The sequence below is a fragment of the Desulforhopalus sp. IMCC35007 genome, assembly GCF_005116575.1.
In the GTDB taxonomy this organism is placed as follows: Bacteria; Desulfobacterota; Desulfobulbia; order Desulfobulbales; family Desulfocapsaceae; genus Desulforhopalus_A.
Genome location: NZ_SWCN01000003.1, coordinates 173,015 through 229,175, shown reverse-complemented (window position 1 = coordinate 229,175; position 56,161 = coordinate 173,015). Strand labels below are relative to the sequence as shown.

General features: G+C 45.7%; 59 protein-coding genes, 1 tRNA gene and 1 pseudogene (2 of these 61 cut by a window edge). 34 read left to right on the top strand and 27 right to left on the bottom strand.

Going from position 1 to position 56,161, the window contains the following annotated elements:
• On the bottom strand, positions 1-1,534 hold the 5' portion of the coding sequence (locus FCL48_RS04500) for a bifunctional acetyl-CoA hydrolase/transferase family protein/GNAT family N-acetyltransferase (RefSeq protein ID WP_136871053.1). It extends 353 nt beyond the left edge of the window; 1,534 of the gene's 1,887 nt are visible here — the first part of the coding sequence; the start codon lies at positions 1,532-1,534; its stop codon lies off the left edge, out of view.
• Between the two features lie 466 nt (positions 1,535-2,000).
• Between FCL48_RS04500 and FCL48_RS04495 the strand changes: the two genes are divergently transcribed.
• From FCL48_RS04495 to FCL48_RS04475, 5 genes are all read left to right on the top strand, one after another.
• Positions 2,001-2,594 (top strand): TetR/AcrR family transcriptional regulator, encoded by a 594-nt coding sequence (locus FCL48_RS04495; protein ID WP_136871052.1) that lies wholly within the window; start codon positions 2,001-2,003, stop codon positions 2,592-2,594.
• A gap of 92 nt (positions 2,595-2,686) precedes the next feature.
• Positions 2,687-3,937: an acetyl-CoA C-acyltransferase gene (locus FCL48_RS04490; RefSeq protein WP_136871051.1), complete on the top strand. Its 1,251-nt coding sequence runs from the start codon at positions 2,687-2,689 to the stop codon at positions 3,935-3,937.
• A 97-nt stretch (positions 3,938-4,034) separates the two neighbouring features.
• On the top strand, positions 4,035-5,678 hold the full coding sequence (locus FCL48_RS04485; protein ID WP_136871050.1) for an acyl-CoA synthetase: 1,644 nt from the start codon (positions 4,035-4,037) through the stop codon (positions 5,676-5,678).
• Positions 5,679-5,718: 40 nt separating this feature from the next.
• Positions 5,719-7,443, top strand: coding sequence for an acyl-CoA dehydrogenase family protein (locus FCL48_RS04480; protein WP_136871049.1), 1,725 nt, complete (start codon positions 5,719-5,721; stop codon positions 7,441-7,443).
• A gap of 102 nt (positions 7,444-7,545) precedes the next feature.
• Entirely contained in the window at positions 7,546-8,313 is a 768-nt protein-coding gene (locus tag FCL48_RS04475) for a 3-hydroxyacyl-CoA dehydrogenase (RefSeq protein ID WP_136871048.1), read from the top strand.
• A 450-nt stretch (positions 8,314-8,763) separates the two neighbouring features.
• On the opposite strand, the gene FCL48_RS25360 is transcribed toward FCL48_RS04475, so the two are convergent.
• Entirely contained in the window at positions 8,764-9,180 is a 417-nt protein-coding gene (locus FCL48_RS25360) for a site-specific integrase (protein WP_240744741.1), read from the bottom strand.
• A gap of 393 nt (positions 9,181-9,573) precedes the next feature.
• Between FCL48_RS25360 and FCL48_RS04460 the strand changes: the two genes are divergently transcribed.
• On the top strand, positions 9,574-9,798 hold the full coding sequence (locus FCL48_RS04460) for a hypothetical protein (RefSeq protein ID WP_136871046.1): 225 nt from the start codon (positions 9,574-9,576) through the stop codon (positions 9,796-9,798).
• Positions 9,799-10,038: 240 nt separating this feature from the next.
• Positions 10,039-11,055, top strand: coding sequence for an NAD(P)-dependent alcohol dehydrogenase (locus tag FCL48_RS04455; protein WP_136871045.1), 1,017 nt, complete (start codon positions 10,039-10,041; stop codon positions 11,053-11,055).
• Here the strand turns inward: FCL48_RS04455 and FCL48_RS04450 are convergent.
• On the bottom strand, positions 11,045-11,260 hold the full coding sequence (locus FCL48_RS04450) for a hypothetical protein (protein WP_136871044.1): 216 nt from the start codon (positions 11,258-11,260) through the stop codon (positions 11,045-11,047). The two genes, FCL48_RS04455 and FCL48_RS04450, sit on opposite strands and share 11 nt — an antisense overlap.
• A 293-nt stretch (positions 11,261-11,553) precedes the next feature.
• Here FCL48_RS04450 and FCL48_RS04445 point away from each other — a divergent pair, with 293 nt between their 5' ends.
• From FCL48_RS04445 to FCL48_RS04420, 6 genes are all read left to right on the top strand, one after another.
• The gene (locus FCL48_RS04445; RefSeq protein WP_240744740.1) at positions 11,554-11,913 is read left to right on the top strand and encodes an ArsR/SmtB-type metalloregulator TsoR; all 360 of its coding nucleotides are present in this window, start codon (positions 11,554-11,556) and stop codon (positions 11,911-11,913) included.
• A 28-nt stretch (positions 11,914-11,941) separates the two neighbouring features.
• Positions 11,942-12,391 (top strand): LULAXC motif (seleno)protein TsoA, encoded by a 450-nt coding sequence (tsoA, locus tag FCL48_RS25830; protein WP_371418660.1) that lies wholly within the window; start codon positions 11,942-11,944, stop codon positions 12,389-12,391.
• Between the two features lie 36 nt (positions 12,392-12,427).
• Positions 12,428-14,179, top strand: a complete 1,752-nt coding sequence (gene tsoB, locus FCL48_RS04430) for a rhodanese/DsbD fusion-like selenoprotein TsoB (RefSeq protein ID WP_371418659.1) — start codon at positions 12,428-12,430, stop codon at positions 14,177-14,179.
• A 100-nt stretch (positions 14,180-14,279) separates the two neighbouring features.
• The gene (gene tsoC, locus FCL48_RS04425) at positions 14,280-14,594 is read left to right on the top strand and encodes an NEPxGxxU motif selenoprotein TsoC (RefSeq protein ID WP_349632986.1); all 315 of its coding nucleotides are present in this window, start codon (positions 14,280-14,282) and stop codon (positions 14,592-14,594) included.
• Positions 14,595-14,614: 20 nt separating this feature from the next.
• Positions 14,615-14,878: an NEPxGxxU motif selenoprotein TsoC gene (gene tsoC, locus FCL48_RS25825; protein ID WP_371418658.1), complete on the top strand. Its 264-nt coding sequence runs from the start codon at positions 14,615-14,617 to the stop codon at positions 14,876-14,878.
• Positions 14,879-15,003: 125 nt separating this feature from the next.
• On the top strand, positions 15,004-15,729 hold the full coding sequence (locus tag FCL48_RS04420) for a TVP38/TMEM64 family protein (RefSeq protein WP_136871038.1): 726 nt from the start codon (positions 15,004-15,006) through the stop codon (positions 15,727-15,729).
• 175 nt (positions 15,730-15,904) lie between these two features.
• On the opposite strand, the gene FCL48_RS04415 is transcribed toward FCL48_RS04420, so the two are convergent.
• From FCL48_RS04415 to FCL48_RS04355, 13 genes and pseudogenes are all read right to left on the bottom strand, one after another.
• Entirely contained in the window at positions 15,905-16,681 is a 777-nt protein-coding gene (locus FCL48_RS04415; RefSeq protein WP_136871037.1) for a sulfite exporter TauE/SafE family protein, read from the bottom strand.
• A gap of 697 nt (positions 16,682-17,378) precedes the next feature.
• A pseudogene (locus FCL48_RS25160) lies at positions 17,379-17,992 on the bottom strand (nucleotidyl transferase AbiEii/AbiGii toxin family protein).
• Between the two features lie 98 nt (positions 17,993-18,090).
• A complete protein-coding gene (locus tag FCL48_RS04405) occupies positions 18,091-18,711 on the bottom strand; it encodes a type IV toxin-antitoxin system AbiEi family antitoxin domain-containing protein (RefSeq protein ID WP_136871036.1) in 621 nt (206 codons plus the stop codon).
• Positions 18,712-18,881: 170 nt separating this feature from the next.
• The gene (locus tag FCL48_RS04400) at positions 18,882-20,045 is read right to left on the bottom strand and encodes a TraB/VirB10 family protein (protein ID WP_136871035.1); all 1,164 of its coding nucleotides are present in this window, start codon (positions 20,043-20,045) and stop codon (positions 18,882-18,884) included.
• Complete coding sequence (locus FCL48_RS04395; protein ID WP_136871034.1) at positions 20,042-20,779, bottom strand: type-F conjugative transfer system secretin TraK; 738 nt, start codon at positions 20,777-20,779, stop codon at positions 20,042-20,044. Before FCL48_RS04395 ends, FCL48_RS04400 begins: the two co-directional genes overlap by 4 nt.
• Positions 20,772-21,347: a type IV conjugative transfer system protein TraE gene (locus FCL48_RS04390; RefSeq protein ID WP_136871033.1), complete on the bottom strand. Its 576-nt coding sequence runs from the start codon at positions 21,345-21,347 to the stop codon at positions 20,772-20,774. Before FCL48_RS04390 ends, FCL48_RS04395 begins: the two co-directional genes overlap by 8 nt.
• Entirely contained in the window at positions 21,344-21,625 is a 282-nt protein-coding gene (locus FCL48_RS04385) for a type IV conjugative transfer system protein TraL (RefSeq protein ID WP_136871032.1), read from the bottom strand. Before FCL48_RS04385 ends, FCL48_RS04390 begins: the two co-directional genes overlap by 4 nt.
• Positions 21,626-21,658: 33 nt before the next feature.
• Positions 21,659-21,994, bottom strand: a complete 336-nt coding sequence (locus tag FCL48_RS04380) for a hypothetical protein (protein WP_205747642.1) — start codon at positions 21,992-21,994, stop codon at positions 21,659-21,661.
• Between the two features lie 66 nt (positions 21,995-22,060).
• Positions 22,061-22,567 carry an OmpA family protein gene (locus tag FCL48_RS04375; protein WP_136871031.1) on the bottom strand — a complete coding sequence of 169 codons (507 nt, stop codon included), beginning with the start codon at positions 22,565-22,567 and terminating at the stop codon, positions 22,061-22,063.
• Between the two features lie 136 nt (positions 22,568-22,703).
• Positions 22,704-23,123 (bottom strand): hypothetical protein, encoded by a 420-nt coding sequence (locus FCL48_RS04370; protein WP_136871030.1) that lies wholly within the window; start codon positions 23,121-23,123, stop codon positions 22,704-22,706.
• A complete protein-coding gene (locus FCL48_RS04365) occupies positions 23,120-23,653 on the bottom strand; it encodes a sigma-70 family RNA polymerase sigma factor (RefSeq protein ID WP_136871029.1) in 534 nt (177 codons plus the stop codon). Before FCL48_RS04365 ends, FCL48_RS04370 begins: the two co-directional genes overlap by 4 nt.
• A gap of 268 nt (positions 23,654-23,921) precedes the next feature.
• Positions 23,922-24,803 (bottom strand): plasmid replication initiator TrfA, encoded by an 882-nt coding sequence (gene trfA / locus FCL48_RS04360; RefSeq protein WP_136871028.1) that lies wholly within the window; start codon positions 24,801-24,803, stop codon positions 23,922-23,924.
• 63 nt (positions 24,804-24,866) lie between these two features.
• Complete coding sequence (locus tag FCL48_RS04355; protein ID WP_240744748.1) at positions 24,867-25,094, bottom strand: helix-turn-helix domain-containing protein; 228 nt, start codon at positions 25,092-25,094, stop codon at positions 24,867-24,869.
• A 523-nt stretch (positions 25,095-25,617) separates the two neighbouring features.
• Between FCL48_RS04355 and FCL48_RS04350 the strand changes: the two genes are divergently transcribed.
• Both FCL48_RS04350 and FCL48_RS04340 read left to right on the top strand, forming a co-directional pair.
• Positions 25,618-26,763 (top strand): helix-turn-helix transcriptional regulator, encoded by a 1,146-nt coding sequence (locus FCL48_RS04350; RefSeq protein ID WP_136871026.1) that lies wholly within the window; start codon positions 25,618-25,620, stop codon positions 26,761-26,763.
• Positions 26,764-27,074: 311 nt separating this feature from the next.
• Positions 27,075-28,133, top strand: a complete 1,059-nt coding sequence (locus FCL48_RS04340; protein WP_136871024.1) for a tyrosine-type recombinase/integrase — start codon at positions 27,075-27,077, stop codon at positions 28,131-28,133.
• A gap of 7 nt (positions 28,134-28,140) precedes the next feature.
• Here FCL48_RS04340 and FCL48_RS04335 read toward each other — a convergent pair.
• A tRNA-Glu gene (locus FCL48_RS04335) sits at positions 28,141-28,216 on the bottom strand.
• A 135-nt stretch (positions 28,217-28,351) separates the two neighbouring features.
• A complete protein-coding gene (gene malQ / locus FCL48_RS04330) occupies positions 28,352-29,899 on the bottom strand; it encodes a 4-alpha-glucanotransferase (protein WP_136871023.1) in 1,548 nt (515 codons plus the stop codon).
• Between the two features lie 346 nt (positions 29,900-30,245).
• On the opposite strand from malQ, the gene FCL48_RS04325 reads away from it, so the two are divergent.
• The 9 genes from FCL48_RS04325 to FCL48_RS04285 are packed head-to-tail and all read left to right on the top strand — an operon-like array spanning position 30,246 to position 39,219.
• Complete coding sequence (locus FCL48_RS04325) at positions 30,246-31,574, top strand: sigma-70 family RNA polymerase sigma factor (protein ID WP_136871022.1); 1,329 nt, start codon at positions 30,246-30,248, stop codon at positions 31,572-31,574.
• 54 nt (positions 31,575-31,628) lie between these two features.
• A complete protein-coding gene (mqnE, locus tag FCL48_RS04320; protein WP_136871021.1) occupies positions 31,629-32,726 on the top strand; it encodes an aminofutalosine synthase MqnE in 1,098 nt (365 codons plus the stop codon).
• Positions 32,727-32,743: 17 nt separating this feature from the next.
• Positions 32,744-33,799, top strand: a complete 1,056-nt coding sequence (mqnC, locus tag FCL48_RS04315) for a cyclic dehypoxanthinyl futalosine synthase (RefSeq protein WP_136871020.1) — start codon at positions 32,744-32,746, stop codon at positions 33,797-33,799.
• A gap of 40 nt (positions 33,800-33,839) precedes the next feature.
• Positions 33,840-35,105 carry an amidohydrolase family protein gene (locus FCL48_RS04310; RefSeq protein WP_169309072.1) on the top strand — a complete coding sequence of 422 codons (1,266 nt, stop codon included), beginning with the start codon at positions 33,840-33,842 and terminating at the stop codon, positions 35,103-35,105.
• Between the two features lie 11 nt (positions 35,106-35,116).
• The gene (locus FCL48_RS04305; RefSeq protein WP_136871018.1) at positions 35,117-35,965 is read left to right on the top strand and encodes a menaquinone biosynthetic enzyme MqnA/MqnD family protein; all 849 of its coding nucleotides are present in this window, start codon (positions 35,117-35,119) and stop codon (positions 35,963-35,965) included.
• Between the two features lie 24 nt (positions 35,966-35,989).
• A complete protein-coding gene (locus FCL48_RS04300; RefSeq protein ID WP_136871017.1) occupies positions 35,990-36,553 on the top strand; it encodes a UbiX family flavin prenyltransferase in 564 nt (187 codons plus the stop codon).
• Between the two features lie 4 nt (positions 36,554-36,557).
• The gene (locus FCL48_RS04295) at positions 36,558-37,418 is read left to right on the top strand and encodes a UbiA-like polyprenyltransferase (protein ID WP_136871016.1); all 861 of its coding nucleotides are present in this window, start codon (positions 36,558-36,560) and stop codon (positions 37,416-37,418) included.
• Between the two features lie 45 nt (positions 37,419-37,463).
• Positions 37,464-38,324 carry a DUF3108 domain-containing protein gene (locus FCL48_RS04290; protein WP_169309071.1) on the top strand — a complete coding sequence of 287 codons (861 nt, stop codon included), beginning with the start codon at positions 37,464-37,466 and terminating at the stop codon, positions 38,322-38,324.
• Position 38,325: 1 nt separating this feature from the next.
• On the top strand, positions 38,326-39,219 hold the full coding sequence (locus FCL48_RS04285) for a phosphoribosylaminoimidazolesuccinocarboxamide synthase (protein WP_136871014.1): 894 nt from the start codon (positions 38,326-38,328) through the stop codon (positions 39,217-39,219).
• A gap of 131 nt (positions 39,220-39,350) precedes the next feature.
• Here the strand turns inward: FCL48_RS04285 and FCL48_RS04280 are convergent, their stop codons facing one another.
• Genes FCL48_RS04280 through FCL48_RS04265 form a run of 4 tightly spaced genes read right to left on the bottom strand, consistent with a single transcriptional unit; the run spans position 39,351 to position 42,412 of the window.
• A complete protein-coding gene (locus tag FCL48_RS04280; RefSeq protein ID WP_136871013.1) occupies positions 39,351-40,253 on the bottom strand; it encodes a TIGR01777 family oxidoreductase in 903 nt (300 codons plus the stop codon).
• A gap of 36 nt (positions 40,254-40,289) precedes the next feature.
• Positions 40,290-40,637 (bottom strand): nitrous oxide-stimulated promoter family protein, encoded by a 348-nt coding sequence (locus tag FCL48_RS25820; RefSeq protein WP_136871012.1) that lies wholly within the window; start codon positions 40,635-40,637, stop codon positions 40,290-40,292.
• Positions 40,638-40,693: 56 nt separating this feature from the next.
• The gene (locus FCL48_RS04270; protein WP_240744736.1) at positions 40,694-41,197 is read right to left on the bottom strand and encodes a shikimate kinase; all 504 of its coding nucleotides are present in this window, start codon (positions 41,195-41,197) and stop codon (positions 40,694-40,696) included.
• 51 nt (positions 41,198-41,248) lie between these two features.
• Entirely contained in the window at positions 41,249-42,412 is a 1,164-nt protein-coding gene (locus FCL48_RS04265) for an MFS transporter (protein ID WP_136871010.1), read from the bottom strand.
• 234 nt (positions 42,413-42,646) lie between these two features.
• On the opposite strand from FCL48_RS04265, the gene FCL48_RS04260 reads away from it, so the two are divergent.
• From FCL48_RS04260 to FCL48_RS04250, 3 genes are read left to right on the top strand one after another with little or no spacing between them, the layout of a single operon-like run.
• Positions 42,647-42,976: a hypothetical protein gene (locus FCL48_RS04260; RefSeq protein WP_240744735.1), complete on the top strand. Its 330-nt coding sequence runs from the start codon at positions 42,647-42,649 to the stop codon at positions 42,974-42,976.
• A 12-nt stretch (positions 42,977-42,988) separates the two neighbouring features.
• Positions 42,989-44,059 (top strand): DUF4388 domain-containing protein, encoded by a 1,071-nt coding sequence (locus FCL48_RS04255; RefSeq protein ID WP_136871008.1) that lies wholly within the window; start codon positions 42,989-42,991, stop codon positions 44,057-44,059.
• 12 nt (positions 44,060-44,071) lie between these two features.
• The gene (locus FCL48_RS04250) at positions 44,072-44,773 is read left to right on the top strand and encodes a DVU0298 family protein (protein WP_136871007.1); all 702 of its coding nucleotides are present in this window, start codon (positions 44,072-44,074) and stop codon (positions 44,771-44,773) included.
• Between the two features lie 3 nt (positions 44,774-44,776).
• Here the strand turns inward: FCL48_RS04250 and FCL48_RS04245 are convergent, their stop codons facing one another.
• From FCL48_RS04245 to FCL48_RS04235, 3 genes are all read right to left on the bottom strand, one after another.
• Positions 44,777-45,604: an SDR family NAD(P)-dependent oxidoreductase gene (locus tag FCL48_RS04245; RefSeq protein ID WP_136871006.1), complete on the bottom strand. Its 828-nt coding sequence runs from the start codon at positions 45,602-45,604 to the stop codon at positions 44,777-44,779.
• 12 nt (positions 45,605-45,616) lie between these two features.
• A complete protein-coding gene (locus tag FCL48_RS04240; RefSeq protein ID WP_136871005.1) occupies positions 45,617-46,201 on the bottom strand; it encodes a FlgO family outer membrane protein in 585 nt (194 codons plus the stop codon).
• A 97-nt stretch (positions 46,202-46,298) separates the two neighbouring features.
• A complete protein-coding gene (locus tag FCL48_RS04235) occupies positions 46,299-47,090 on the bottom strand; it encodes a hypothetical protein (RefSeq protein ID WP_136871004.1) in 792 nt (263 codons plus the stop codon).
• Between the two features lie 154 nt (positions 47,091-47,244).
• Here FCL48_RS04235 and FCL48_RS04230 point away from each other — a divergent pair, with 154 nt between their 5' ends.
• Positions 47,245-48,099, top strand: a complete 855-nt coding sequence (locus FCL48_RS04230) for a PHP domain-containing protein (protein ID WP_136871003.1) — start codon at positions 47,245-47,247, stop codon at positions 48,097-48,099.
• Positions 48,100-48,123: 24 nt separating this feature from the next.
• Positions 48,124-49,512, top strand: a complete 1,389-nt coding sequence (locus tag FCL48_RS04225; protein ID WP_136871171.1) for a sigma-54 dependent transcriptional regulator — start codon at positions 48,124-48,126, stop codon at positions 49,510-49,512.
• A gap of 28 nt (positions 49,513-49,540) precedes the next feature.
• Here the strand turns inward: FCL48_RS04225 and FCL48_RS04220 are convergent, their stop codons facing one another.
• Both FCL48_RS04220 and proC read right to left on the bottom strand, forming a co-directional pair.
• Positions 49,541-50,410, bottom strand: a complete 870-nt coding sequence (locus FCL48_RS04220; protein ID WP_136871002.1) for an NAD(+)/NADH kinase — start codon at positions 50,408-50,410, stop codon at positions 49,541-49,543.
• The gene (gene proC, locus FCL48_RS04215) at positions 50,407-51,219 is read right to left on the bottom strand and encodes a pyrroline-5-carboxylate reductase (RefSeq protein ID WP_136871001.1); all 813 of its coding nucleotides are present in this window, start codon (positions 51,217-51,219) and stop codon (positions 50,407-50,409) included. Before proC ends, FCL48_RS04220 begins: the two co-directional genes overlap by 4 nt.
• Before the next feature lie 151 nt (positions 51,220-51,370).
• Between proC and FCL48_RS04210 the strand changes: the two genes are divergently transcribed.
• The 5 genes from FCL48_RS04210 to pilB form a co-directional block, all read left to right on the top strand.
• Positions 51,371-51,538: a Trm112 family protein gene (locus FCL48_RS04210; protein WP_136871000.1), complete on the top strand. Its 168-nt coding sequence runs from the start codon at positions 51,371-51,373 to the stop codon at positions 51,536-51,538.
• A gap of 22 nt (positions 51,539-51,560) precedes the next feature.
• Positions 51,561-53,300 carry a phosphoglucomutase gene (locus tag FCL48_RS04205; RefSeq protein WP_136870999.1) on the top strand — a complete coding sequence of 580 codons (1,740 nt, stop codon included), beginning with the start codon at positions 51,561-51,563 and terminating at the stop codon, positions 53,298-53,300.
• 134 nt (positions 53,301-53,434) lie between these two features.
• Positions 53,435-54,271, top strand: coding sequence for a Fe-S cluster assembly protein NifU (nifU, locus tag FCL48_RS04200; protein ID WP_136870998.1), 837 nt, complete (start codon positions 53,435-53,437; stop codon positions 54,269-54,271).
• Entirely contained in the window at positions 54,271-55,452 is a 1,182-nt protein-coding gene (gene nifS / locus FCL48_RS04195) for a cysteine desulfurase NifS (RefSeq protein ID WP_136870997.1), read from the top strand. Before nifU ends, nifS begins: the two co-directional genes overlap by 1 nt.
• Before the next feature lie 211 nt (positions 55,453-55,663).
• A protein-coding gene (gene pilB, locus FCL48_RS04190) for a type IV-A pilus assembly ATPase PilB (protein ID WP_136870996.1) crosses the window boundary here: on the top strand, positions 55,664-56,161 show its 5' end (the start). The gene runs 1,749 nt beyond the window's last position; the window shows 498 of its 2,247 coding nt (coding positions 1-498); it begins with the start codon at positions 55,664-55,666; its stop codon lies off the right edge, out of view.

Here is a 56,161-nt window from a genome sequence, read left to right as displayed (position 1 = left end):
TCTCCATCTCTGCTCTGGCAAAGATAGTTTTCTGGCAAAAAAATCTCGTCAGCACGTCCTCTTTAGGCAGGGTGTAGTAATGTTCCTGTATTCGGCGCTCATCCACTGGTTTTGAAGGACGGATGGTGACTTTTTGACCATTGAGTTCCAAGGTTTGTTCAAGACGTACGGGGTAGACAGCTCTCGATGCCTCTCCCAGTGTTCTTTCGGAGTCAATAAAGCCAAGCTCCTTGGCATCCTCTAAAAGGGCTTCCCTGAAATCGGGGTGTGCGATGCTAATCATTGCAATCACACGCTCTTGAAGGCTTTTTCCGAACAAGTTCATACATCCATATTCGGTGACAATATAGTGGACATCGGATCGAGGAACTACGACGAGATCCTCTCGTAATGCTGGAATGATGGTGGACTCTACACCGTCTTTTGTTTCTTTGGTGGAATAGAGCATGAGGATGGACTTTCCGGCCGGGGAGCGCCGTGCCCCGCGAACAAAATCCGGGATACCTGAGACACCAGCAAATCGTGTAGCGGAAGAAGCCTGGGCAGAGACCTGTCCCGTGAGATCTATCTTGTTTGCGACGTTCAACGATACCATTCGGTTGTGCTGGGAGATAACAAAGGGATCGTTTACATAGTCAGAGGGATGAAAATTCACCGCCGGATTATCATTTAAGAACTCGTAAAGTTCAGGGGTGCCGACGGCCATTGAGGCAACCATCTTGCCTTCGTTGAGGCCTTTTTTCTTATTGGTTATATTTCCCATGGCATACAGATGCATGATGGTGTCAGTGAAAAACTGCGAGTGGACTCCGAGGTCATTTTTGTTAGAGAGGGTTTGCACTGTTGCCTGGGAGACGGCATCAAGGCCTATCTGGAGGGTTGATCCATCTTCGATCAGCTTCGCAATATGGTTACCGATTTGTTGCGCGGCCTCAGATGATGCCACTGCAGGTGGTATTGCAAGGAGATCTTCCTCATATTCAACCAGTAAATCCACATCATTTACATGGATGAAGCTCTGGCCCATGACTCTTGGCATTTTGGGATTTACCTGGGCTATGACAAAATCAGCAGATCGGGCTGCAGCCATGGTCACGTCGACAGAAATGCCAAGGCTCATCCAGCCAAAATCATCAACCGAAGAGACCTGAATCAACGCAACATTTAAAGGGAGTTTTCTTGTGGTGAACAGGCCTGGTGCATCCGACATGTTCAGTGGGGTAATGAAACGACGATGTTTGGTGAGGCTTTTTGAATTAGTCGCGCCAAGATATATAGATCGGATATTGAGGTTGGTGTCCTGGGTTTTATCTGCAATGGCTGCAAGGGAAACAGTTTCACGACCCAGCAATCGAACAATCTCCAATCCGCTGAAATTGTTTGCTTTTTCGACAAGTTTCTGGATAAGAATCTGAGGCTCCCCACATCCTGACCCGATAAACACTCTCTGACCAGAACGAATTCTGCCAATGGCTGTATCTGCATCTACTCGTTTTTGTATATAGGCATCAGCCCAGTATTGGGAGTTCGGCATAATTTGCTCCAAGTGGTGTTATATATGAGAAATTCTATTAATCGAGAAATTTAGCGTATTCAGTGGCTAAGCACAACTTTCTTTCACAGAAGAAGAGAGGGCGTTTTATCCGGGGCGAGGACTCACAACACATCGCACTTGTGTGGCGACGTTCAATACCGACAAAAAATAGTTCCAGTCCTGGGATAAGGTGGGCAAACCTCTAAATCCGGAGAAGACGATAGGGCGGATCAAGGCCCGGAAAAAACTGCATCGTCAGGAAACCCCGGGAGGTTTTTGCTCACTCGCCTTTAACCGATGGTTTGGTGACACTGAAAGTACAATCTTGACGAGATGTTGATTCCATGGTAAATGATATTCACTTATTTGTTGCTGTGTCAATGTTAATCGCCACAAAAAATTATCATATATACGATATATTTATATTTATTATATGCTATAGTGGTAAATATTTTTTACTAAATCTATGCAAACGTCAGTCGCCATCAGTCCGCCAGGCAAATTGAAGATCATCGATGCGCTGAGAACCCTGCTGGAGGAACGGACCTTCGAATCCCTCACCATCTCAGATATCGCAGTCGCTGCTGGAGTTACCGAAGGACTGATCTACAAGTATTTTAAAGGCAAGCGTGATATCCTGCATCACGTCCTCAAGGAACATTACGATCATTTCTTGGTCCAGATTGACCGTGACCTGCAGGGGATCGACGGAGCCCTGAACAAACTGAGAAAAATCATCTGGTCCTCCATCGAGCGCTATGCAAATCACCGTGTGTTTGCCAGGATAATCCTGCTGGAGGTCCGGAATTCGGAAGAATATTTCCACAGTGAGGCCTATGAGCTGGTACGGCAGTTCAACCGGATCCTTCTCGATATTATCAAAGAAGGCATAGCTAGCGGTGAAATTCGAGACAACATACCGCCAGCCTACATCCGCAATGCCATTTTCGGCACCATAGAGCATTCGTGCCTGAATCGTGCCATTTTTAATGAACCAGTTTCGACAAATGATGCTGCCAGGATCATAACAGAGCTCCTTTTGAACGGGATCAAACGATAACCTGACGAAAAACTGAAATTTTTTCTAACCCGGTGTCTGGCCGCCGGTGTCAACCGGTTGTGGATATCGAATACTCAAGAGAGGATCGAACCATGAAAGAAGTTGTCATTGTATCTGGATGCCGAACCGCTATCGGCGCATTCGGCGGCACCCTCCGTGACCTGAACGGCGCCATTCTGGCAAGTATCACCATGAAAGAAGCCATCCGGCGGGCCGGCATCGATCCGGTGATGATTGACGATATACGCTACGGCTGCTGCATGGAATCAGCCGACACCTTGAATGTGACCCGGGTCGGCTCGCTGCTTGCCGGTATTCCAGAAACTGTTACCGCTGTAACCATTAATCGGGTCTGCATCTCGGGTATGGAGGCCGCTATCTCAGGTATGGCCATGATCCAGGCCGACATGGCCGACATCATCTTGGCTGGTGGAACCGAGCATATGTCCAGCGTTCCCTATTCGGTTCCCGGAGCACGATGGGGTTGCCGCCTGCAGGATCAGACTTTTGTCGATAATCTCATCCATACCCTCCATTGCGGTTCCCACCTCATTCCACATCCTGAAGATGGCCCGGTGGACGCCACCCAGCCGCCGCTCAGCATGTTTGTCGGCAAACCCTATATCATGGGGCACACTGCCGAATTCGTCGCTCAGCATCTGGGTATCAGTAGAGAAGAGATGGACGAGGTCGCCCTGCGAAGCCATAATGAGGCGGAACGGGCCACCCTTGACGGTTCCTTTGCCGACGAAATTGTACCGGTGGAGGTTCCCCAGAGAAAGAAACCTTCTCTAGTATTTGCCAAGGACGAACATTTCAAACCCGGCATGACCATGGATATGCTCCGCAAACTGCCACCGGCATTTATACCTGAAATCGGTACCGTCACCGCCGGCAACTCCAGCGGCATCAACGATGGATCCACCGGCATGGTCATTATGTCCGCCGACAAGGCTAAGGAACTGGGTCTGCAACCTTTGGCCAGGATCAAAGCCGTCGCCAGGGGGGCATGTCATCCCTCAGTCATGGGCCTGTCACCGGTCCCTGCCGTCCGCAACCTGCTCAAGTCTTCGAACCTCACAATAAAAGATTTTGACCTCATTGAGGTCAACGAGGCCTTTGCCGCCCAGTACCTGGGTTGTGAAAAGGAACTGGACCTCAACCGGGAAATCACCAACGTCAACGGCTCGGGCATTGGCCTGGGACACCCGGTGGGCTCGACCGGCGCCAGGCTAATGGTAACTCTGATGTATGCGATGAAAAAACGCGGTAAATGTTTGGGGTTGGCCACCCTGTGTGGTGGCGGCGGAGTATCCATGGCCTGCGCCATTGAAATGAGTTAGACCCGATTCTCGATGTGCCGTCATCTGGGAATCCCCGGATCGGCATCTGGTCCGGGAATCCCCGGACAGACAATTATTCTTTGTGGAGGGCTACACCATGATCTATGATCCACTCTCGGAACAGGAAAAACTTCGGTACAGCACTATTAGCCAAGAAAATATCGATTTCATCATGAATCGGAACAACCGGATCAACAGGTGGGTCATCGCCGATATGGTCCGTCGGACCCGGTATCATTATCCTGACAAGAAGGCTCTGGTGTTCAACGACATGAGTCTGACTTACAGTCAGTTGGAAGACCAGTGCAACCAGGCAGCCAACGCCCTCACCAGACTGGGAGTGAAAAAATATGATCGCGTGGCCATACTGGCCCACAATACCCACCATCATGTCCTGACTTGGTTGGGTTGTGCCAAGATCGGGGCAATTTATCTGGCTGTCAATTACCTGCTGAGAGACGATGACATCGCCTTTTGTATCAACCACTCGGAAAGCACCGTTTTTATAGTTGAAGATAGCCTTTATGACAATGTGAAGGGGGTGTTGAACAAAATGCCACAGGTAAAACATTTGATCTGGTCCGATCAAGGGGCTGGACTGCCTGCACCCAAAGGGTTTGTCGACTACACCGCCTGGTACTCTTCGGCGCCAACAACAGAGCCCGATGTCATACTGCGGATCGAGGATCCGGTCCAGATGACCTACACTAGTGGCACCGAATCCTTGCCAAAGGGGGTGATCATCAGCAACCAGGCCTTGATCGCTGAATACATGGGCTGCATTATTGACGGCAAGTATGACCATACTGATATCAACATCAATGCGCTGCCCATTTACCATTGCGCCCAGCGGGACGTATTCATGAATCCGGTATTCTGGATCGGCGGCACCAACATTCTCATGAGCCCTGATATCGGTAAGATACTGGCCGCTATCCAGACCTGGAAAGCGACCATGTTCTTTGCACCGCCAACAGTCTGGATCGGTATGCTCCGACATCCAGATTTCGGAAAATATAATCTTTCCAGCCTGGTGAAATGTTACTATGGCGCTTCTATCATGCCGCGGGAGATCCTCAGGGAGATCCTGGAGAAATTCCCCAAGGCCGGGGTCTATAACTATTACGGACAGACCGAGCTGGCGCCGTACCATTGCATCCTCAAGGCCGAAGATGCCCAAGCGAAGATCGGTTCTGCCGGCATGGCCGGTCTGCATATGGAGTCTCGCATCGAAGATGAGGATGGCAATGAAATCAATGGGATCGACGTACCCGGAGAGATATGTGGCCGCGGGCCCCATGTCATGACCATGTATTTCAAGGAACCAGATAAGACCGAAGCCGCGATGACAGGTGGCTGGTTCCATTCCGGGGATTTGGGCGCCCTCGACGAGGACCGCTACATCACCGTGGTGGACCGAAAAAAAGACATGATCAAAACTGGTGGCGAGAACGTTGCTTCCAGGGAGGTCGAGGAGGCTGTATTCCTCCACCCGGCCGTGCAGGAGGTGGCCGTGGTCGGTCTGAATCATCCCCGATGGGTGGAGGCGGTGGCAGCGGTTATCAAGCTCAAGGAGGGGGCCACAGCCACGGAAGCGGAGATCATCGAGCACTGCAAAAAGAACCTTTCATCTTTCAAAGTCCCGAAAAAGATTATCTTTGTCGAAGCACTCCCCAAGACACCGACCGGCAAAATCCTTAAACGCCAAATGAGGGAATCCTTTAAGGAAATTTTCAGTTAACCGTCCTGTGGTGTGTCCGGGATAATTAAAAGGAATAATCATGGCTCAAAAAGTTTACAGCGGTGGTGAATACCTGGTGAAGAACATCAATTGCCTGGATGTATTTACTCCAGAAGATTTCACAGACGAACATAAACAAATTGCCGAAACCACCGAGCACTTCGTATTGAACGAAATCCTGCCAATCAACAAGGAGATCGAGTCGAAGAATTTCGATCTGGTGGTTCAAAAACTAAAAGAATGCGCCGAGCTCGGATTAATGATGATTGATGCGCCGGAACAGTACGGCGGTCTGGAACTCGACAAGGCGACCAGCATGCTGGTTATGGAAAAAATGGCCTTTGCCCGGAATTTTGGCCTGTCCTATATGGTTCATACCGGGATCGGCATGTTGCCGTTGGTGTTTTACGGCACCGCTCTGCAGAAGGATCGCTATCTCGGGAAGCTGATCCACGCGGAAATGATCGGCGCCTATTGCCTGACCGAACCGGGCTCCGGTTCCGATGCACTGGGTGCGAAAACGACGGCGATGCTTTCCGAGGACGGCAGCCACTATGTCCTCAATGGCACCAAGCAATTCAGCTCTAATGCCGGATTCGCCGACCTGTTTACCATCTTCGCCAAGGTCGACAAGGTTCACTTTACCGCCTTTCTGGTGGAGAACACCTTTGCCGGTCTGGAGCTTGGCCCGGAAGAAAGAAAAATGGGTATGCACGGATCTTCCACCCGCCAGATCATACTGGATAACGTCCGGGTGCCGGTTGAGAATGTTCTTGGTGAGATCGGTAAGGGACATAAGATCGCTTTCAACGTTTTAAACATCGGACGTTTCAAGCTCGGGGCGTTCTGTGTGGGACAGGAAAAATATGCCCTGTCCGAAGGCGCTCGTTACGCAAATGAACGCCAGCAGTTCAATGTTCCCATCAGCAGTTTCGGGGCCATCCAGGAAAAGCTCGCCGATGTGACGGCTATGACTTTTGCCTCCGAAGCCGTCGTCTATCGACTGGCGGGGCTGATTGATGATCGTTTGGCAACCATCGACAAAGGCATTGGAAACTATTACATCGAATACCTGAAGGGGATCGAGGAGTACGCGGCAGAATGCGCCCTTACGAAGGTTTTTTGCAGCGAGACGGCCGCAAAAAGCATTGATGAAATGCTGCAGGTACACGGTGGGTACGGCTACATCGCCGAGTATCCCATCGAGCAACTATATCGTGATGAACGGGTGCAGAGGATCTATGAGGGGACCAACGAGATAAATCGCATACTGATCCCCGGACTTTTGATTCGCAAAGGAATCGTCGGAAAGGCACTTGACCTAACCATTGAGACTGCCGAGACGGGAAACTATGCTGTGGAAAAACACCTTTTGCAAGAGATGAAACGGACTTATCTGGATCTCACCGATCATATTGTCAAAGTGTTTGGTACCAGGATTAGTGGCGAACAGGAAATCCTCCTGGCACTAGCTGATGTGGCAATCCAGATATTCGGTCTGGAAAGCGCCGTGCTACGAGCGGAAAAGTCCGCTATGGCGGCAACGGGGACGAAGCAGGAACAGTATCGGGCAGTGATCACGTTGTGTACATTTACCGCGAGACAGCACTTTGTCAATGCCGCTGAAAAATGTGCGGCGTTCATTGGCGATAGTGCGTCGCTCGCCGCAATGGAAGCTGTAACTTCCTATAAGACTAACGGCCTGCTTGCGGCCAAACGACTGATTGCTAAAGCCACCAGCCAGGCAGAAAGGTACATTTTCTAGGTAATATATAACTATATTACGCTCGAAAATCGCTCAAAGGAAGGTAGAGGAGGGCGAAATCGGGCTTATCCCTGCATCTTAAGCACACTGGAGAATTTCAAAATGAAGATTCAAGACAGCGTATTTGTCGTGACCGGCGGTGTTTCAGGCCTAGGTGCAGCCACGGCTCGAATGATAGTAAACGGCGGTGGCAAAGTCGTGCTGGCAGACGTCAACCAGTCTGCCGGTGATGCTGTTCAGGCCGAACTGGGTACCGGTGCCCACTTCGTTCAGACGGATATTACCAGTGAAGAGAGCGCGAAAGCGTGCATAAACGCGGCGGTGAGCAAGTTCGGCGGCCTGCATGGGTTGGTGAACTGTGCGGGAATTGCAACAGGAGAAAGGGTTGTAGGTCGTGACCACCCGCACCAGCTGAGCACTTTTATCCAGGTCATCAACGTCAACTTGATTGGAACCTTCAACATGGTTCGGCTTGCGGCGGACGTGATGAGCAAAGGACAACCAAACGCCGACGGCGAGAGGGGAATCATTGTCAATACCGCCTCTGTCGCAGCCTTCGACGGCCAGATAGGTCAGGCCGCCTATGCCGGTTCGAAAGGTGGAGTGGTCGCGATGACATTGCCACTGGCACGTGAATTGGCGCGCTCTGGCATCCGGGTTATGACCATTGCCCCAGGTATTTTCGAAACGCCGATGCTGCTTGGACTGCCGCAGGAAGTACAGGATTCTCTGGGCAAGACGGTCCCGTTCCCGTCAAGACTGGGCAAGCCTGCGGAATATGCAGCGATGGTGTGCCACATCGTCGAAAACGCCTATTTGAACGGCGAGGTAATCCGCCTCGATGGAGCTATTCGAATGTCAGCGAAGTAAGACTTGTTCGGCGCCTGCTTCTAGTTCCTGACCATCCAGCCTTATAGCTCTAGAGACAAAAGAGCGGTTCGGTTCTTTCATTCAAAGACGAGCGTAATTCTGCTGGAATTGGATGTATATCATTGTGATCTATCTTGACCGATCGCCAGTGATTGGATTGTCAAAATCAAACGCAGGCAAAACAGTATGAGTCTTGCACTCAATGCAAAATGAAAAGATGCCTGGAGAGTAACATGTTAATACAATCATGGAAAGTCGAGAAATCGGAGCTGACTGCACTGCAGGATTTTTTCTGAGTACCAATAAATTGAGATTGCCAGGCCAAATCTCATAATAATCGATTTTCCCATCATGTTAACATTCTTACTGTTGTTCATAAGAGGAAAGTATTAATGGAAATAGCACAGGGGGAGACCTGACATACCTCCCCCTGTCTGCATTTATCCCTGATCAACCGTAGAGCGTTTCAATCCATCTGATTGCTTCTGAATCATTCACCTTGCCGAGGTACCTCTGGGTAGTCGACAAATCCGCAAGTCGCAAAATGACCTTACTAACAATTTCAAGAGGAGTGCCGGATCTAGAAGCATATGACGCAGCATGACGCCTTAGATCATCAGGCCGTAGTTCAATGTCTACGAGCTGGCCTGCTTTCTTTACCATCGACCATGCAGCAACATATGAAATCGGAAAAATTCGGTCACTGATTCCTATATCCTTGGATTTTACATAGCCGGTTAACATTACCAAGATTTTTCGTGGAACATAAACAGTCTCCCCGACACGGCCACTTTTAGGGCTTTGAATAGTCAGGCTTCTTTCTTGGATATCAGCTGGAGCCAGTTTCAGGACTTCGCCAACTCTCATGCCGCCCCGGGCCATGAGTTCAAGGATGAGCCTGTCCGGGTGTTCATGGTCCGAAAGATGATCTCATCGACAGTTTCCTTATCGACGATATTCCACTGGATAGCTTGGGGACGCTTGAATATTTGTCTAATGACAGAAGTATTGCAAGGATTGGTAAGCGCCGGGAGAGGCCAGTGCTGATGCTGAAGTTGTAGAATGATGCGAGTACCGAGTAACGGTTCCTTTTGGTCGCCTGTTTGTTGTCTTTCGTTAGCGTTAACAGAAATTCGAGGACTTCTTCCTGGGATATGCTGGCTAAATCACGCTTACTGAATTTAGCAGCGAAACGATTGAGGACGAACTCACAGGTCTTGACGGTATTTTTTATTTGGAGTTGGCTTGGTGATACTGCAGATGGAAATCGACCGCTTGGGATACTTTCATATTGCACCTCTTTTTGTAGTGGTTTTTGGCAAAAATGCCCTTGATGAAGTATACACGATGATAATTAGGAAAGGCTGGCAAAGAGTACTGACTGGTTCAGGAACAATCAAGGATCCAAAATGCTCCATCACCCGCTATTTTTCTGAGACAATTTCGGATTTGCAAAAGAGCAATTTTGCTCCTTTTTGGGAGTAATATTAGGCCATTCCCAAGGCCAAAACGCTCAGGAAGAAGCTCGATCTATGCAGGGGGGTCTCTCACCAAGGCTTGCCAATGGAAATCTTGCAGGGTTGAAATCATTTTTGAATCATTGTTTGTCCCTCTTGTCGGCCCATCTTTAAAGTTATTCGGGAACGGATTTTTCACCTAAAGACTTGTACAATTTTCCAGGACCACTTTATATGTCTAAGACATCAGCTAAAACAGGAGGATAAGATGAGAGTGTTTCAGGTCGAAGATAACTGGTCTATGGAAAATGCGCGTATAGGCTCGCGGCCGGATCCCCTACCTGGTCCAGGAGAAATACGTATAAAAATGAAAGCATCAGCCCTGAATTACCGAGACCTAATTGTTCCTGAGCGTGGTTATGGATCAAGGATGAAAACCCTACCGTTGATCATGCTTAGCGATGGTGTTGGTATTGTCGAATCCCTGGGCGAGGGGGTCAAGCACCTAAGGGTTGGAGACCGTGTTTGCCCGCTTTTCTTCCAAAGTTGGATACGTGGAGGAGAGCCCAATAAGAAGAAACTTTTGCTCAGCTTGGGATGTGAAATGGATGGAACGATGGCTGAGTTTATGGTGCTCCCCGAAGGAGGTGTAGCGCTTGCTCCAGTCCACTTGGATGACCTGGAAGCTTCTTCTCTTCCCACTGCAGCAGTGACCGCATGGCGAGCGTTGGTGACGGAAAGTGGTGTCAAGCCCGGTGATAAAGTATTAGTCCAGGGTACGGGTGGTGTTTCGCTCTTTGCCTTGCAGTTTGCAAAAATACTTGGAGCTTATGTGATTCTAATTTCATCCAGTGACGATAAATTGTCGAAAGTACGTGCAATGGGCGTCGATGAAACCCTTAACTATCGGAGCATCCCGGAGTGGGGCAAACGAGTTCGCGAAATTGCGGGAGGAGATGGCGTTGACCATATTGTCGAGGTCGGTGGACAGGGTACTTTGCCTCAATCCCTTCGCTCTATCCGAACTGGGGGAACGATAAGTTTGATCGGCGTGCTTGCTGGGGGAAAGATGGACATACCACTCGGACCTATTGTGACTCGCCATGTTCGATTGCAAGGAATCACCGTCGGAAACCGAGATGATTTCTCCAATATGGCCAAGGCAATTGCCCATCACAGGCTTCACCCCGCAATTGACCGAACTTTTGCGTTTGATGAGATTCACCATGCGCTAGAACACCTTTCTAGTGGTCAGCATTTTGGCAAGATTACGATTAAACATTGAATGGTCCAGCTGGAGTTTGGCTACTAGATTCAAGAAACCTTGGATGATTACTATCTTGCACGCTGCCTGACACTCGCTCTAAAGTGACCAGCAAACATAATCTGGAAAAATCAATAATTTCAACTGCTCTATTTTTAGATATTATTCCGGAAATAATATTGAATTTAAAAGAGCCAGATTGCTCCATCTGTGTATTTTTTGGCATGATCTCGTATAAGCTGGCCAGGAAGTTTCTTCCACGAGATGTCCTTTCCAACTGAAACTTGCGAAGGGATACATTTTCTTACCGGAATACAGTTCACACAAATTTAGCCACCTCAGTTATATTTCCAACTTATCCAAGTTGTTCCAGCCAAATAAATTTTGTTCATCAAAATATCTAACTTTGTTGACATCTCAAAATTCTTGCTCTATACATTAGCATATAAATAATCACTGATACGATTATTCTGGATCCCATTGGCCAGATCCATAGGGAATATGACAGGAGATCTCATAATGGATGAGGACATGAAAGATTACACATCAGAAACAGATCAGGATACATCCACATTGCACGGGGAGGAATTTCAAACAGTTGCCTTTCTCGCCAAGAGCCTGTCGGATGAAAACCGCCTGCGAATCCTCCTGTGTATCAGCCAGGGGAAAAAAGCGGTGGGTAGTATTGTCGAAGAGCTTCGCCTCTCTCAACCGCTCGTCTCCCACCATCTGAAGGAACTCAAACGATCCCTACTGGTGACGACTACACGTAGCGGTCCCTTCATCTATTATGAACTGTCTGATTTTCGTATTCTTGAGGCAATCAAGGCGTTGAATACGGTGGCCAGAGATCTGCTGGCTACCCGAACAACCTTTTAAAATACCTGCTGGAGGTGCTCAATTTATCATGAATGAAATTTTAAAAATAACCAGCAACATGGATCCTGAAGAGGCGGCATCCCAGACAGCGGTTGCCTTGAAACATCTCATGCCGCTTCTCGGAGATGAAGAACGAGCCCAATTTATCATGGATATTATCGGCGACACTGGACGAGATAAGGTCTCGAGCATGGTTCATCTTTGACTGGCCGAATGTATGGGCGAAGGTGTCGACCCAACACAAATGTGCCAGAGTTTAGTGGACAAAGTTGCACAATCAAAACAACTTATGGCGATAACCGACCCCGATCTTCTCGTGTTGTTTGAAGACTGGTTTGAAGAACTGGAAGACGAGATACTCTCATTGAACACCAAACATGGCCCTCTCAGTCCAGAGGAACTTGCAAAAAAAATTGGACTGTCATTACGAGGTGCCACTTTTCTTCTATCAAAACTTAATCGTGAACAAAAGCTTTAAAGATTAGTGAATCACTCACTCAAAAAAGGTCCTGTTATGCAAAACATAAAAACGACAGTCGTGGCCCTGATCGCTGTACTGGTTACAGTTGGAGCCCTCTGGTTTACTAATCGTGCTGTTACTCCAAAACAGGTTACCTGGGATGATGTCCTCGCTGAAGGAAAAAACGGAGGATACCAAATCATTACCACCGATGATCTTGCCAAGCGTTATCAAAATGACACAAGCAACTTAGTTTTAATCGATACCCGTCAGGAATGGGAATACAGGACAGGACATCTTAAGGGTGCTGTAAATTTCTCCATGGAACCGACAGCCTGGGCAAGATGGCGTAAGGCATCGGCACTTGAGAACTTCCTTGGACCAGATAAGAATCGAACCCTTGTCTTCTACTGAGCAGGACTCACTTGAGTCCGCAGTGACTCGGCGGCCCGGGTGGCCGTGAAACTTGGTTACAAAAACATCTATCGTGACCCATATGGATTCCCTGAATGGCAAGGCAGAGGTTTGCCTGTTGCAAGTGCTCCGGCCGGACTTGCACAAACTACCGAGGAGTCTAAAGCACCGGGACCTCTCTATGGTTGGGCAATGATCTGGACTCTCCTTGGTATTTTTACAGGGGGAATGGCCTTAAACCTGACTCCGTGTGTATATCCAATGATACCCATTACTGTTTCCTACTTCGGTGGTCAGGTCGCCAAGGGAGGTGGAGGACGTGGAAGGCTTGTGGTGCATGGGCTATGCTACATGCTGGGCCTGGCTCTCACCAACTCATTGCTTGGCGTAGTTGCATCCTTGACAGGCGGTCTCATGGGCGCGATGCTCCAAAATCCCATTGTTCTTCTGGTCGTTGCCGGTGTCCTTGTCTTTTTTGCAACAAGTCTTTTTGGATTATGGGAAATGCGTCTTCCAAGCGGCCTCACTCAAGCTGCGGCAAAATCCTATACCGGATATTTGGGAACTCTCTTTATGGGTGCGACCCTTGGAGTGGTAGCAGCCCCTTGTATCGGCCCATTTGTTCTCGGGTTGCTCACCTGGGTTGCGGGTATGGGCAGTCCATGGCTAGGGTTCATTGTCTTTTTTACCCTCAGTTTGGGACTCGGTCTACCGCTATTTGTTCTTGCAATGTTTTCGGGGCAATTGGAAAAACTCCCTCGGTCTGGTGGTTGGATGATTTGGGTGAGAAAGCTGATGGGATGGGTCCTGATCGGAATGGCCGCTCATTTCATAAGGCCAATTCTTCCAGGCCAAGGAGGAACAATTCTGCTAGCCCTTGTTGCTGGGGCTGCAGGTCTACATCTCGGCTGGATTGATAAAAGTCAGGCCAGCTTCCGTGCTTTTCCAATGCTTAAAAGTGGAATAGGTATTACCGGATTGGTTTTAGCAACTTTTCTTGTTTCAACCATGGCCATGCGAGGCCCTGGGGTTACATGGAAGCCGTATGTTGAAGAAACCCTGAAGGAAGCACAAAACAAAAAGAAACCGGTCATCATTGATTTCTACGCCACATGGTGCACGCCATGCCGGGAACTTGAAGAGGTGACTTTCCATCAGCCCGACGTAGTCCGTCTAGCAGAAAAGGACTTTACAATGGTCAAGGTCGATGTAACCAAAGGTGGCAATGCTTACCACGAAGAACTGTTGAAAAGATATGGTGTGAAAGGGGTGCCAACTATTGTTTTTCTTGATGGCGATGGCAAGGAACGTACTGACCTCCGGCTCGTGGATTATCTGCCGCCTGATAAGTTTCTTATACGGATGCATGATATCGCAGCTCCTAGTAAATAGTTGATGAACCCAAACGAGTTGTCTGTATTTTGTATCTGACGAAGAACCAGTCGACTATCTTAATAAGATTATTTTTAATGACTTCAACAAGGAGAAGATAATGCTCAAAGTCCGATTTTTTTTAAATGAACCGAACGGTAAGCCCTGAAAACATTTCAAACAGATAATGCCCAGGTTGGGCGATAAATATCCAGTTGAAATTGATATCACCGCAAAACCTAATTCTGAATATGAGACCGACGAATATTTCGCGCTTGATCTGCCGGTGGCACCAGCGGTTATGGTCGGCGATGAGATTGTCGTAGAAGGTACTGATGTGTCCGATCACACATTGGAGGCGTGTATTTGCCGCCAACTTGGTCTGCCTGAACCCCAGAAAAAAGGATTACTGGACCGTCTCCTAAAAAAATCTTGATTCGTCCTCTTGGAGCAAAAATGAAAAAGCTACGCGTATTTCTCAACGACCCCAAAGGCAAAACCTGAGAAAGCTATATGAACATGCTTCCGGGCTTGGGAGATAAGTACAATCTGGAGATCGAATTGATCTCCAACACTAGAGATACTTACCAATCAGCTGAATACCAGGCAACCCGTCAACCCACTGCTCCAGCCTTGATGTTGGCCGATAAAATTATTGTGCAAGGGCGACCTATAAGCGAAGAAACTCTCAATTCTACAATCCGCTGTCAATTGGCGTAGAAACATTGGGTGATAATCTTGAAAATTGATAGTGGCAAGGTATTAGCAATGAACAGGTAGGGAAAAACTCTCTCTGTGTCAAAAATTAGGAAAACAATATAAAGCTGTATTGGTCGAGCTGAATCATGGAGAAACATCGACAGGAAGTTATCAATCACGAAACTACCAAGAAAAGTTACGCACTGGTGAAGATGGCTCTCTTGGTCATGTTTATAGCAACTGCGATTTATCTGGTCCGTTTTTCCCCTGCCAGACAGTACCTTACCGCGCAACAACTCGGACTGTTTCTTGAATCTATGGGGTTATGGGCTCCCTTGATGTTCGTGCTTATTTATGTCGCTGGAGTCTGTGTTTTTCTTCCTGGGACACTCTTGACAGCCATGGGCGCGGCCTTGTTTGGTCCTTACTGGGGATTCTTATATGTCTGGCTGGGAGCCATGATCGGCGCCAGTATAGCTTTTTTCATTGGACGTTACCTGGGACGAGATATAACTACTTCCCTTGCTGGAGACAGGTTAGGGCGCTACAATGACGCAATTGAGCGCAACGGCTTTGCCACCGTTCTTTATTTGCGTTTGATTTATTTCCCTTTCACTGCTATGAATTTCGGCATGGGACTCACCAAGGTACGTTTTACCGATTACTTTTGGGGAACTGCATTAGGGATTACTGTAGGTACCTTTATTTTTACTTTTTTTGTGGGGACGGTAAAAAATATCTGGGTCCGTGGCCGATGGGAAGAACTATTAAGCTGGCAGGTCTTTTTCTCCCTTAGCCTTTTTATCTTTTCGTTTTTCATTCCCAAGCTTCTGAAAATTGTACGGGGGAAACAAGCGGTTGAAGACGCATAAGCGATAAGCGTTTTGAAATGTAGAGTGATGGAGACGAAAATGGGGACTACCCTAGAGTAGGGGAGTGCTCCCTTGCCGGATTATTTGCTATTCCCGCAATATTCAACCGGTTCCTTATTTCACAGATCACATTCTTACAAAATGGTGGTTGAGGATTTGGTTCCTGCCAGTTTTTTCAAATGATGACAGTAATCCAGATGCGAACTGCAGCCAATCCTATTAAAATTGCCAATAGTCGCCTTAGGTTAGAAACAGATACTCGTCGGCTAACCAGTCCACCCAAATAGGCTGCAGGAATGGCTGTCATTATAATCGGGACGGTCAATAACCACTCAATCTGACCTGTAAGCGCCTTACCTAGAAAACCCGCAACCGAAGATATCAGAACAATGGCAAGGTTACTGCCTATTGCAATTCTTGTCGGGATTTGCACGTAGGAAGTCATGAGGGGAATAAGGATAAATGACCCGCCTTGGCCAACAAGCCCACCAAGCAAGCCAACACCGGATGCAGCAGTTAACGCACGAAATTGATTGAATTTTATAGCTGTCACATCTGGTTTTTCGCTATCTTGCGCAACAGGTAATAGCATAAGACTAGCAGCCGCAAAAGCTAAACAGGCAAAGATGAAGAGCAGTATGCTGTTCGATACAAATTTGGAACAGATCCCTCCAACTGCTGCGGTTATGAAAATGGCGCTCCCCATGCACAGAGACAATTCATTTGAAACAAAATGTAATTTATTATGAATAAAGGAGCCGGCCAGGCATCCGATTAAACCCTGGACAATGGTCAGTCCTGCTATTGATTGCATCGTAAGGGTTTCAATGCCAAAAACTGGAGGAGCATAAATCAGCAGCGGAGCCATGACAATCCCCCCGCCTATTCCAAGCAATCCTGACAAGAAACCGGTGATCGACCCTAGGATTCCAAAAAGAATATAAATTTCCATTGTTCGTCTCCAACAATTAATAATTGCATGGCGACATCATTGACGGAGGCTTTTTAGGCTATGAGGAGTTTGATGTCAGATAAGTGTTTCTACAACTCAACCTCAAACTCTGGCGATTCATGCGAAAGACGTCCTTTTTGAAGCGTCATTTTACCTCAGGAAATAGGAAATATCTATGATTTAAGGAGAACCCATCAGAATATCTTATACTGAAGCAAGGTTATACAGTGATAAGAACGAAAAAGTGGAAGAATGCAGGGAGAAAAGGCAACATGCCCCGATTGTTTGCAGACATATCAAAGGTCGCTAACTTTTTGAAAAATATGGATACAAATTGTCTGTCGTTCGATGAAAGTTTTTCCAGATAATTTTTTTTTTGTTGATGCTCAAGAGTCTCTCATAAAACAGGATCTATTACGTATATAGACTGAACACCTTTACCTCAGTCGTGAGAGGGCCTGGCTGAGCTTCCTGATAAGCCATTTCGTCTGGCCATCAAAAAAGGTTAGATTATGTCCAGGGACCAGGAGCTACCCAGTTTTGACTGAAAGGTCTGTCGATTATGAGCATGCCAACAATCGGTGTCAGGAATTCATCCAGATGTGTGACTATTTCCTTGAAATCGGAAGGCACGTGAACCTGCTTCAATTTTCTCAGGAACGCTTTCCATTGTACCTGTTTTTCATTGATAAATGATTCAGAAAAAGACTCCCCTCGTTGAGGGGATAGAATTCTTACGTCGCTCAAAAGTTAGACGAATCGCTTCAACCAGGTCCGCACCGTTGAAATCAAATTGACGGGACAGTAACCAGATGTCAAAGAAATCCTTCATCCTACTGTTCAGCACACCCAGTTTGATCATCGCCTCAAATTTCTCGGCTATGGCACTTTCTCGACTGTAACAAAGCAGCTTCGGCGCTGGATACTCCAGCATAGTTGGCAGATAGGCTTCTTCAGGTCCTGGATAGATGACGTCGCCGAACCCGATGTCAAGCTGTAAGACAACTCTTGCTGTATCCAGAGAACCTCTGAACCGGATCCGATCCCCTGATAATCAGCATCTTCTGTAATTGGCTCTGTATTCAACGAGTCAGAATCAAAGATCAAACCATCATCATCTACCTTCATGGCCAGAATGTTGCGGATTAAGTCTAAGATTTTTGCTGCCTTATTGCTTGTCTTGCCCAACATATCAATGTCCATTGTGGAACGAAACTCGGGAGAGTCCCAGACTCTCAGTAAAAGCGCTCCTTTGAGAATGAAATGATTGGCAAAAAAGGACTCTGACAGCCGGTACAAAAAACGCTCCATTGCATAATATTGCAGCAATTCATAGAACGGCCGCTTATCATTTCTGGCTCTGTTGAGCAGGCGTTGTCGAACTGAGGCAGCAACATTGGCAGAAGAATTCATGTAATCATCTCCAGGTAGGGACGTATTATTTTTTCCACACGGCATATTCTTGCATATTTGAGTATCTCACCAGATTTGAATTCTTTTCTGGTTTTGTAGAGTTTGAGTGCTTCGAGCACTACGTCCATACCTATTTTGTTACGGAACTTAAAACAATCTGCCAGGGTTTTTTCAGGACTGTAAATTCTGACGGGAACATTGTCTATCTGATGCACTGTAATACCTGTTAGCAGAGCTTCCTTTGAAAATCGATGGATTGAAATCGGTGGATACTCTAGCCTGGGGGTATCGGATCCTCTTTGGAGAGCAATAGAAACAGTATGAGGGATCTGGGTCGTCATTTCATGGAAAGATAGAGCTGATACCAGGCAATTAACAGCCTTGGGAATGCGTGTTGCAACAATAACCATATCGGGATCAGATACCGCTGCCTGTTCGGTAAGTCGATATACGCCGCGAGACAGTTGCTCAAGCTGATCGTCATCTCTTAGTTGATAGAGCGTTCGCGGATGAATTCCCGCCTGAATTGCGTGGGTAGTACGGATAACTCCCCCTTGCTGCCGGATAATCTGCTTCGCTTTGTCCAAGGCACTAATTTTGTTTTTTATTTGTTTCATGGATAGTAATCTATATATTTAATTATAATTATATAGATTATTATCCAAAATGAATCTTCTTACAAGCCTTTTTCAGAGAGCCGATCCGAGTTTGTATTATTCGCTCACTTAGAGAAAGGACAGGGTGGTTCTGCCATGTTCAAGAACTATAGCTGATCGGTGCCTATGGCTCAAAGGGTATCTCCCTCAAACTCCCTGATCTCAAGTTCCTTGCCCTCGGAAACAATAACGGTAATCTCTTTTGCCGCCCCAACCTCTATAACCGGTGTTGCCTGCTTGGCAAGACTCAAGTAGAAGTCGTGCAGGCTTGCGGCACCTTCAGACATACCGCCGCCGATGGCATATTTTGCAACTTGGCTGGAATCAATAGTAGTCGTTGTGCCAAGGACGGATGTTGATTGCGTCGTGGCGGCGGATTTTAGCATATCGCCCATGCCGCTGAAAAATCCGGCCAAAATGGTTCTGGCCGTAGTTGCACCCATCCTAGAGACCACCCGACCGGAGAGACCGACCTTGCTGTCCGAATCGGTAACAAAACCTTTAACCGGAGTGTCAATGATAGCCTTTCCCTCGTTACTGAGGCATGACAGGGATACCAATCGTACATCTGCCCGCTCCTTGTCCAGCCTGCCGACCGCCTCGGCGATGACAAAGCATCCGGCCAGGTTGGCTTTGATATCATTTGGCAGAACTGCCGGCGTTTGAATTCTGAGCAGGAGGGGTTCAGGGTTGCTGGTTCCTTTCCCGGAAGTAGAAGCGTCGAAACCGGTCAACAGTTTCGCTTCCATAAAAGAAGGGGGGAGATAAACTGTTCTGCCTTTTTTTTTAATATTTTTGGGATCCAATTCTCCTGTAGCAGCTGCCGGGTTTGATAAGACGCTGATTTCTCCTATCATCCGAGGTTCAGGTTTTGGATGTTGCGGCAGGTTTGTCGGTACTGTTCTTTCTTGTGGGAGTGGCCAAGGCTGCTCTTCAGGTGATGGCATGGGAAATTGATTTTGTTCTGCGATCTGGTCGGCAGTGGGGATTACAGGCAGCGTTGGCTCGTTATTTTCTTGTCCGGTTTTCTTTTGTTCCTGTTTCATTTTGTCAACTGTGTCCTGGAGAGATTCGAGTTGACGCCTCTGTTCCCGGAGCATTGTCTTCTGGATCAGATCAGGCTCAAGTTGGATCTCCCTGGTCTTTTTTGGGTTGAAAAATCCTTCGGATGGATCTGTCCGGGAAGAGTTGTAGCCGGTTGAGACCAGAACCAAAAAAATGATCCCGATGCACGACCAGATAACGATCTTCTTCATCTTGGGCTCAAGATCATTGAATCTTTTTTTAAGACTCATTTTCCCAGCTCCTTCTGGTCTACGACGAAAGCCACAGTGGACTGACCAGGATTTAAGCGGTGATCATCAACTGCTATCGCAAGGATCGATTGGCTGATGGACGATGACAAAAATATTTTCTCATCCACATCTACCTGCTCCTGAGCTATTGATTTGATCAGGTATTTATTCAGACGCAATCCAACGCCGTCTACATTCACGACTTGTATTAATGTCGCCTCCAGATCAGAAGAAAGCGGTACTATTCTATTTGATTCGCTTATCCGGTAACTGGTCGGATAGGTGCCGTTGTAGGCTTCTCTGATGATCTGCAGAGCCTGCTTCTCCAAGGGCATTTTTTTGAATTGGTCGATGTTTTGTTTGAAAGTGTCGCCTGATGGGGATGCCAATCGGAGGGTGACGGAGGGAGTATCGGTCGGGGTGACCAGCAGGGTATAGACCGCATTGTTACAGACCACAAACAGCTCACTCTGGGTATCCGCATAAATGTACTCATCCCCGGCGTCCTCTATTTTGAATTTTATAAAGGCATTGTTGCCGGAAAAATGACCCGTCATGCCTTTTTCCTGAGAAAAAATCAGATCGTTCATCGGCCCGGGGCAAACGATCCGGTTGATATCCACATTCGAGAGCTGAACGGCTGTAGGAATCTCTGCCTGGATCACAGTATCCGCCAGGCTGTTACCCGTTGCCACTATCATCAGGGCCGCAGTTGTCACAAATAATTTAACCACGTTCTTCCTCCTGCCTTTGGGCGAATTTTTCCTTGAATGAGACGATATAGAATCTGCCGTCCTGCAGGCGATATTTGATCAGATAAGTTTTGCTCGAGTTCTCAAGCAGGGTGTCTCCGGCAAATTGTTTGAGGTTGCCGAACATTTCGATATCGTCGTCACCAAGTTTGATTGTCTGCAAATAAAAAACCGAACTAACCTGGGACTCTTCAACTCTGCTCGCCAGCGAATACCAGGCCTTGGATGCCTCGGGGTATGATTCCGGAGCATAATAGGAGAGGAGTTCCTCGAATTGTATCCTGGCTGTCGGTGGGGAATACGTGGCAGCAAGATTGACGATCCTCCTGCTCAGATCTTTTGTGTAACCGTCAGTGGGTCTACCCTGGATAAATTCAACCGTCCCGGTCATTGTCGGCGGAATCAAAACAACTCTCTGATATTTAACAGCACGGTAGACCATGAATGAATTGAAGATCACCGCCAGGGTCAATGCAACGATGATGAATTTGAGTATCCTGTTTTCGACAAAGAGATTGCTGGTTTTCTGGACAAAAATATTTGTCTTCATTCATGAAACTCCCGTTGAAAATATTCAGGATACTTCTTCATCTGTATAAAACCGAACATGTAGAGGATATGCTTAAGAAACCCTCGGGCTTTCAATCGCTTAGTGCGGGTGTAAAAATATTGGGTCACCAGAAAAACCAGCCACATAATTTTCCCGTAAATAAGAGCCAGGGTGAGGGTAAAAACAAAGAGGATCAATTCATCGGTCTCAAACCAGAGAACCTGGATTGGCTTTGAGAGGTATTGGGGAAACCTGTGGGTGTAATTGTTTTTGTTCATCTGAACTCGTGCCCTTTTGGGAGTGCAGAGATGTTAAATGATCATTGCGCCTACGGTTTGAACTACAGCGTCGGCCTTAAGTAGAAATGCACCGCCAAGCACGACACCTGCAGCGGGTAAGATCATTTGTCGAATGGCCAGAATCGCCGCAAAAACCATAGAGGCAACACCGGCGACAAAACCGATGGGACCGAGCAGGATCTGATTGACGCCGATATCGTAGAGATCATAGGCAAAGGAGCCTGCTGCAGGGACTGCCATGGCCATGGCATTCGCCGACATAAAGCAGGCGGCAAAAAGTACGGCCAGGCCTGTTATTATTTTTGCCTGCCGGGTGTTCTTTGCATGGGTTGCGAAATTGATGTTCATGGGTTTTTCTCCTCTCAGATAAATAAAATCACTACTGTTCTAATACGTTGGAATAACCTGATCTGCTTATGGACATACTGTTATTTGGACCCGACGATTTTTGTAAAACTCCTGTAAGTTATAGGTGATGGGATTGTTTGCTCCTTGTCCCTGCACATGTGCGACAACAAAACCATGATCGCGAAGAAAATCGGCAACTGCTTCAGCTCGTTTGAGAGAAAGTCTCTGGTTAAATTTATCGGGGCCAAACACGCAGGTATAGCCGATTACAGCCAAAGGCGTCTCGCCCGTGATACCATGTTGTTGAAGACCGGATAGCAAGGTTTCTGCTTCGGCAGCAGAGAGTAGGGCGCTTCCCAACTCGAAATGTACCAAGATCAACCGAAAAAGGGTTGCCGGCTTCTCTTGCAATTGGTGCTGATCACAGATCAGAAAGGTTTTGCTGGTAACATTTTGACTCATAGTCATTTGAAACCTGTACAATTCCTGTCGAACTACCCCTGCTTCCGACTTTGTTGGTGTCAGCAGAAGAGCAGTCAAAGTTGAAATTATTATTTGGTGTTTGATCTTCATCTCTATTTTCTTTTTTCGGGGGGTGTGACCAATAATCCCTTTTTTTCTTGGAATTTTAAGAGCCGAAGACTTTTAGTAAGAGTCAATAAATATTGTTTATTACTTCTTTGTTTGTGCTCTGTAAGAGCGTTTCTTGTTAATTATTCGCCGCATTTTTTTCCCGGTGTCGTACAACCTGGACCCGATTTCTTATTTGATACAGGCGGAGTATCTGTTGTTTTTTCAGCAGAAACTGAAAGGTAGTCTGGATCTCTTCGATGACGGTGCGCATGGGGAGTTCTTTCCCCGGTTGCAGATTATAGTAGCGACTATAGGCGTACCGTTCCCATTTGGATGGCAAGTCGGCAGTTCTCAAAAAGCTGAATCGTGCTTTGATGGAAAGCCGGCTCAGTTGTGCTCGCAGGAGCTCTTTATTTCCCCAGATCTGTTCGAAAAAGTGCAGACTGGTCAAGTCAGCCTGGCGCAGAGGATCTTCGATGATGCCCATGCGATGCAAATAACTGAGTGTGCGTTTGGGAATTGGGGTAACTTTTGCGTAGTCATTGATTGAGATCATTGCGAGGCTCCCGATATGCGTTGAAGAGTATTGCTTATCAGGCGACAGGCCTGACGCTTACTGACCTTAAATTCCCTGGCGATATCCAGAGTGCTGACAGGAGTGGGTTGCTCTAGAAGCCAGAGGCAGATCTGTCGTTGACGCTTGCTGACCGCTTGCAGTACCTGGTCGATTTTGTCAGCTTCCGGTTCGACCTTTTCAGCTGTTTCTTCCTGAAGCGGGAGGAAATATTCTTCTAAGCAGTGCACCGTCTGAATACCAGATGCCAATTTGATACAGTTGGTTTTGAAAATAACTCGGAAGAACGGTATGAATCTTTCTTGCCGGCCATTTTTCTTACAACAGAGCAGGGTGTTATAGGCGGAAATTGTTGCTTCCTGGTAGAGATCTTCGCTATCACCTGCTATGAATCTGACATAGGGTGAGGCAATCTGGCGAACAAGCTTTTTGTTGCCGTTCACCCATTGCATTGCGGCAGCCCATGTTTTCGGGCTGGAGATCTGTTGCTGGTAATGTTTTGAGCGCGTCATTTTGTTATCGACCTCCTCTCTGATGATTTTTCCTAAAAGATTAAAAGAAGATTAAAAAAGATTAGGCAGTTTTGGCCACCTGGCTGAAACTCACTACTGCTGGACGTTCCAGAAGATTAAAATTTTTCAAAGTGTGACTGCTATGCCCCCTTAGTGTGAGTGCTATGCCCCCCTGGGTGTGAGTGCTATGCCCCCCGGTGTGAGTGCTATGCCCCCTTAGTGTGACTGCTATGCCCCCCAGGTGTGAGTGCTATGCCCCCCTGAAAATTCATTTTAGAAGGTTTTCCTCGGGGTTCTGTACATGCACTTTGTCCTGGGCATCAATTTGCCAGTCTAGAATCGCTTTTACGTCGACCAGCTCATCCATCGCCGCACGCAGACTGCGCCGGAAATCGGCCAATCGTTTGCAGTCAGAACCGCATAAATGTTTCAAAGTGACGACTTTTATTGAATATGGTTTTTTGTGACTGGCGTAGAAGCCATGTAACCATTTAGCCAGGCTTGTTTGTAAACAGAGTCGTTGATGCCAATGTAACTTTGTCATGCCTGCAGCGAACAGAACTGAGAGTTTGGGATTTAATTTTAGAAAGTAGGTTTGTTCGCTTTCTTGGTATATAAATGCATCAATGAGTGATCCGGCATAGGTTAAACGCTCATTAGTTCGAGTGTGGCAGGTTTCAATGTCCATTTCTATGACAGTTGCTATTAAGCGACGAAAACAATCTTTGAGCCATTCTCGACCAGATTTTCCTGGTTGACGGCCTATCGATCGAAGAAAGCTTTTTATCTCAAACCGTAGGTATTCTTCAAAATTTTTTTCCATATGCCGGTGCCTAGATTGCAAATGAAAGGCCTGAGCCAGAACATCGAAATCTCCCTGGTCAAGTAGCGACCCTGTGTAGCGGATATGCAGCCCCGCAATAGAGGTAATAATTTCTTTATGGACTGCTTCTCGTCGGCCACGCCTGATTACTCGAAAAAGGGCAGAGCGTAGGCAAATATTTGGTACTCCATGTGTTGTTTCCGGCCAATCTGGAAGGACTAATATTTCTTTTTGCTTTCGGATTGCGTCTTGTAGTTCAGGTGATAGTTTTCTTAGATAGCGCTCTTCCGCGGCATCAATTGCATTTACACCGGAAAGCTTGTCCATAAGTGGTCTGAGTTCTTTCCTTGCTGCACGATTCTTAGGTTCATGAGCGACTTTCAACGCTCGTTACCGGCCACTGTGAATTTTTACACTGTTTCGTGGTTTGCCGATTCTTACCGCATGGATATGTTTGCTCTTTAACCAGTTAGTCAGGTCTTTTTCCAGAATCACCACAGTCTTGTCTCGTTTATAAGCGGCCAGATCTCCTTTCTTGATTGCTCGGTGGATAGTGTGGTAGTTGCACTTCGCCAAGTTCGCCGCTTCATCTATGGTCATGGAGTTGTCTCGTATCATCTTCACATGCCTCATCAATCGCTGTGCTGGTTTTTTGGTGTTCTGAATAGGCCAATTTGGCAAAGCTTGCTTGGAGAAACACCCCTGTGATTCTCTCCATCAGATATTGCTGGTGATATTTTGATATCCAGGTTCTCTAAGATTCATATGCTCTTAATAATGCCAATTAATTTTCATCTTAATAGTGCTTTACTTTGAGCAGAATAGTATGGTATATGCTTAATAGAGTAGGAACATAAAGTCAAATAAATAGCATAATAACAATATCTTATGAGCTATAAAACTGGTGAGTTTCGAGGACATTTTGGAGCATTTTTGGCATTTTCTATATGCAGCAATAAAAGTAGTATATGTCGATAGATCGTGCCTAATTGGCATCCGATTTGCCAATTGCGGGGGGACATGTAGTTGGCAAGGGACAAACTGGTTCAAATTGGAACATGAGCGTTGATGAGAGAAAATATTTTAATAGTGAGCCTGATGGTATCTGAAATTTTCCGGAAATATTTATGGGGGGCACTTTATGAAACTCGAATGGCGGCTAAAACAGTTATTGGAACAGCTCAATCTCTATAAGCATGGTGTGGAAACTCAAATTGCCACAGACTGTGGGCTCCACCGGCATACGATAGGAAAGTTTCTTCGAAATCAAATTCAGTGTCCCAAACTTGAAGTCTTGGAAAAATTATGTGGATGGCTGATTGAGAAGGGAGTACCGGCAGATACTTTGCCGGGCGCCTTGTTTGGTGTTAAGCCTTCTGGATTATGGCGGGCGATGGGTCATTCAAAGAAGATATTAATTTTCGTGGGGGAGTATCATCTTAAAGGAACATCTATTACAACACCACAGGCTTCTCCGCCTGTATCAATTTCCAGACATGATTCGGTTGTTTCATCGAAGATAATCCATTTTCTTTCCACAGATGCCGAACTCCGTGACACGAGACCTTCGGTGAAAATGCTCTATGTTCCTTTTTATTTTTCCCCAGGAGTTTACGATGTCAGAGGGGAAGGATTAACAGAGGACAAAGATCGTGCAAGTCGGATCTTTAACAACATGCGAAAAGACACAGGGACAGGACGTTCCACCATCTTGATTGGCAGCCAGAGGGTGAATTATTTGGTTGAATACATGGTTGCCGATCTTTTCAACTGTGAACCGTTTGTTCCAGCAGATAAAGAACAAAAAGTTCCAATTTACCTTTGCTATAGAAAGTTTGATCGGCTCGTTCCAAGCTGTTTTGGTGGGGAGGGGAACCCTCCTGGAAGTACTGGCGAAACCGGTCATGGAACCTATTATCTGGATGAAAATTTTAAGTGGCAATTTCTTGAATGGAAAAGAAAAATAACTGATGCCGGGATTGTAATTATAACTCGTGAAGCAGAGAGTGTTGAGATGGCAGCATTCGGCTTTTCCGGTCGATCGACCAACGCCATTGGCAACGCCTTGCTGCAAAAATCTGAATATTTCTGGCCGGAAAACAGTGCCGGAGCAAACCACACTGTAGCTGCAGGAGGGAAAGAAATCGGTATTTATATCTGCCAGGTTACATTCAGTACGCAAAACACAAAAAGTGAGGACTGGGCTTATGAAAATTATGAAAACGATGTGGTCAAGGTAATACCTCTGCACCGCACGGTGCTGGAGAAGTTTCTCAACAAGGGCTAATTTAAAAAACTCTAATGATAACAGGGTACAGAAGTGCATGAAACAGCTTGGGCTCTCGTTTTTGTCAGTTTGCCAAACTGGAACAACAAAAGGCAACCGTATACTTGAGCTAGCGGCTTCTAATAAATGGGTTTGTTTTGGAAATATAACCTTCCTAAAGTAAATGAGAAAATTACAAAAACCACTAACCCCTCAGGAACTTGCTGATCGCTTGAATCTTGACGTGCGTACTGTCCGCAAGTATTATGCTGAACTTGGAGGAGTGCGCTTGGGGCCTCGAAAAATATTATTTTTTGAGGAGGAGGTAGCTTATGCCATACAAGCGCAAAGAAAAAAGCAAGAAACCATGGCTGGCGCAAGTCAAGATCAACAACCAGGTCGTGCGGAGGTCCTTTGCGACCAAAAGGGAAGCCGTCGAATGGGAGGTGGAAGAGAACAACCGAGTCATCTCATTGACACCCACAATATCTTTGGGTGAATGGGCAATACGTTATCTGGATTTTGCTGAGGTAAAGTTTGTGAGCAAGACTTATCAGGAAAAAAAGTCTGCTTTTAAATTTTTCTTTCGGGGTGTTGATAAGAACTTATCTGTCGTGCAACTGACAGCAGGGATTGTACTAAGACAACTTCAGAACCAAAGTATCACTCGGTCAGGGTATGCCGCCAATAAAGATCGTAAAAATCTTGTGGCTGCATGGAACTGGGGTATTAAATACTTACAGCTTCCTAAAGATAATCCGTGCCTGGTGGAACGATTTCCAGAGAAAAAGCAACCGCGATATGTGCCATCTGAGGGAGACTTTTGGAAAGTATATGAGGCTGCTTGGACAGAACAAGATGCAACAATGTTGCTCGGTTATCTGCATCTTGCCGCTCGAAAATCGGAATTGTTCAGGTTGCAGTGGGAAGATGTAGATTTTGCCGGGGTGAAAATAAGGCTATATACCCGGAAAACAAAAGATGGATCATGGGAATCGTCATGGCTTCCGTTGACTGAAGATCTCTTCAACGCTTTATCGATACAGAAAGATAAGCGAAAGAGTGATACATGGGTATTTCCTGACCCTGAGACACTCCAACCCTTTACAACTCGTCTCCACTGGATGAAGAATCTCTGCCGGCGTGCACAGGTAAAACATTTTGGCTTGCATGCCATCAGGCACTTAAGTGCAAGTATCCTTGCCAGAGAAGGGGTCGCAATGATTGATATTCAAACTATCTTGCGACATAAAAATCTTTCAACGACTGAAAGATATATTCGCAGGATTGAATCAGTACGGCCGGCGTTACAGGTGTTGCCAAAAGTAAAAAACCACCTAGCGACCACCTGGGAGAAAAATATTTCCCAGGAAATCAGCGTAAGTGGTTGAATTTACTTGGTGACCCCAAGGGGACTCGAACCCCTGTTACCGGCGTGAGAGGCCAGTGTCCTAGGCCACTAGACGATGGGGCCAGCAGGCGTGTTTATACATGACCTTTGACCTGATGTCAATAAATAGTTCTTGGTTATTTTGTTGCAGATTAAAAAATTTCAATATTTCTATTTTCCCCTGCTGGAATACGTTGAGCGAAAATATTAAAGAAGCCATCAATCTGCAGACTGGAGCAGAGTGTGCTCTTTTCTGTTTCGGCCAAAACGAATTGTAGTTTCAGCGAGATAGTTTTCCACCGCAGGTGTGAAAAATTCTTTACTGCATCTCCATCGCCAGTTTCCTGTTGGCTGGCCAGGGCTGTTCATCTTGCAGTCGTTACCAAATCCCAGGACATCCTGGAGAGGGAATATGGAAAGTTTACTGGTAGAGGATTGCGCAAGATACATAAGATCCTGATGAATGGGCGAACTGTCATTGGGTTGCCGGTTTGCTGCACGTTTAACAGTTGCACGCTGTTGATCGGTTATCTTGTCACTTAAGTACCAACCCACAGTGGTATCGTTGTCATGGGTGCCTGTATAGACGACACAGTTGTTGGTATCGTAATTGTGGGGGAGAAAGGAGTTTTCCGGATTGCCATCAAAGGCAAATTGAAGGATCTTCATCCCAGGAAATCCCAGATCGTCTCTTAGTTTCACCACATCCTGGGTAATTATACCAAGATCTTCTGCAATAATATCCAGCTGGCCAAGGCGTGATTTGACCTCATGAAAAAATTTTATACCCGGCCCCTTGAGCCAGGTTCCGTTGATTGCCGTTTCATTCTCTTCTGGGATGGCCCAATAGGATTCAAAACCACGGAAATGGTCAATCCTTGCGACATCAACCTGAGTGAAGAGATGTGCCAGTCTTGCGATCCACCAATCAGTGAGATTTTCCTGAATTTCTGCAGATTGGCTTTGCCATTTGTATAAAGGGTTTCCCCATCTCTGTCCAGTTTCACTGAAATAATCGGGTGGAACACCGGAGACGTGTGTAGGCCTCAGGGTTACTGGGTCAAGGGTAAACAGGTTCTGGTTGGCCCATACATCAACACTGTCATAGCTGACATAGATTGGCAGATCACCAAACAGACGTATGCCGTTCTTCTGACACTGATTTTTTAAAAGATTCCATTGCCTGAAGTATTCGAATTGTTCGAAATAGTAGTATTCTATTCTTGCACGATTGGCTTTGGCGAGAAGCGTCAGTGCCTCCTGGTCTCTTTTGGCGATTTTTTCTGGCCAGGCAAACCAGCCCTGTTGCGCGTAGAGTTCTTTTGCGACCATAAAAAGAGCATAGTCGTCAAGCCAGTCATTGCCTTTGATGAATTCTTGATAAACAGCAGGGGGGGCCTGTTGAAAATTTGTGAAGGCCTTTTCTAGGAGTGCACACTTAAAAGGCACGACCTTGGAAAATTCCGTTGTATAGACTGAAAAATCAGGCACATTGACGATCTCAGCTCGATTAAGGTACCCAGCGCTGACCAGAAGGTCCGGCGAAATGAACAGCGGATTGCCGGCAAAGGCGGAATTTGACATGTAGGGAGAGTGATCAAACTGACCGTAGGTGGGGTTTGTCGGCAGGAATTGCCAATAGGTCTGTTCACTATTTTTAAGAAATTCTATAAAATCATAACTCGAAGGTCCCATATCACCTATACCATAACGAGAGGGAAGTGAGGTGAGGTGTAAGAGAATGCCACTGGAGCGATGAGGTATCATGATTGGGTTCCTTGTCTGGAGGGATAACAGCTTTAAAGACTCAAAAGAAAAAGTCTTGTTTTAGTTGAAAATGAATTTATGAGTGCATACTATAGTTCATGGTGAGAAAACAGCTATGGGATCTAAGGGTGTTTCTATTTTTAAAAATTGCATTTTCTAGACATATGGTGTATACATACGAGATTCTGAGTTTACTACATGCTAACGAGTTCTGTCTCGTCAGCTTTTTTTTTGTCAAAAATCTTCAAACGACCCTTTGGTGATTCTTGAGGCTATTGATTCAGTCACTTCCAGCTGATTGTACAATAGATAGTCCTTAAAATTCAAGATATGGAGTGGGTGTCTAGTGCTGCCTGAACTTAAAGAAAACCTACTAAAAGCAGGGAAACAGGAGGGATGTATCAGTTTTGATGATCTCAATGAACTGCTTCCTGAAGAAATAAAAGATGCTAATGAGATTGAATCAATTTTTAATTTCCTTGGCGCCCATTCGATTGAAATTGTAACTGTTGAAAAAGATGGTGAAAAGCGCACTCTTTCCGGCGAAGTCTGGGAAAAAAATAGCGATTCATCATCAGACCCCGTTGCAGATTCTCAAGCCAACGCCGGTGATGATGAGGCTCACGAAGCAGAAGAAACGACGACCACTTATCTCAGAGAAATGGGACGTTTTGACCTGCTTACCCCTGAAGAAGAAGCAAAATATTCCAAGACCATAAGACAGGGATTTGAGGCTATTATTGAAGCGATACGAGAGGACGAGTCAGGTGTACGAGAAATTCAACTGCTTCGTGAACGTATCGATTTGTGGGAAAAACGGGACCCGACCCTCAAGCCTAAAAAACAGCAGCTCAATTTCATGCGCTACAATGTTATAAGTACCTCAAAAAAATATCCTGAAATACGAGGTTTATTCGAGCTTCAGGCTAAACTTGAAGCGTACAGCAGGTCAATTGAAGTTGCAAAAGACACAATGATCAGGGCTAATCTCAGGCTGGTTGTTTCAATTGCCAAGAGATATATGCATCAGGGACTCACCCTTGCTGACCTGATTCAGGAAGGTAATCTTGGTCTTATGCGGGCTGTATTTCGTTTTGATTATACTAAAGGAAACAAGTTCTCCACCTATGCGAGCTGGTGGATCCGCCAGGCTATTACCCGAGCTATTCTTGATAAAACGAGAACTATTCGGCTTCCTGTGCATTTTCTTGAGCTACGCAGCCAGTTTTTTAAAGCATTTTACGCGCTCTTTAAAGAGCTTGGCCGAGAGCCGACCCCTCTTGAAATATCCAAGGCAACCAGTCTGCCTATGGATAAAATTCTTTCTATTCTGGAGGCCTCAAGAGAACCTATTTCCCTTGAAACCCCAGTGGGTGACGATGAATCAACCCTGGGAGATTTTCTCGAAAATCAGGAATCCCAGTCACCATATGATGCGGTGCAGACAAGAGAGCTTTCCGGTCGGGTAAATGATATCCTCGAAACACTCAGTGAACGTGAAGAAAAGATTATAAGACTGCGTTTTGGAATCGGCGAGAAAGCTGAGTATACGCTTGAAGAGATCGGTAAATTATTCAATGTTTCGAGAGAGCGGATCAGGCAGATTGAAAAGAAAGCACTGAACCGTCTTCGTCACTCCAGCCGTAGAGATAAGTTAAAGTTTTTTATCGATTGAAATCCAAATACCACAATGTTTGAGCCGGGTTAATAACCCGGCTTTTTTGTTATCATGGAAAAAATAATTTGTGAAAGAGGCCTTGGTGAGATCCTCAACAAGGTAAACAACAACGAGCGTCTCAGTCTTGAAGATGGTAAAAAGTTATATGAATGTGATGATATTCTCGCTCTAGGGTATCTCGCCAACATTGTACGAAACCGAAAGAATGGCGACAACACCTATTTTATCTATAATCAGCACATAAATTACTCAAATATTTGTACTAATCTCTGTAAGTTCTGTGCCTTTGGTTGCGAAAAAGATTCAAACCTTGCCTATGAGATGAGTGTTGAGGATGTCAAGCAAAAGGTAAGAGAGAGGCTTGGTGAGCCAATTACAGAGATCCATATGGTTGGTGGTATTCACCCCGATCTTCCTTTTGAATATTATATTGAGTTACTCAAAGGCATTAAGGAGGTGAAGCCTGAGTTGCATATCCAGGCCTTTACCTGTGTAGAAATTGCACATCTGGCAGACCTTGCCGGCAAATCTATAGTGGAGACTCTTGAGTTATTAAAAGCCGCAGGTCTGGGATCATTGCCGGGTGGGGGAGCCGAGGTCTTTAGCCCAAGAATCCGTGAGATAACCTGTGAGAAGAAAATACCGGGTGATCAGTGGCTGGAGATTGCCCAAACTGCCCACAGGCAGGGGTTGTATACCAATGCCACCATGCTCTATGGGCATATTGAAACCATTGACGAGCGTCTGGAACATCTTCTGGCGTTACGAAAAGCTCAGGATGAAACCAACGGTTTTCTCGCCTTTATCCCACTTGCCTTTCACCCTAAAAACACCAAGATGTCCGACCTGTCACGGACCACCGGCATTGATGATCTGAAAAATATAGCGGTTGCCCGCTTGCTTCTTGATAATTTTCCCCATATAAAAGCTTACTGGGTGATGATCGGTCCGAAAATGGCACAGCTTGCACTCTCTTTTGGTGCAGATGATATGGATGGAACGGTAAAAGAAGAGGTGATCACTCATATGGCAGGAGCTGAAACCGAACAGGGTATCGGAAGTGAAACTCTTATTCGACTTATTAAAGAGGCTGGCCGAATTCCTGTTGAGCGGGACACTCTGTACACTACCATCGAAGTGCACGGATAATGCCGGGGAGAGTTTTTATGGTTCAGAGCATCATTGATAAAGTCGAAGCTGACCGCAGAATCAGCGACGATGATTATCGCACCCTGGAACAATCTGCAGATCTGCATACAATCGGTTTTCTGGCGGATATGGTTCGGCGTCGAAAACATACTGAAAAGAACGTCACCTATGTGATAGATCGCAATATAAACTACACGGATATCTGCGTCTCAGCCTGCAAATTCTGCGCCTTTTACAAAGGACCGGAAGATGACGGCGGTTATCTGCTGAGTTTTGAGGAAATTGGGCAAAAAATCAAAGAAACCCAGGACCTTGGTGGAACACAGATCCTCCTACAGGGTGGGCTTCATCCTGATCTGCCCCTAGAATACTATGAGAAGATGGTTCGTTACATGAGGGAGACCGGAATCCATGTCCACGGATTTTCTCCCCCTGAAATCCATCATTTTGCCCAAATCTCCGAGCTGTCTCTGTCGGAGGTCATTCAGCGTCTGATGGATGCCGGACTTGGGTCTATCCCCGGTGGCGGTGCCGAAATCCTTTCCGACAGGGTAAGGCAGCTCACAGCACCAAAAAAGTGTACGGCAGATGAATGGATCAAAGTGATGACCACAGCACACGGTTTGGGGCTGAAGACGACTGCTACCATGATGTTTGGTCATCTGGAAACCAAAGAAGAGCGCCTGGAGCACCTGAGACGAATTCGTAATGCCCAGGACAAAACCCACGGCTTTACCGCATTTATTCCATGGCCGTTTCAGCCGGACAATACCCTATACGCAGATCTTGAAAAAACAAGTGCTTTTGAATATTTAAAGACTCTTGCTCTCTCCAGAATTTACCTCGACAATTTTGATAATATCCAGGCATCGTGGGTGACACAAGGGCCAAAAGTTGCCCAACTTTCCCTGGCCTTTGGTGCAAATGACTTTGGCAGCACTATGATCGAAGAAAATGTAGTGGCAGCAGCAGGGGTAAGCTTTCGCCTCACAGAGCAGGAAATCAGGCGCCTGGTTACTGACGCCGGATTCGTCCCAAGACAGCGTTTAATGGATTACACCCTGGTAGATTAATACCATTGAGGTTAGGCTATCTGAGATTATGGCAGGTGTAATGAAAAAAGGTGAGGTTCTCATCGTTACCGCTCCCTGGGTGCTGAGCTTTGATAAACCTCTTATCAAAAATGGTGCAGTTGCTCTTCTGGATGGCAGAATTGTCGGTGTGGGTTCTGAGCATAAGGTTGCAGAGCGTTTCAGTACATCTGTTACGCATCGCTACCCAGGAGTTTTGTTGCCAGCCCTTGTCAACGCTCATATGCATCTTGAACTATCGTGTTTTAATGCAGATACTGCACTCGATGCAAACAGTAGTTTTACCGATTGGGTTGAAGATTTACTTCAAAAACGCGCACATAATGCAGTTTCTGAAAAAGATATAAGAATTGCTGCGGAGCGACAGATAGAAAAACAATTTGAGTCCGGGGTGGTATTTATTGGTGATATCGGCAATATTCCAGAATTTTTTTTCAGTCCACCTGCTGAAAGTCATCTCCCGCAAGTGTATCATATGTTGGAATTTCTTGGCTCCACCCATGATGCGGTCCAGAATTCTTTTAAAAGACTGGAAAATCTACCTGTCACTGTTGCAGCTGTCGCCCATGCTCCATATTCCACACGTCCCGAACTGCTCGTGAAAATTAAAGAGCGTTGCGATCGCCTGGGACATATTTTTTCCGTGCATACAAGCGAAACTTGGGATGAACTCTCCTTCATAACCTCTCAGACCGGTTTATTTCGGGATTTTCTAGAAAAGCGTGGAACGTGGGATGGAGAATTTTTCAGGAACGCTCCTGAAAGTTCCAGTACGATCGACTATTTTTCCAGGCTTGGCTTACTCAACGCAAAGACATTACTCGTCCATTGTGTGAGTGTCAGTGATCAGGATCTCGCTGTTGTTCAGGAATCGGGCGCGAAAATCTGTGTCTGTCCCGGCTCAAATGCGTTTTTACATTCTGGGGTTGCCCCTGTGAAAACAATGTTGGATTATGATATTATTCCAGCACTGGGTACCGATTCCCCAGCCTCTAACCCTCAGCCTGATATGTGGGCTGAAATGCAACGGGTAGCAGCGGATCACCCGGGGATTGACGCTGTAATGATCCTGAAAATGGCAACGCAAGCCGGTGCAAAGGCCTTTGGTCTGGATGCGCATTATGGCAATATATCATTGGGAAAGGCCGCCAGTTTTCTCCATGTGGATTCTAAAAAAATTAATAATTGCAAAACGGATAAAGAATTACTTAACGTGCTGGTGAAGAGCGGAAAACCAGAGATAATTCAATGGATTCAGCAACCTTTAATGCATTCTCAGAGTAAGTAAGGACTATGTCTATGGAACAGTCAAACCAGAAAGTTGCAAGAATTGGGATGGTGAAATACCTCAACACCGCACCAATTCATGAAAAATGGATAACCAGTGTCCAAAGAGATGATTGGCAGCTGGTTGAAGAGGCCCCGTCAGTCCTCTGTAAAAAACTTGATGAGGGTACAATCGATCTTGGCTTTGTCTCAAGTATCGAATATGGCAAACATCCGGAAAAATACAAAATACTCTCAGGTCTGTCCATTAGTGCAAACGGTCCGGTGGCCTCTGTTGTTCTGCTCTCCCATGTACCACTCAATCAGCTGGACGGGGCGGATCTACTCTTAACCTCACAATCGGAGACCTCAGTTCAACTTGTCAAAATTATCCTTGAAGAGTTTCATAAAGTCACTCCAAAGTACCATACAGGTGATATTCTTGAGGCAGGCAAAGATAAATTCAAAGCGATCCTGGCCATTGGAGACGACGCACTCCGTCTTGTGGAAAGTGCCACATATCTGTACCAGTTTGACCTGGGCGATATTTGGAAGCGGCAGACCGGTTTACCCTTTGTCTACGCCGTATGTGCCGTTCGGGAGGATTTTTGTGAAAGTCATCCGGAGATGCTGGCCGACATCCATCGGGAACTTTTGCGTTGCAGGGATGAAGGTGTTGCCGATCTTGAAGCGATATGCGAAATATCAGCGGCCAGAATACCTCTTTCTAAAAAGAAATGTCGTGATTACCTTCTCGCCATACAATACGACCTTTCTCCTCAAAAGTGCAAAGCACTGGAAGCCTTTTTTCAGTTCTTGATAAAAAGGAAAACCATTCAGGAAAAGGCTCTACCACTGAAGATGTTTGCCAATCTCAGTTAAGCCTTTGTAAAAGGACAGTTACCAATGCAACGGCACAACCCACATAAAATTCTTATCGGCATTACAGGTGCAAGCGGAATGCTTTTTCTCCGCAGTTTTTTGCAATGTCTTGCAGAAACAGAAGTTACAGTTCATGGCGTCTGTTCCAGCTCCGGGGAAAATGTGCTGAAAATGGAACAGGGCCTCACCCCGCAGCAATTACCCCTTGTTTCAAAATGGTATGATGTCGATGATTTGGCCGCATCTCCAGCCTCTGGTTCCAGTGATTACACCTCAATGGTTGTTCTTCCATGTACCATGGGTTCACTTGCCTCAATTGCCGGAGGGATGTCGATCAATCTTATTCATCGGGCAGCTGATGTGATGCTGAAAGAACGAAAAAGACTTGTTCTTGCGGTCAGGGAAACGCCTCTCAATAGAACGCATCTCTTAAATATGCTGGCTGTGCACGATGCCGGTGCTACGTTATGTCCTACCATGCCAAGTTATTATCTCAAACCGACAACCCTGGAAGAAGCGGCTAAAACCTATGCCTGGCGGCTGGCCGATCAGCTTGGTATTGACATTCCCAATCGCAGGAGATGGTAATCCGATGTCTGTTGTGAAAAAAATTCAAATTCTGTTGGAGATGATCCAGTTCAAGCTCACAGTTTTCGCTCTTCCTTTTGCCCTGACTGGTGCATTTCTTGCCTCAAGAGGTTTTCCAGAGATTACGACCCTTGCCTGGGTCATACTTGCTATGGTTGGTGCAAGAACCTGCGCTATGGGATTCAACCGTATCATAGACCGTCGATTTGATAAGGATAACCCGAGGACCGCGTCAAGAGCTCTTCCAGCCGGTGAGGTGAGTCTTGTGGAAGCCTGGTCCATGGTGGCTGGTGCAGGGGGGATCTTTTTTTTCGCATGTTATAACCTTAACGAATTGACATTTTTTCTCTCGCCCTTTGCTCTGGGGCTTACACTTTTCTACTCTGTCACGAAACGGTTTACTTCCCTGTGTCATCTTGTCCTTGGATTTGCCCTGGCATTTTCCCCACTCGGGGGATGGATTGCAGTTAACAACAGTGTCTCTGGATACCCTTTTGTACTTTCGCTGGGGGTGGTTTTCTGGGTAGCTGGTTTTGATACAATCTACGGGTGCCTGGATGCGGAATTTGATAAAAAGAGGGGCCTGTATTCACTGCCTTCCAGGCTCGGTAAAAAAAATGCTTTTCGCCTTGCCGGTTTTTTTCACGTTCTAGCCTTCGTTCTTTTTACCGCAACCGGCTGGACCCAGGGCCTTAATATCTTTTATTATATAGGTATAGTTCTGACTTCTGCGGCACTTTTTTACCAGCACATGCTGGTGCGTCCCGAGGATCTCTCCCGCATACATGCTTCGTTCTTTTCCATGAACGGTTTTATCAGCGTGACTCTTTTTGTGGCAACCTGGATTTCGCTTGCGACCCTGTAACCAGAAGATTTAAGAATTCCTATGCTGAGATATGTGCTGATCATTATGCTTTCTTTCTTGCCTGTACTTGTACTGGCAGAGATGGACAGTACTCTGGAGAATGTAAGCCACCCACCGATAGGTATCATAGATCCAGAGATCGTTGATATTGGCTACTCGGGTAGAGAAATTCTTCAATATGATGTTTCCTGGTCGGGTGGTATCAAAATAGGTGAACTGCGTCTTGAAGTCACGGCAATTGATGGATCTGAGATGGAGGGGAGGGAAAACCCTTTTGAGATAAAAGCTTTTGTTTCGACAAAAGGCGGGGCGGTACATCTCCTGTATCCTATTTCTGATGTGCATGTGACCAAGGTGTACGGACCCAAAAAACTTCCCTACTTCTATGAGGTCTGGCAAGAAGAGGGGTACAACTACAAGGCGCACAGAGTGCTTACCTATGACCAGGAGAAAAGACGTATCCGCTACATGAAAAACGATAAACTGGAAGGTGAATATCAGGTTGAAGGAGAGGTCAATAACGAGTTTTCATCGTTTTTTAACAGTAGACTCATGGATCTTTCCTCTGCCTATCCCTTTGTTGTCCCCACCTTTGCAGACAAGAAACGGGTTGAAGTTGCAGTGTACGCAAAAGGTGTGCAGAAGATTGAAAAGACTCTTCTCGGTGATATTTCAGCGGTTAAAGTAATGCCAGTGATGAAATTTAAGGGTCTCTATGATAAAAAAGGTGACACTGTTATCTGGTATTCCAATGATAAATGCAGGGTGCCAGTTAAAATAAACTCAAAAATTGCCATTGGATCGCTGACAGCACAGCTCACGGAGTATGAAAATCCTGCCTGTGATATCTATCCTTCGGCGCACAAAAATAATGTACCTGATACGGATATTAAAGGAGATACTTGAAATGACTAATGCAGTTAAAATAACGGATTTTCCAAACCTGATTTTAAAGCACAGAGGTAAGGTTCGGGATATGTATGAGATTCCAGGCCATGACGATAAGTTGCTGATGGTGGCGTCCGACAGGCTTTCCGCCTATGATGTTGTGATGGAAGATCCCATTCCAGGAAAAGGTGCAGTATTGACGGAGCTTTCACTGTTCTGGTTTGATCTGCTTGGTGATATTGTGGAAAACCATCTCATCACCGCTAATGTGGATGAGTATCCCGAGGTGTGCAAGCCCTATGCAAGTCAACTCATGGGTAGATCAATGCTTGTGAAGAAAACGCAACCTCTGCCGATTGAATGCATTGTTCGTGGTTACATATCCGGTTCTTTCTGGAGTGCGTACAAGAAAAATACCAATGTCTGTGGCTTCCAGCTTCCTGAGAATATGCAGGAATCCGAGCAGTTTCCGGAGGTACTTTTCACTCCATCGACCAAGGCGGATCTCGGGGATCATGACGAAAATATCTCGTTTGAAAAAATGGAGAAAATTGTCGGCAAGGAAAAGGCTGCAAAGATTGCGGAAATCTCGGTTGCTCTTTACAAAAAGGCCGCTGATTATGCCAGGACAAAAGGTATTATTATCGCCGACACAAAATTTGAACTCGGGGAAGTAGATGGACGCCTCATCTTGATTGATGAGGTCCTGACCCCTGATTCTTCTAGGTTCTGGCCTGTAGATGAATATGCACCCGGCAAAGCCCAACCAAGTTTTGATAAGCAGTTTTTACGAGACTACCTCTCAGGACTTGATTGGGATAAAACTCCGCCACCACCAAAACTTCCAGCAGAGATTATTGAAAAAACCAAAGCCAGGTATGTTGAAGCTCAGGAGAGGCTTTGTTCGAAATAAGCTCTGTAATACTTTGCTGAAAATAGAAAAAGGCCCGATGTGTAGCGATCATCGGGCCTTTTTTCCTTGAAACGTACCAGCATCAACTCCAGGATACAGAGATATCACAAGAAAATATGTGGCGCCAAACGCTATACAGCAGCGTTTTGGCCTTCTGTACAGTAACGAAGAACCGCCTCCAGGGACTGATCTATAAAAGGATATCCGGCCTGCATAAGTTTTTGTGGAGTTACACGGCTGCTTGTCAGCAGCATTTCATCCGCCATCTGGCCAAAAATCAGACGGGCCGCGGACGCAGGCACTTTAAACAGTGTAGGCCGATTGAGCACTGATCCAAGGGTCTTCGTCAGTTCTTTGTTGGTTGTCTGAATTGGGCTGACGACATTGACTGGTCCACTTATCGACTCATTTTTAATGAGAAAATCGACAATTCCCACTACATCACGTATACTTATCCAGCTCACATATTGTTCCCCTGTGCCAATAACGCCCCCCAGGCCGGCCTTAAAAGGGGGAATCATCTTGTGCAGTGCTCCTCCACGGGGACTGAGAATCATGCCAAAGCGCAAATTAACCACGCGTACACCGAGGCTCGTCAGACGTTGGGTTTCTTTTTCCCATCTGCGACAGACTTCTGCCAGGAATCCTGCTCCAAGATCACTCCTTTCGTCTAATATATCGCTACCACGATTACCGTAGTATCCTATGGCTGAGGCACATAAGAACACCTTAGGTTTTTCGGGGAGAACGGAAATGTAGTCTATCAGTTCTCTGGTCCCATCCAGTCGACTGTTGAGTATCTTGTCTTTGACTTTATTCGTCCATCTGCCACCAGCCACGTTTTCACCTGCGAGATGAATAACCGCATCGAAATTTTCGCCATGCTCAGGTGGCAGACTCTCGGTTTTCCAGAAATGCTGACTACCTGTGGCGGTATCTCTTTTGAGACACTGAATTGAGTATCCTTTTTTGAAAAGGCTATCAATGAGTGTGCTTCCTACGAGTCCGGTGCAACCTGTTATCATGGTTTTCATAAGGTATTTCCGTCGTTGTATTTGTCCGTTTGAATTTTAAGATTTTTTTTTTGGCCGTTGTTGCGGTTGTATTCTGGAATCTAATATATGATACAGGGCAAGTATCGGATGCACCAGTAGCAGTCTGGGACCTGAATATCGCATAACAGCTCGAATCTTTTGTTGCATGTCCTTGTTGTAACAATGTATCAGGCACTTGCCGCATGTGGGTTTTAGGGTCTGGAAAGGGCAGCGGTGGAGTCTTGCAACAGCGTATTCATATATCGACGCACACTCCTCGCATAACTGTGCTCCGGAGGTATGGTGATGCTTACAGTAAATCGTGAGCATGGCTTTTACTGTCTTGATTTCTCTCTTGATTCGTTTGGAGGTCTCTTCTTGCATTTTACACTCTTTTATATACGGGTACTGCCTGAAACAGGAAATATGAAATATCGTTTTTATGGACAGAGTTTTTCGATAATCTCATCACAAACCTGGTCCTGGGTCAGGTTTGAGCTTTCGACGGTAATCTCTGCATATTTTCTGTATAGGGATTCTCTTTCTTCAAAAAGATCCTGAAAACTTTGATCGGGCCGCTTGGCAAGGCCCCTTGTCTCATAGTTATGAATACGACGTTTGAGCTCGTTTAGGCTTGTTTGAAGAAAAACAACGGTGCCATGTTTTTTGAGGTGTAGCATAGCAGGTTCACTATAGGCAGCACTCCCCCCCGTGGCGATAACGTGATTTTTGCATTTAACGGATAATAAGGCCCTCTCTTCTATCTCTCTCAGCGCCATATGGCCTTGATTGTTGACAATGGATTGCAGACTTGTCCCGGCCATATTCTGGATGAGAAGGTCGGTATCAAGAAATCTTTTGGTGACCTGTTTCGCCAGAATAATGCCAACTGTCGATTTCCCAGAGCCGGGCATTCCGATGAGAACTATATTTGATTTTTTCATTATTATTGTCTTGGATATGTATCTTAAAAAATTTATTTCAATGATGAAAATTTAATCATTGTTTGAATGGCCAGCATTTTTTTTGAGTTGAGAAGGAATATACTGAACCGCACAGAGAGAAAGTCCGCTGAGCAGCGCACCTGCAAAAAAGGTTATTTTATAGTCGATGAGCCACAATAATCCACCTGTCACAGGCAGAACCACGGCTGCTATATGGTTTATGGTAAAACCCACGGCCATACTTGGAGCAATGTCTTTTGGGTCGGCTATTTTTTGAAAAAAGGTTTTAATACCAATGGCAAAATTAAAAAAGACATGGTCAAGAATGTATAAAAGTGCGGCCAGATATTTATCTTCTACGAGCGCGTAGCCGATAAAGATGAGAATGAGAGCTCCGTATTCAAGAGAGAGAACCTTTCTTTCACCATATCTGGCGATGCATTTTCCAATATAGGGGCTCAGGAAATAATTAACCCCATTGTTGAGCAGAAAAAGCAGTGCTACCTCTTGAATCGTATAGTCGAATTTTTTGACGAGAAGAAAAACCGCAAAGGCAATAAATATCTGTCGCCTTGCTCCTGCAAGAAACGTCAGTAGATAAAAGAGCCAGTATTTTTGGCGATAAATCATTTTTTTGTGCTGGAGTGGGATATCTTTCCGGGTAGGATTTTGCACCAGGACACAGAAAGCCACGACAATAATGGGCAGGCCAAAACTGAGATACATTGTCTGAAAACTAAAAAAATCTGAAAATGAGAGAAAAAACAGGGAGACGACTATATTACAGGCCGCAGCACGGCTTCTGAGCAGGCCGAAGACGATGGGCGAATCTGATCGGCTGAAGTACTGCAGGGTCAGAGATTGGTTGACCGTCTCAAAATAGTGAAAGCCAAAACTCATCATCAAGGTGGTTGCCATCAGACCATAAAAACTTGGGAAAAAACCAGTAAGGCAGACGCCAAGTCCCAACAAGAGCACGGACATGGCAGCAAGTGTATGCTCTTTTATGAAAATTAGTACATAAACTACGAGCAGTGCCAGAAACCCAGGTAATTCCCGTGTTGACTGGATAACACCAATATGATATCCATCGAGACCTATTGCCTGAACTGCAAAATTATCAAACAAGGTGCGCCAGGCCTGCAATCCACCCGTAGAGAGCAGGGTGAGTATGAGCAGATACAGATACATAGGGTCTTTTTTAAAGAGCTTCATATTGTTTGAAGTTTGAGAGAGTTAAATTTCAACAAAGATTTTTCTTGCGCGATTAATATACAATGGTTTTGTCTACCTCATACACAGAATTTGTTGTATGAGGTAGGTTTTATTGAAATATTTCGCTTTTTAAGGTTTGTGTGCAGAAAAATCTGTTTGATTTATGGTAGTATTTTTCATGAATCGTATTTTATATATCAACCTGTGTTTACTTAAGTCCAAGGGAGTATTTTGATGGAATTTTTTACTAAAATTGCCAATTGGTTTGAATCCACCCACATAGATGAACAATTAAGAACTGTCGATTATATGGGTCTTTTGACGAATCCCTGGTTCATTGTGCCTTTTGCCGTTGCTATAGTCTATATGCTCTACAAACAACGGTGGAAAAGATTGCTTATTACAGCTGTTGTCATAGGGGTATGGTATTTTTCAGGAACCAATTACGCACAGTCTCTGCTTGTGGACGGTGAGATTGACATTCAAAAGATTTTGCCCGTAATGTTTGGTGGTGCTGTTCTACTGGGATTTGTTATCTATCTGTTATTTGGTAGATCTGATTAAGCTGGGTTTGTGATGCATTTTAGAAACGGAGTATTCATAATCACAGAGGATGACCATTGTCCCCTCTATAATGTCAGAGAAGAGCTGAAGGTAAGTGATGGCATTTTGCTTCTTCCCGCGGCCAAGCCGACCTGTCTGACCCTGGCAAAGGACCTGATAGAGATTGCACTTGCGGACAGCAGTTATGAGAAGTACTCACAAGGTGTAACGCATAAAGCTAAATTTGAATGTGGTGGCTGCACGGGTCTCATAAGTTTTGAATACAAAAAGGATAAAGAGTTTGCCACAGTTCAGATGAAACTGCTGGCTGCAACAGAGCGTCGTGAAAAAATATTGGAAATCAAACATTTCGCTGGTCTGTTGCGATCAATTAAAATGTTTAAAGTCTTATCCGACGATGATTTAGTTGATCTGGCAACCCTTCTGGATCTGACTGACTTTCCATGGCAGTTTCCCATCACTCAAAAAGGTGATCCTGGCAATCGGCTGTTTATACTTTTGTCCGGCAGAGCAGAGGTCATAGATGAGCAGGGCGTTGTTCTAGCTGAATTAACCAAAGGTGAAGTTTTTGGTGAGATGAGTCTGTTGTCAGGCGAGCGAGTATCGACAACGATCATGGCTACAGAACCCTGCCAGGTTGCAATAATGAGTCAGAAAAATTTCAAGCACGTGTTGAATAGATTCCCCACCCTGCAGGTGTTTTTCTACAAATTGTTGGTCAGCCGTATCACTAAAATGAATGAGCAGCGAGCAGAAGAGCTCTCCTCGGGAATGGTAGGACAAGTCAGTGACATCTCAATTGTCGAGTTGTGCCAGATGGTTAACGCCAGCCAAAAAACAGGCAGACTTCATCTGGAAAACAACCACCTGAGAGGCCTTATTTTATTCAATGAGGGTGAGCTTGTTCATGTTGAATATAACAACCATCAGGGAAAGGATGCATTTTACGAGATAATAGGCATTGATACTGGTCGATTTAAATTCACTCAAGGCCTGACTCCTAAGGAAAAAAAACTGGATGTCCTTGGTGGATTTATGGGGATGATCATGGAAGGGATGCAGCGGTTGGATGATAAGTTGTAAGAGAGTTGCGATTTGAATAGACGAAAGGTGAAAAAAGAGATTTTTGAGATACTGAAACAGGCTGAATTATCAGAAATAACAGCACAGGTTTCAAAATATCCGAGAAGCAGTGTTATAAATGCGTTGTTTATGGCGCTTTGTGACACGGATGAAGATGTTCGCTGGCATGCGGTCAGCTGTTTTGGGGAGCTTGTAAGCTCCATGGCTGAAACTGAACCTGAGGCTGCTCGAGTTATCATGCGGCGCTTTCTCTGGACCCTTAATGACGAATCTGGGGGGATAGGTTGGGGTGCCCCGGAGGCAATGGCTCAAATTATGTGCAAGAGTTCCCTGTTGCGCGAAGAATATATTCACATGCTGATTTCCTATACGCAGGAAGATGGTGACGAATTGTTCCAGGATGGCAACTATCTTGAATTACCCATGATTCAGAGAGGTTTACTCTGGGGGATAGGGACACTCTGCCATACTTTCCCAGATGAGATGAACAGCAGAGGTTGCAGCAGAGATCTGCGCAATTATATGCAGGCTGACGACCAGCAGGTCAGAAGGCTGGCCCTTTGGGCATTAAGCGGACTTGAAGTCTTCTGTTCAGAGGAGTTCTTAGAACCCTTTACGGCAGATGAAGGTCTGTTGAACATTTATGTCGATGGGGTCTTCCTTGATGTGCCAATGCAATCAATCTATCAAAAATTAAGAGCAGAAAGCGTATAAGGCTCACAAAATTCCGGGGGGCATGGCTGGTACCTTGTAACCTCCAAGTGTATAGCCACCGTCCATCTTCACAATCGTCCCTGTCATATAAGTTGCCCTGACTGCTAAAAAAAAGACCATATCTGCGACCTCCTCTGTTTTTCCTGTGCGACCGAGTAAAATATGATCTTTTATCCTGGCTTTTTCCTGATCAGTTAAGGCTGTCCAACCTCTGGTCTGTTCTCCGTGGCGACTCTCGATAAGCCCAAGAACAAGACCATTTACTCTCATATTTGGTGCTAGTTCTCTTGCCCACTGCTCTGTGAAGGAATCTACAGCTCTGTTGGCAGCGCTGTAGCCGTCGTTGAAAAATGGAGCTCCCGGCCCACTACGTCCGGTACTGCCTGAAATAGAAGAGATATTAAGGACAGAACCATCATGGCTGTTCTCAAGAAGGGAGCGGCAATGGTGAAATAAAAGCCACTTTGCTTTCAGGGTGGTGTCAATCTCCACTTCCCACTGGCCTTCATTATGCGGAAGATCATAACTGCCGTGTACCACCGGCATTCCCCCCCGCTCAATGTTATTGATGAGATAGTCGACCTTGCCTCTGTGCTGAAGGGTAAAACGTGCAACCGCCTCAACGTCATTTTTGTGTCTTAAATCAGCAGGAAGTACGTGAAAAGAAAACTCCAGCTCTGTAAACTCCCTATGCATTTCTTCAATGGATTCGGGCCAGTCAAAGACGGGTAGAATGAGAGTTGCCCCGGCTGCCGCAAATTTTCTGGCAATGGCACGTCCGATGGGCCTTGAGGCACCTGGAAGAAGCACAGTTTTGTCTCGAAGATTCATGTTTGAGCAATCTTAAAGTATTTTATTGAGAAGAGGCTGGGAGGGCTCAGAGATGGAGTTTGAGTCGTCCGGTGATCTTTGCAGGCCAAACATGGCCAGGATATCATCGTCCATGCAGAGTTTGTAGTCATTACTTGCAATGATATTGTTATTGCTTGGATTTATAAGACGGGTGGAGAGATAGAGGGTTCGGTTTGACCGGGTGAAGGTCCCAACAACTATGGCCTGAGTTTCAAGATTTGGATGAAGCTGGGACAGGTCTCGACTCAAAATCGTTTCTCCCGACCGTTGTTCTATAAAAAGATGATCGGCCACTTTAATTTCCCGGACCGTATAGCCCAGTTGAACAAGGCGTGAACCGATGTTTTCTTGAAGAAGACGGCCAAATGGACTGGTCCTTTCTAGATTGCTGTTGCTGACAAATGTTGTGACCAAAACCGGCATGTCAGGGTGCATCGGTATAAGGGGAGGGAGGGCAAGTTCTACCAGATCATCTGCTATTTTATACGAAAAGGTGACAAGATTGGTCTTGCCACCAAGAAGGTTTTCCAGCCGGCTACAATTAAGGTTGGCACAACCAGTCAGTGCAAAAAACATTACTGCCAGTACAAATATTGTAGAAATAGTATGACAAGTTTTTCTGGGTGAGAATAAAGTGATGCATCTGTCGTATCTGGCATATCTATAAGTCATATCAGAGTTCTTCCTCTTTTGTTTTGCTCGGCTGGTCGACAGGATCAGGGATCAATGGGGTGACAGCTTCAGAAGAAGGCACTGCTACGGAGGGGAATGTTATTTTTTGCTGAACGTTTCTTGTTTTCATGGGAATTGAAGTCGTCTGTGCATGTGTTTCCTGATACTGGTAGAAATCTTTGTCGTTGATATAATAAATATCCGAAGCCCTGAAAAGATATTGACCTTTTTCAACCATTGAAGTGGTGATGATAACTTCGTAGTGGCCATTTGAGGTGAAACTGGTATTGGCGACATCGGCTCCGGCACCTACAGCCAGGACAATAAGTTCTGACGGTGCATTTCTCAATACCACTATAGCCGAGGAAAGTGCTGTGAGAAGCCCGGGCTGCAGGCTTCGGACTCTGTTCGCATTATGGCGAACAACCTGAACCTTGTAAAGGACTTCAATAGCTTCCTCCTGTTTTTCTCTCAAGGTGGGAATACCGTAACCGTAAAGCCCGGTTATAAGCAAATCACGAAAGGCCTCATTAAAGGTTGAGGTCTCGTTGGCCTCGCAAGGAGTTTTTTCATCTCCACACGTTGTTTTGACATAGACCGAAGTGTCTATTTTATCTTTTAAAATAAGTTCATTATTTATTCTGTTGGCGAGGTCCTGGGCGAGCAGTTCCCAATGCTCAGATGCCTGCATCTTCTTCTGCTGACTATAGGGATAAGTAATCGCCTCTGGTATTCGGCTGCTACAATCGGTAATAAATGGTAGCATAAGAAATAAAATAAAAAATGACCGCATCGTGACCACTCCGGTTGTTGAATGTTTTTCATTACCGAACTTTATCGGACTATTCTTGAAAAAGTAAAGGAAAATATGTGATTTTAGTAATATATACTGTAGCTAAGAAGAGTTTTTACATCAATTCTGAAGGTATTTATAAAGGTATACGGCAATGACCATTGATCTGCATGTCCATTCAACCATGTCTGATGGGACGATGAGTCCAACTGAGCTGGTTGATCTTGCGCAAAAAAAAGGCTTGAGAGCCATTGCCCTTACAGATCATGACACCTTTGCAGGATATGCTGAAGCTTCAAGACGAGGCTCTGCCGTGGGTCTTGAGGTACTCTCTGGGATCGAGTTAAGTGTTAGGCTACAGGACAGTCATCTTCATCTGCTGGGTTACCTTTTCGATTGTGAAGATCAAGTTTTTCTTGGGCGCATTGAAAAACTGCAGCAGGCAAGAGACCTCAGGAACGAAGAGATAATTGCCAAACTCAATGCACTTGGTATTACAATAACAAGTGCCGAACTGGCCCATGTTTCCGGCTCAGGGCAGACGGGAAGACCACATATTGCCCAGCTCTTATTACATAAAAAGATCGTCCGCTCAATGGATGAGGCCTTCGATACCTATCTCGGGCAGAGCGGCAGTGTTTATGTCAGTCGGTTCAGCTATGAGGTTAAAGAGGCTATAGATTTTGTCCACCAGGCAGGTGGCGTTGCAGTTCTGGCTCATCCTTATCACCTGTTAAAAGATGATTTAGAAAACGGAGCGCTGCTCGGCCAACTCAAAGACATCGGTCTTGACGGGGTTGAAGCCTACTATCCAACCCATATACGAAAATTCAGGAAACAGTTAATTAAACTTGCTGAAAAATATGGGCTTTTTATCACTGGCGGAAGTGATTATCATGGAACCATAAGACAGGGGACCTCACTTGCCGGTGGTAAAGGTGTTTCGGTACCGGAACATCTTGTAGGGATTATGCGTCGGGCAAAAGATAAAATAACCGTGAAGTATTAAACATACAAAGGGTAAAACGTGGCTATGTATTCAATTTTGGTCGTCGATGACGAACCAAATTATCTTGTCGTCCTTTCAGAGTTGCTTAAAGATGAAGGGTTTGAAGTGTTCACCGCCTCCTCCGGTGAAGAGGGTTTGAAAATAATTGAGGATGTTGATCTGGATGTGGTGATAACGGACATGCAGATGCCGACCATGAATGGTCTTGAGTTTCTGAAAAGAATCAAGACAAGCTCTCCCGATTTGCCGGTAATCATGATCACCGCTTTTGCCGAGGTAGATAAAGCCGTACAGGCCATGCAAAGCGGTGCCTTTAATTATCTTGCCAAACCTTTTTCCAACGATGAACTGATTGTTACAATCAATAAAGCCGCTTCTCTTCATCTGCTCGTTCGGGAAAACACCAGATTACGCAAAGAGATCAAAGGACAAAGTGGATTCAGTGGTATGGTTGGCAAAAATCCCAAGATGCTACAGGTGTATCAGCTCATTGAAAAGGTCGCCCCCACCCATGCTTCGGTTCTTATTTCAGGAGAAAGCGGGACAGGGAAGGAGTTGGTCGCAAAAGCCATACACAGGAACAGTCCAAGGGAATCTAAACCTTTTATTGCGGTAAATTGTGCAGCTCTTTCCGAAAATCTTCTTGAGAGCGAGCTTTTTGGCCACGAGAAAGGGGCCTTCACCGGGGCCATAACGATGCGTAAAGGACGCTTTGAACTGGCGGATCATGGAACAATTTTTTTGGACGAGGTAGGAGATATCCCTCTTGCTTTGCAGGCAAAGTTGTTACGGGTTCTCCAGGAAAAAACGTTTGAACGGGTTGGAGGCGGGAAAACCCTGGAAGTGGATGTTCGCGTTCTCAGCGCCACCAATAAAGACCTGCGCGAAGAGGTTGCAGCGGGAAGATTTCGTGAGGATCTTTTTTACCGGTTAAATGTCATCCCAGTTACCTTGCCTGCTCTACGGGAGAGAATGGATGACATGCGTTTACTCACTGAATTTTTTATAGATAAATATAAGAAAGAACTCAATAAGGAAAATCTGAAGATATCCCAGGAGGCGATGAAGCTTCTGATGAAACTGCCCTGGGAGGGAAATATCAGAGAGCTGGAAAACACCATAGAGCGTGCAGCAATCCTGTGCAGCAACGATTCTATTGAAGCAGAAGACGTTCAACCTGACACCCTCTACGGCGATGATAAGTCCACAATTGATTCTGATATAGATATCCAGCAGCTCATCCCCGAAAACGCTTCACTCAACGATGTTCTGTACATTATTGAAAAAAAGATGTTGATACAGGCCTTGGCGGATGAGGATTATGTCCAGTCCAGGGCTGCTGATAAACTGGGGATCACCAAAAGCCTGTTACAGTACAAAATGAAAAAATACAGAATTAAAAAGAAGAAATAGTAAGAAAAAGACATCTCCTGAAACCGCATTATTTCGAACCTGAAATGCCCCAGTTCAGTTTGTTGCGGAGAATTGAGAAATAATCTCTGTTGCCTGATGCTACGAGCTGTAGGGGGTGCTTTGCCGTGGAAACCTCAAGCTTGTCATTGGGTTCCATTTCCATAAAGGGTTGACCGTCTATTATTATTTGGGCTCGTTCCTGTTTGTCCTGCACCTCATAGGTTGTTGTTAACTGTTTGTGTGCCGGCAGGATAATGGGACGGCTTGAAAGCATGAACGGGCAGATCGGGGTGACTGTTATTGTTGCAAGGCCAGGGTAGACGAGAGGCCCGCCTGCAGAGAGATTGTAAGCTGTTGAACCTGTCGGAGACGAGAAAATCAAACCATCTGCCCGGTAGGTTGTGATATACTCATTGTCTGCACAGGTGGAGAGGTTGAGCAGTCGATCGCTGACATTTTTGGAGATTACAATGTCATTGAGAGCGTAGCGGGATTCGCTGTTTGCTCTTGAGGAGATAAGCCTGGTTTTCAGCATCAATCGATGTTCTATTCTAACCTTATTGTGCAGTATTTTCTCAATTGCCGTAAATGTCTCATCTTCTCTGAATTCTGTCAGAAACCCCAGATTACCAAGATTAATTCCAAGTACAGGAATAGCATGGCGAGCCGCCGTCTCTGCAATGTGGAGAAGCGTTCCGTCTCCGCCCAGGACAATTATCAGATCCAGCTCTGGAGTGATAATCTCCATTTGAGACAAAATTTGTTTTTCACCAAGCCATCTTGTAAGGGTTTGCGCATAGTCCTGGGCTTTTTTGTCATCTTTTTTAGTGACAATAGAGACATTTTTCAAAGAGAGGGAAACGTCTCTGCGAAACCCTGCACCTTCAGAAACCATCATCCTTTGCCCAGCTCTTTTGATCGATTTACCGCTGATTCGACAATATCCATAATGATCCCGTGAAAACCCACTTTCTCAAGAACATGTAGAGCTGTGATGGCGGTGCCTCCCGGGGATGTCACTTTGCCTCTGAGGGCTGCTGGATGTTCACCGCTTTCTTTTAACAGTTTCACAGAGCCGGAAACTGTCTGCAGAGCAAGTTTTTCAGAAATTGCTCTGGTGAGTCCGGATTTCACCCCCGCATCAATCAGGGCTTCGACAAAGGAAAAAACATAGGCCGGACCCGAGCCACTGAGACCTGTTACCGCATCAAGATGCACCTCGTCTAAAATGACGACCTCACCGACCGCGAGAAAAATTTCCTCAGCCACTCGTAACTCTTCATCTGTTACATTGAGGTTTCGGGAAATGGCAGATGCTCCTTCCAGCACCAGTGCAGGTGTGTTTGGCATGACCCGGACCATTTTAGTCTTAGGCTTGCCCAGTTTATCAATATAAAAGGAAATCGGCAGGCCCGCTGCTATACTGATTAAAATATGCTGAGGCTGGACGCGGTCCTGACAGTCCTCGAGGAGCATACTCATCGTCTGGGGTTTAACAGCCAGCATGATGACGCGGCAATTTTCAAAAACAGGTAAATTGCTATAATGGGCTTTGACAGAATATATAGACTCAAGATGATCTCTACGACTCTCATTGGGCTCGGCGACCAGAATATCCTCACTTTTATATAAACCTGAGGTGATTATCCCTTTGATAAGAGCCTCGGCCATTTGGCCACCGCCAATAAATCCTATTTTTTGCCTCATGATTGTCCTGTTGCAGAATTTGAATTTTTTTAAAAAATATATGCATGCAAACGCTTCCAGTTTCAGGTAAATATCAAATTAGTGTCATTTGTACAATACTATATATGCTTTGCACCACCATGGCGTATTCTTTTACATTTGTGAGGATTAGATGATTGACAAAGATTTACTTGAGATTTTAGCATGTCCAAAATGCAAGGGTGCCGTTAAGTTATACAAAGATGAAGGTCTAATTTGTGAGAAATGTATGCTGCTCTATGAGATTCAGGATGGTATTCCCGTTATGTTGATAGACAAAGCAAAAAAAATGGGAGTTTGAGTTGAAATCGGTCGGGAGGTAGATGGTGGATTCAAATGAAGTAATCAGAAAATATGCAGATTACCTTGTGAACGGTAATGATGAAAAGAGCGATTACCTTGGACTCATTAAAAAACTTGCGGCAGCAGGTAGTCCCATCTCTGCAGAAAACCGGCTGATTATTGAAAGCGTATATCATCTGCTTTTCAACGAAATAAAGAACAACCGACATGACCCGCAACAACGTATTTCTTTTGGAACTTCGGGGTGGCGGGGCATCCTTGGAAAAGATATCAATGTACGTTCAGTTGCTCAGGTGACGACTGCAATTGTCGAGATGTACGAAGCGATTGATACAGAAACAGAACTTACCGGATTGCTGGGTGTCAAGAGCTCTGCAGAAGCTAAAGTCAGAGGCTGTGTTTTAGGTTTCGATAATAGATTTGCGGGACCACTGCTTGCAAATGTTGTTGCTGGAGTACTTGTCCGGGCAGGTTTTAAAGTGCATTATGCCGGTGAATCTACAACAGGGGTGCTGTCTGCTGCCGTTCTCATGCAAAAAGCAGCATTTTCTATCAATCTTACCCCTTCTCATAATCCACTGGACTACGGTGGGTATAAATTCAATGCCGCAGATGGTGGGCCAGCCGCTGGCCCAGTTACAGAAAGGATAACTCAGAATGCGCAACGCATAGTCATGACCGAAAGTGGAATTGACAGCCGCTGCATTCCTGAAATGGGTTCTGTTTTGGACAGGACGAGTGTCGTTTCAATTGATTCACTTGATTGCTGGCGTGAGCTTATAAAGCAAAATGAAAAAGTTCATGGGCTTTCACTCGGCCATATTGTGAGTTCTTTTAAGCACTCCACCGATATTGCCCTTGTTGTTGATTGTGTCCATGGTGCGAGTCGGCTACATATAAAAAGCTTGCTTGACGGATGCACAACTCCACGTCTTACAGTGTTGCGAGATTCGGTGGACATTACCTTTGGTGGAGTTGCACCTGAACCATCAACAGCGAATATGCGAAATGCTGTCGCGATTCTTGGCCAAAGTTCAGCCAGATTTAAGATCGGTGCCATCATCGACCCCGATGGTGATCGCATCCGCTTTACCGACGGGCAGACCGAGGTAGGTATGAACCAGTTCGGGGCTATGGCCTATCATTATCTCCATGAATACAAAAAGAGAAAGGGACCCGTGGCCAAAACGGTTGCCACCTCGAATCTGGCAAACAGTATTGCTGCAAAGCTTGGAGAAAAAGTTTTTGAGCTGAGTGTTGGTTTTAAAAATTTTAAACCAGTTATTGGTGAGGCTGTGGTGCTTTTTGAAGAGTCTGACGGGATATCTATACTGGGGCATACCCCAGAGAAAGATGCATATATTGGTCTTATGCTGGCTCTTGATATGGTGCTTACTACAGGGCTTAACCTGGGTGATTATCTCACTGAGATTGAAAAGGAATACGGCACATATTATCCGGATAGAGATAGCGTTGTTGTCTCCCTTAAAGGTCCGGCGTTGCTCTCGCAGCTTGCCCGTCTTGAAGCCTATGCTGTCGGTTCTAGGGTGTTAGTCGGGGCAGAGGAGAAAACAATCGCCGAAGTCATTTCGGTGGATGGGCGAAAAATGATTTTTGAGGACGGCTCCTGGCTGATGATTCGTCCCTCCGGAACAGAACCTAAGGTTCGTTTTTATGTAGAGTCCAGGACACAAAAAGGAACTGCAGATCTTGTAGATGCCGCTAAAAAGATGCTAAAAGAAATCGAGGTGTTGATATAACACCTGGGTGTTTTTTTAAGTTTTGTTTGTAGAGCACTATAGCGAGGATCTGCGGTTGCATTTTATTGATGAGGTCTTATTGTCAGCAGTTAGCGGAAACATATTAATATTACATTTTAAAGCAGGAGCGCTGTATGTGGGAATATACTGATAAGGTTCAACAACATTTTCTTGAGCCTCAAAACGTGGGAGAAATTGAAAATGCCAGCGGAACGGGGGATGTCGGGTCCCTTGCTTGCGGTGATGCACTCAAACTCACGCTTCAAATAGATGCAAACGATATAATTACCGATGCAAAATTTAAGACCTTTGGCTGTGCCAGCGCCATTGCCTCCTCGTCGGTCCTCACCGAAATGGTAAAAGGCATGTCCATTGATGAGGCGGCAAAAGTCACCAATCAGGATATCGCCGATGCACTTGGTGGTCTGCCAAAAGAAAAAATGCACTGTTCCGTGATGGGAAGAGAAGCCCTTGAAGCAGCTATTGCTGATTACAAAGGCCAGATTTTACCGATGGCCGAAGGCGAAATCGTTTGCGAATGTTTCGGGGTGACTGATCTGGAGGTTATTCGTGCCATAAATGAATCCAGCCTGAGGTCCGTCGAAGAGATTACCCATTTCACCAAGGCCGGTGGTGGTTGTGGTAAATGTGAAGACAAACTGCGAAAACTCCTGCAGGAGACGGTTGGCGCAAAAGTTGATACACCTCTTGTTTCAATTCGGCCAAAGCGGATGACGGCATTGCAGAAGATTAAAAAGATCGAAGAGGTCCTTGAAAGAGAAGTTCGTCCAGGCCTTGTTAAGGATGGTGGAGATATCGAGCTTGTCGATGTTGACGGGGACTTCGTTATTGTTTCTCTGAGAGGTGCTTGTAAGAGCTGTAACAAGTCTCAGACAACGATCAAGGATTATGTAGAGAAAAAACTCCGTGAACTTGTTCTGGAGAGCTTGATTGTGGAGGAAGAAAATTAATGTCTGCAGATACAAACAAGGTTGTCTATATGGACAACAATGCCACTTCTCAGGTTGCCAGAGAAGTGCTCGACGCTATGATGGAATACTTGACGGATTCCTATGGAAACCCTTCAAGTATGTATACTTTTGGTGGGCTTGTCGGTGGGGCGGTTGCGACGGCAAGGAAGCAGGTGGCAGATCTGCTTGGTTGCACTCCCGAAGAAATCACTTTTACCAGTTGCGGGACGGAGAGTGATTCAACCGCAATTTTATCGGCACTGAGAACCTATCCTGACAAAAGACATGTTATTACCACCAGGGTAGAGCATCCAGCTGTTAAAAGTTTATGTGATAATTTAGAGATTTTAACCGGACAGAAGCACAAAGTAACCCGATTGAAAGTTGACTCTGAGGGGATGCTCGATATGGCCGAGTACGAAGCAGCTCTCAGTGATGATACCGCCATTGTCAGTGTAATGTGGGCAAACAATGAGACCGGTGTAATCTATCCTGTAGAGGAAATGGCACGGATGGCAAAAGCAAGGGGTATTTTGTTTCATACCGATGCGGTTCAGGCTGTGGGCAAGATTCCGATTAATCTCAAGGATCTTGATATAGATTTTCTTTCGTTGTCAGGCCATAAACTCCACGCTCCTAAAGGTGTGGGGGTTCTGTATATTAAAAAAGGTACGCTGTTTGTCCCTTTTTTGACTGGTGGACATCAGGAGCATGGCCGCAGGGGTGGTACTGAGAATGTTGCCTCTATTGTAGGTTTAGGCAAAGCCTGTGAACTTGCTGGGCTTAAGATGGATGAGGAAAACACCCGTGTGCGGGCTATGCGGGATCGTCTGGAGGAAGGGTTACTCTCTTCTGTCCCAAAATCCATGCTTAACGGCCATAAAACCAGCAGGCTTCCCAATACGGCCAACATCAGTTTTGAATATGTTGAAGGTGAGGCCATACTGTTACATATGAATCGTTATAACATCTGTGCCTCATCCGGTTCGGCCTGTACCTCTGGTTCTCTTGAACCATCACATGTTCTGCGTGCCATGGGAGTCCCTTTTACAGCAGCGCACGGCTCAATCCGTTTTTCTCTCAGTGTCTACAACACCGAAGAAGAAGTGGATTTTGTCCTTGATAAAATGCCAGCCATAATTGCATCTCTTAGAAAAATGTCCCCATTCTGGCAAGAGTGATCACGATATTTTTTCGTATTTGAAAACGAAATTGTTTTTCAGGCTTCCTGCATGTACCCTATGCAGGAAGCCTTTTTATTTCCCATAAGGCAGAAGATTATTCGAAGTCTTATAAGATGTTTACTTGTGTTAGTAAGTTCATACATGCTAATATACAGGGACATTTTACAGTTTATCATTCTTCGTAAATTTTATTTGGACGGAATTATTCATGGCAATACGTAGTGGATCCACCTCCCGTACCTCCTCAATGAAAAAGACGGTTAAAGATCAGTCTGGGGCAGGTAAATTAAAAATTGGGGAGTTGTTGAGTAAGGCTGGCTATATAACTCCGACCCAGTTGGAAGCTGCTAAAAAGGTGCTCAATAAAAATGGGGGCAGGCTGGGTTCGATATTACGGCAATTGGAATTCATCGATGAAAATACCGTATTTAATTTCCTCACCAGACAACATAATTACCCAGCCGTCATAATCAGGGATGAGCCACCTTCAAAAGATGCACTGGCCTTATTACCCTATGACAAAGTAAAGGAACATATGGCTTTTCCTTTACGGATAGCCGGGAATACCTTGCAGATTACCATGTCAGAACCATCTGATGATATGGCTGTGGAGGCTTTGCAGGATCTGGCCGAAAAAGAATTAGCTGTCTGTGTTTCAACCGAAAAAGACATCGTTGAAGCCTACCAGAAGTATTATAAAATCAGT

What these genes read in the sequence shown, in the direction of transcription:
- FCL48_RS04420 (WP_136871038.1), top strand. Translation starts at nt 15,004, where the DNA reads ATGGAGAAACATCGACAGGAAGTTATCAATCACGAAACTACCAAGAAA.
- FCL48_RS04240 (WP_136871005.1), bottom strand. Translation starts at nt 46,201, where the DNA reads ATGTTTTTTGCACTGACTGGTTGTGCCAACCTTAATTGTAGCCGGCTG.
- FCL48_RS04385 (WP_136871032.1), bottom strand. Translation starts at nt 21,625, where the DNA reads ATGAACAAAAACAATTACACCCACAGGTTTCCCCAATACCTCTCAAAG.
- FCL48_RS04460 (WP_136871046.1), top strand. Translation starts at nt 9,574, where the DNA reads ATGGAAATCGACCGCTTGGGATACTTTCATATTGCACCTCTTTTTGTA.
- FCL48_RS04255 (WP_136871008.1), top strand. Translation starts at nt 42,989, where the DNA reads ATGCATTTTAGAAACGGAGTATTCATAATCACAGAGGATGACCATTGT.
- malQ (WP_136871023.1), bottom strand. Translation starts at nt 29,899, where the DNA reads ATGATACCTCATCGCTCCAGTGGCATTCTCTTACACCTCACCTCACTT.
- FCL48_RS04365 (WP_136871029.1), bottom strand. Translation starts at nt 23,653, where the DNA reads ATGACGCGCTCAAAACATTACCAGCAACAGATCTCCAGCCCGAAAACA.
- FCL48_RS04300 (WP_136871017.1), top strand. Translation starts at nt 35,990, where the DNA reads ATGCAACGGCACAACCCACATAAAATTCTTATCGGCATTACAGGTGCA.
- FCL48_RS04305 (WP_136871018.1), top strand. Translation starts at nt 35,117, where the DNA reads ATGGAACAGTCAAACCAGAAAGTTGCAAGAATTGGGATGGTGAAATAC.
- FCL48_RS25820 (WP_136871012.1), bottom strand. Translation starts at nt 40,637, where the DNA reads ATGCAAGAAGAGACCTCCAAACGAATCAAGAGAGAAATCAAGACAGTA.
- FCL48_RS04480 (WP_136871049.1), top strand. Translation starts at nt 5,719, where the DNA reads ATGGCTCAAAAAGTTTACAGCGGTGGTGAATACCTGGTGAAGAACATC.
- FCL48_RS04260 (WP_240744735.1), top strand. Translation starts at nt 42,647, where the DNA reads ATGGAATTTTTTACTAAAATTGCCAATTGGTTTGAATCCACCCACATA.
- FCL48_RS04380 (WP_205747642.1), bottom strand. Translation starts at nt 21,994, where the DNA reads ATGAACATCAATTTCGCAACCCATGCAAAGAACACCCGGCAGGCAAAA.
- FCL48_RS04210 (WP_136871000.1), top strand. Translation starts at nt 51,371, where the DNA reads ATGATTGACAAAGATTTACTTGAGATTTTAGCATGTCCAAAATGCAAG.
- FCL48_RS04280 (WP_136871013.1), bottom strand. Translation starts at nt 40,253, where the DNA reads ATGAAAACCATGATAACAGGTTGCACCGGACTCGTAGGAAGCACACTC.
- FCL48_RS04495 (WP_136871052.1), top strand. Translation starts at nt 2,001, where the DNA reads ATGCAAACGTCAGTCGCCATCAGTCCGCCAGGCAAATTGAAGATCATC.
- FCL48_RS04245 (WP_136871006.1), bottom strand. Translation starts at nt 45,604, where the DNA reads ATGAATCTTCGAGACAAAACTGTGCTTCTTCCAGGTGCCTCAAGGCCC.
- FCL48_RS04235 (WP_136871004.1), bottom strand. Translation starts at nt 47,090, where the DNA reads ATGCGGTCATTTTTTATTTTATTTCTTATGCTACCATTTATTACCGAT.
- FCL48_RS04490 (WP_136871051.1), top strand. Translation starts at nt 2,687, where the DNA reads ATGAAAGAAGTTGTCATTGTATCTGGATGCCGAACCGCTATCGGCGCA.
- nifU (WP_136870998.1), top strand. Translation starts at nt 53,435, where the DNA reads ATGTGGGAATATACTGATAAGGTTCAACAACATTTTCTTGAGCCTCAA.
- FCL48_RS04340 (WP_136871024.1), top strand. Translation starts at nt 27,075, where the DNA reads ATGCCATACAAGCGCAAAGAAAAAAGCAAGAAACCATGGCTGGCGCAA.
- FCL48_RS04475 (WP_136871048.1), top strand. Translation starts at nt 7,546, where the DNA reads ATGAAGATTCAAGACAGCGTATTTGTCGTGACCGGCGGTGTTTCAGGC.
- FCL48_RS04220 (WP_136871002.1), bottom strand. Translation starts at nt 50,410, where the DNA reads ATGATGGTTTCTGAAGGTGCAGGGTTTCGCAGAGACGTTTCCCTCTCT.
- FCL48_RS04375 (WP_136871031.1), bottom strand. Translation starts at nt 22,567, where the DNA reads ATGAAGATCAAACACCAAATAATAATTTCAACTTTGACTGCTCTTCTG.
- FCL48_RS04310 (WP_169309072.1), top strand. Translation starts at nt 33,840, where the DNA reads ATGAAAAAAGGTGAGGTTCTCATCGTTACCGCTCCCTGGGTGCTGAGC.
- FCL48_RS04225 (WP_136871171.1), top strand. Translation starts at nt 48,124, where the DNA reads ATGTATTCAATTTTGGTCGTCGATGACGAACCAAATTATCTTGTCGTC.
- FCL48_RS04285 (WP_136871014.1), top strand. Translation starts at nt 38,326, where the DNA reads ATGACTAATGCAGTTAAAATAACGGATTTTCCAAACCTGATTTTAAAG.
- FCL48_RS04400 (WP_136871035.1), bottom strand. Translation starts at nt 20,045, where the DNA reads ATGAGTCTTAAAAAAAGATTCAATGATCTTGAGCCCAAGATGAAGAAG.
- FCL48_RS04370 (WP_136871030.1), bottom strand. Translation starts at nt 23,123, where the DNA reads ATGATCTCAATCAATGACTACGCAAAAGTTACCCCAATTCCCAAACGC.
- mqnC (WP_136871020.1), top strand. Translation starts at nt 32,744, where the DNA reads ATGGTTCAGAGCATCATTGATAAAGTCGAAGCTGACCGCAGAATCAGC.
- FCL48_RS04205 (WP_136870999.1), top strand. Translation starts at nt 51,561, where the DNA reads ATGGTGGATTCAAATGAAGTAATCAGAAAATATGCAGATTACCTTGTG.
- FCL48_RS04445 (WP_240744740.1), top strand. Translation starts at nt 11,554, where the DNA reads ATGGATGAGGACATGAAAGATTACACATCAGAAACAGATCAGGATACA.
- FCL48_RS04455 (WP_136871045.1), top strand. Translation starts at nt 10,039, where the DNA reads ATGAGAGTGTTTCAGGTCGAAGATAACTGGTCTATGGAAAATGCGCGT.
- FCL48_RS04415 (WP_136871037.1), bottom strand. Translation starts at nt 16,681, where the DNA reads ATGGAAATTTATATTCTTTTTGGAATCCTAGGGTCGATCACCGGTTTC.
- proC (WP_136871001.1), bottom strand. Translation starts at nt 51,219, where the DNA reads ATGAGGCAAAAAATAGGATTTATTGGCGGTGGCCAAATGGCCGAGGCT.
- FCL48_RS04390 (WP_136871033.1), bottom strand. Translation starts at nt 21,347, where the DNA reads ATGAAGACAAATATTTTTGTCCAGAAAACCAGCAATCTCTTTGTCGAA.
- FCL48_RS04405 (WP_136871036.1), bottom strand. Translation starts at nt 18,711, where the DNA reads ATGAAACAAATAAAAAACAAAATTAGTGCCTTGGACAAAGCGAAGCAG.
- FCL48_RS04230 (WP_136871003.1), top strand. Translation starts at nt 47,245, where the DNA reads ATGACCATTGATCTGCATGTCCATTCAACCATGTCTGATGGGACGATG.
- FCL48_RS04295 (WP_136871016.1), top strand. Translation starts at nt 36,558, where the DNA reads ATGTCTGTTGTGAAAAAAATTCAAATTCTGTTGGAGATGATCCAGTTC.
- FCL48_RS25360 (WP_240744741.1), bottom strand. Translation starts at nt 9,180, where the DNA reads ATGAGAGTTGGCGAAGTCCTGAAACTGGCTCCAGCTGATATCCAAGAA.
- FCL48_RS04265 (WP_136871010.1), bottom strand. Translation starts at nt 42,412, where the DNA reads ATGAAGCTCTTTAAAAAAGACCCTATGTATCTGTATCTGCTCATACTC.
- FCL48_RS04270 (WP_240744736.1), bottom strand. Translation starts at nt 41,197, where the DNA reads ATGAAAAAATCAAATATAGTTCTCATCGGAATGCCCGGCTCTGGGAAA.
- FCL48_RS04485 (WP_136871050.1), top strand. Translation starts at nt 4,035, where the DNA reads ATGATCTATGATCCACTCTCGGAACAGGAAAAACTTCGGTACAGCACT.
- FCL48_RS04350 (WP_136871026.1), top strand. Translation starts at nt 25,618, where the DNA reads ATGAAACTCGAATGGCGGCTAAAACAGTTATTGGAACAGCTCAATCTC.
- trfA (WP_136871028.1), bottom strand. Translation starts at nt 24,803, where the DNA reads ATGGACAAGCTTTCCGGTGTAAATGCAATTGATGCCGCGGAAGAGCGC.
- FCL48_RS04450 (WP_136871044.1), bottom strand. Translation starts at nt 11,260, where the DNA reads ATGCCAAAAAATACACAGATGGAGCAATCTGGCTCTTTTAAATTCAAT.
- FCL48_RS04290 (WP_169309071.1), top strand. Translation starts at nt 37,464, where the DNA reads ATGCTTTCTTTCTTGCCTGTACTTGTACTGGCAGAGATGGACAGTACT.
- mqnE (WP_136871021.1), top strand. Translation starts at nt 31,629, where the DNA reads ATGGAAAAAATAATTTGTGAAAGAGGCCTTGGTGAGATCCTCAACAAG.
- nifS (WP_136870997.1), top strand. Translation starts at nt 54,271, where the DNA reads ATGTCTGCAGATACAAACAAGGTTGTCTATATGGACAACAATGCCACT.
- FCL48_RS04355 (WP_240744748.1), bottom strand. Translation starts at nt 25,094, where the DNA reads ATGATACGAGACAACTCCATGACCATAGATGAAGCGGCGAACTTGGCG.